The organism is Thiocapsa roseopersicina (genome assembly GCF_900106925.1).
Taxonomy (GTDB): Bacteria; Pseudomonadota; Gammaproteobacteria; order Chromatiales; family Chromatiaceae; genus Thiocapsa; species Thiocapsa roseopersicina.
In genome coordinates, this window is the sequence record NZ_FNNZ01000021.1 from 1 (window position 1) to 57406 (window position 57406).

The window sequence follows — 57406 nt, forward strand, 5'->3', positions numbered from 1 at the left end:
AATTCCGCTTCTGCCCAGCCCATCGACGCCCCCGGAGATCGTCCAAAAGCGATATCTTAGCCTGTACACTTAAAGTTGTGTGTAATGGGATGCGTCTAACCAACGCTCATACTCTGCATGTTTATCACCGCGTACTCGGTGCGTAATTACGACAGTAGCGCCGTCGCCGTTCGTGCTTGGTGAACTAGTCAATTAGAGAGCTCCTGGTGGTGATAGCGGCTTCGTGCGGCCTAAAGTCGAAATGGACTGACATCTATGCTGGCCGCGCTAGGCGGACACCGGCCTACCCCGGAAGACTGGACCACTCGCAGCGCTTTCTACCCTCTGCGGTGTTGTGCGTAACCCGCAGAGCTATATAGATGTTCTCGGCACGGGTCTCTCGTCTTCGCCCCCTCTTGCGGTTAGAGACCGAAAAGGTGGAGGCGACAACTAGCGAAACACGCGCGAAACAAATGCCGGGACGGCATTTGATCAGCGTTTCCCTAGACGCCCCCGCGGCTATGGACCGGCACCCGGCGCGGGGGCAGAGTCCTTTCTGAGCAGGGTCGCCCCATGCTGCACGCCCGCGGCATCCGCGGCGGCGTAGGCCGCCTGGATGGCCTGATCGGCGGTGGGGAAGATGTTGCCCTGGCCGATGTAGGCGAAGAGCCCCGTGGCGCGCATGACGTCCAGGACCTGCTTCTTGAGGCCGGCGAACATCACCGTGATCCCATTCGCACGCAGGCGCTCCACCAGGTGGTGCATCACCTCCTCCCCCGAGGCGTCGATCTCGTTGATGCCGTCGGCGACCACCAGCAGGTAAGAGATCCGCGGGTGGTCCGCCACCGCCTCGAGGATGGCCTCCTCGAAATAGGAGACGTTGGCGAAGTACAACCGCCCGTCGAAGCGCACGGCGACCACCACCTTGGATTCCGGCAGCTTGTTGACCTTCACGTCGCGCAGCGTGCCGTCGTGGAAGCGGCCGAGGATGGCCACCCGCGGGCGCATGGTGCGGTACAGATAGAGCCCGATGGCCAGCCCGGCACCCACCAGGATTCCCTTGTCGAGGTGCGGCGCGAAGGCCAGGGTGGACACGAAGGTCACGACGGCCGCGATGCCGTCGTGCCGGTTGGCCTGCCAGGCGTGCTTGATGGCGGGGAAGTTGATCAGGCCGATCACCGCCATGATGATCACCGCCGCCAGCACCGCCTGGGGCAGGTGATAGAGCAGCGGGGTCAGGAACAGCAGGGTCAGCAGCACGAATGCGGCGGTGATCACCGACGACATCCCGGTGCGGGCGCCGGCGTTGATGTTCACCGCGGAGCGCGAGAACGACCCGGACACCGGAAAGGACTGGGACAGGCTGCCCACCAGGTTGGCCAGTCCCTGGCCGATCAGCTCCTGGTTGGGGTCGATCTTGTCCTTGGTCTTGGCCGCGATGGCCTTGGCGATGGAGATCGCCTCCATGAAGCCCACCAGAGAGATCACGATGGCCGCCGAGAGCAGGGAACCGAAGGCGTCCCACGAGACGCTCGGCAGGCTGAGCGAGGGCAGGCCTTCGGGGATCTTTCCGACCACCTGGCCGCCCCCCGCAAGACTGATGGCCCCGCCCTCGCCATGCACGGCGCGGGTGATGCGCCAACGCCGCCCGTCCGACTCGGCGCCCTCGGGCAGCCGGCCTCGGGCGTAGTACAGGGTGCCCCCGGAACCGGACACCTGCTCGAAGACGAAGCTGCGCAGGGCACGGCTGCGCTTGCGGTTCTCCTGAACGCGGTCCTCGTGCTGGAGCCTGAGCAGCTCGATCTCGTAGGCCAGCCGCGCCTCCTCGCGCAGGGCCGCCCCCCCGGACTTGTGCGCACGCTGGAGCTCTGCGCCCTTGGACGCCAGCTCGGCATCCAGGGCCGCGACCCGCGCCTCGGTGTCCAGGTAATCCCGGAGCAGGGCGCGGGCCTCCGGCTCGGCGATCTGATCGAGGCCGGCGCTGGTGTTGCGCTCGAAGCCGATCTGCCAAGACAGGAGGGTGGTCACCACCACAGCGATCAGCACCCCGGGTAGCCCGGGCGCTTTCTTCTTCACGGTCCACATGATGACGAAGGCCAGGAGCCCCATGGCCAGCGTCGGCAGGTGAGTGTCGCCGACCAGCAGCGCCACGCCCCAGATGTCGTTGATGAAGGACTCCGAGCGCCCCATAGGAACACCGATCAGCTTGTTGATCTGCGACAGGCCGATGATGATCGCCGCCGCATTGGTGAAGCCGACGATCACCGGGTGGGACAGGAAGTTCACCACCACCCCCAGCCTGAAGACGCCCAGGGCCAGCTGGATCAGACCGACCATCAGCGCCAGCATCACCGCGAGCGCGATGAACTGATCCGAGCCCACCGCCGCGAAGGGCGCCAGGGACGATGCGGTGAGCAATGAGACCACGGCCACCGGGCCGGTGCCGAGCTGGTTGGACGAGCCCCACAGCGCCGCCACGGCCACCGGCAGGAAGGCGGCGTAAAGCCCGTAGTAGGCCGGCAGCCCGGCGAGCTGGGCGTAGGCCATCGACTGGGGCACCAGCACCAGCGCGACCGTGAGCCCGGCGATGAAATCAGCCCGCAGGGTGGCACCCTGATAGGGCCACCAGCGCAGGAAGGGCAGTAGGCGGAGGAGACGTGGCGACCGATTCATGCTCTCGGGTACCGACTCGTGTGCGACTCGTGGATGGCGCTCGGGCAGCGTGACGCCGCGCTCCGTGGCCGGGGGCATCGGGTCGCGCGGCCCCTGGAGCCCGGGGGCGAGCCAGGCCGCGCGGCGATCGCGCATGCTAGCAGCCACGAAACCACGCGGAGCGATGGTTTTTTCTATCCCTGGATCAGCGCGCCCGGGGCGGCAATGCGTCCTGACCTGCCGCTCGACCTTGCTCTGTCCTCGGACGGGTTAACGCGCATTGCAGGCTCCCGCGGCTGCTTACGCCACCGATCATTTCTGCGCGGTTTGCGGTCACTCGCGGCGCCGGGATCGGCGACGGTTCGACCCCATCAGCGGTCACCCGACTCTGGCGGCGATCAGGAAGGGCTCGGCTGAGAACCTGGCGCCAAGCCGCCGCGCTCCAACGGCAGGCAGACGGCACCTTGCGGTTACTGTCCCACGTCGCATCGGACACGCAGGGTCGCCGGCTCGGTCAATCGACAACCGGCTCCCAACCCTCGCCGGGGTTATAGGCGTCGATGGCCTCGGCGACGCTGGCAGTATCCTCGCCGAGATCCCCCTGATAGACCATGCCACGCTGGTTCACCTGGAAGCTCATGATCCCGGAATTGCCGTAGCTTGCAGGCCAGGCGAGCAGACCGAAACCGTCCGCCAACTTGCCATCTTCGAGATAGCTCTTGGCCCCGCCCGGCGCGCTCGGTCCCTGTGCGGTCAGGATCTTGAAGAAATAGCCGTGGAAAGGCCGCCGCCCCTGCGCGTCCTCGCGCACCTCATAGCCCTCCTCGACGGCATCGTCCACTAGGGGCCCCATGGGACTCTCGGGTTCGTCCTCGTTCGTCGGCCAATAGAGTCCGTCCCGTGTGCCGTCGGTGCTCCAGAAACGCCCCGCGTAGGCTCGCACACCGTCGCCGTCCGGATCGGCGGCGGCGTATTCCGACTGCGCATCCACGAAGGCGCGGGCGGTCGCGACGGCATGCAGCTCGTTGAGTCCGATGCGCCTGTCCAACAGCTCTTCGAGCCCGGCCCGGGTATCGAAGAACCAACCCTGATCGTCCTTGGCCAAGGGGATCGGGAAGGGCCAGTCCTCGGGCCCGATCACCAGGATGGCGCTGTCCTCGGTCTCGTCTTCGAGATGAGCCGCTTCTCGAGACAACTCGACGAAGCGCCGACGGTCGGCGGCATCCGCAACCGCGTCGCCGGAGCCGAGCTCGTCGAGATCGGATCCGAGCACATCCAAGAGGGCGCCGCGATCCTCCGAGGCAGCCGCGTCGATCAGGGCCATGACGGCGACATCCGGGTTCTCGAACGACATGGGCGGCTGGACCGACACCTCGGCCGCCCCCGGACCGGGAGCCGAATCAGTCGCCGGAGTCGGCTCCTCCACGGCGGCGCGGGGCTGGGTCATTAAAAGCACGAGGGGCAAGCAGGCAAGCAAAGCGATGGTCGTCTTCATGAGCTGAGCTCCGAAACAAGAGGCAAGGTGGTGCGACAGCCGATCAAGGCCGCCGCGCGAGGAGAGACGCGGTCTGGATGAACGCCACGCAGGCGCAGCCATCAGCGTCGACCCCCTCCGCCACCCCGAGCTGCTTTACCGCCCCCGCCACGCTGCCCCGCTGCGGCTCGACTGGCCCCGCCGCGATTGCTGGCCGCGCGGCTGGCGGCCGGCTTGCTCGCCTTGAATGCACTGGCCTTGGGTGCCGACGCCCGTGAGGCCGCGGGGCGCTGCGCCATGGGTTTCGATGCCGCTGCCGGGCGTTTGGCAGGGGCCGCCGCGGGGCGTTTGACCTCGCGATTCACCGGTCGCTTGGTCGCGGCGGCCGCTTGCGCCTTGGGCTTGGCCTTGACGGCGGGCGCCTTCGCCTTCGCGGCGGGTGCCTTGGTCTGCGCCTTGGCACGCGCGTCCCCGCCCGCAGGGCGCGTATCCGCGCGAGCGGCGACCTTGCCGCTGGCCGCACCTTCGCGCCTGACCTGGTCGAGATTCGGGGCCTTGACCTGACGGTCGGTGCTCTTCATGCGCCCGCGCGCATCGTCGCGATCGATGGTCGCCTCGCCGCGCTTGGCGGCAAAGCGGTTCTCCGTGGAGGAATCCCGGTAGCGCACGCCGCCGCGCCGCTCGGGGTTGTGCTCCCATTTCGCGACCTCGTTGCCGACGATGCCGCGGTTGACCTCGATGTCGCCGCGCTCGACGTTGCGGTCGAGATCGAGGTTGCGGCTGCGGTCGACGTTGATGTTGGCCGGCTCCCGCCAGCCGTTGTTGTCCCAATACTCGTTGCGAGCCCAGTAGCTCGGAGCACCATAGTAGCCGCGACCGCCGTAGTAGAGCCGATCGTTCCAGTCGTCATCGTCGTCCCACATAATGGCCGCGGTGAGCAAACCTCCCGCCACCGCCCCGACTCCGAAGCCGATCAGGCTGTCGGTGCCGATGCCGCTCGAGGAGGACGCCTCGGCCGCCTGGCCCGCCGCATAGCCGGACTGGTAGCTGGCGGTGGCGTCGGCATAGGCATCGGGGTAATAGGATTGAGCCGGCGGATTGCTCTCGCCGTAGACCGTCACAGGGTCATAGGTGGGCACGTAGACCACCTCCGGCTGCGCAGGCTGGATGATGATGGTGTCGCCGGCCTTCTCGACCCGCTGTTGCTCCGTGTTGGCGAGCGCCCCGGTCTTGTCCGCCTCCGCGCGCAGGCGCTGGATGGTATCGGTGACCTCGCCTTGCTGGGCCAGCACGGCGTCGCCCAAGTCTTGGGTCCAGTCCAGGTTGTCGCTCATGAATTCGAGCACGCTCGGGAAGAACACCAGCGCCTTCACGCTGTCGTCCCATGACTCCTCCTTGACCGCCTGGTCCAAGGCTTCGCCCTCGAGGTCTTCGTGGTCGTCGAGCCAGCGCTTCGCTTGTACCACGTCCAGCGGATAGGTGCTGGCCATGAGGATCTGCGCGATCAGTGCGTCGGGATAGAGTGCGATCGGCGCGACGAGCTGCTCGAGCTGCTCGGGCGGAAAGCGATCGACCGGGGATTTGGCCTCCTCCGCCGCCAGGGCGAGGGGCGTCGAGATCCCGATGGAGACGGCCACGATGACCGGGGTCAGCAATCGGCCGAGCTGCTGTCGTAGGTTACGCATGCGTGTCCTCACGATGGTGGGCGCCTTGCCGGCGCTTGGCTTGAGTTCCTGTCCGCTTGAAAGAGCGTCCTGCCTCCGCCTCCTGCTTCCCGCTTTATAGTCCAAACGCGGGTTTGCGTGTATGCGATCGTCCGGCGGATGAGCGACGATCCGTTGTGAAGGCGTGAAGATCTCTATTTGAGCGAGACGCGCACTGAGTCGATCGTCCCGTCGAAGGCGAACGGACGTCGCTCGAAGTAGTCGAGCGACACCGGCGAGCCCAGGTCCACGCCCACATCGAAGCTCTCGCTTGCGGTAAATGCGGCGGGGACCGTGCGGGCCACGGTGGTCCGCGCGACTTCCCGGCCGTCGACGCTGAGCACGACCTGGGCCGGGGCGCCGGGCTTGGCGATGGTCGTGTCCACCTCGATGCGGTGCCTGCCGGGGGTGAGCTTCTCGGCGGTCGCGACACCATAGCGCTCGATGATCATCATGTTGTACTCGTAGACCAGGTGGCCCTGGTCCATGTAGAGGGTCAAGCCCCCCGAGGCCCCGCCGAGCGCGTAGAGCACGCCCGAGGCGTTCTCACCAAACTCGGCGTCGATGGTCACCTGGTTGCTCTCGCGACCCAGGCCGGGGGCGGTGAACTCGGGCATGCGGGTGGTGGTCGCGTCGAACTGCCAGCTCCTGTAGGGCGTCTTGATGCGATCCTCCGGATGGATGCGCAGCCAGATGCCCGCCCCGATCGGAACTGCCTTGTTCGCTTTGGCCTCCTCGACAAACAGAGCCTTCATGGTCTCCAGCCGCTGCGGCTCCTGCGCGGCCAGGTTGTTGGCCTGCGAGAAGTCGACGTCGAGGTTGTAGAGTTCCCAGACGTCCTTGTTCGGATCCCAGGTGGCAAGCCCCGGGCTCACGCTGAGCCAGGGCGTCAGCGGGCCGAAGGTGCCGGCGTACCAGCCGTCCCGGTAGAGACCTCGGCTGCCGTTGTTGTCGAAGTATTGGATCGGCTTGCGGCCGGGCGCCTCGGCCTCAGCGAAGGTATACGCCAGACTCGTGCCGTCGATGGGATCCTGCGCGAAGCCGTCCACCACCTCGGGAGGGTCGATGCGCAAGATCTCGTAGATGGTCGGAGCGATATCGTTGACGTGGTGAAACTGGGGCCGCGGTGTCTTGTCGGGGCGGATGCCCTTGGGCCAGGAGATCGCCATCGGATTGCGCGTCCCCCCGAAGTGCGAGGCGATCAGCTTGGTGTGTTGGAAGGGGGTGTCCCCCGCCCAGGCCCAGCCGGCGTGGTACATGTTGTCCACCTTGGGCCCGCCGAGGGCATCCAGGCCACCCAGCCGGTCGAGGGCCGCAAGCTGCTGGGCGATGGTGTTGGGGATCTGATTCTGGGCCAGCAACTCGCTGATGCTCCCCTGCTGACCCTCGGCGCTGGAACCGTTGTCGCCGAAGATGTAGATGACCAGGGTATTGTCGCGGATGCCCAGCCGCTCCAACTCGTCGATGACCTTGCCCGCCTGGACGTCGACATGCTCGACGAAGCCGGCGAACACCTCCGTCAGGCGCAGCTGGAAGGGGCGCTCGGCCTCCGGGATGCTGTCCCAGCCGGGCATGGACTCGGCCCGCGGCGTGAGCTTGGTGTCCGCTGGGATCCAGCCCAACGCCTTCTGCCGTTCGAAGGTTTGCTCGCGAAGCTGATCCCAGCAGGCGTCGAATTGCCCCTTGTACTTATCCGCCCATTCCTTGGCAACGTGGTGCGGCCCGTGGCCCGCGCCGGGCGCCCAGTACATGAAGAAGGGCTTGTCCGGCGCGAACGCACGGTGCTTGCGCATCCAGTCAATGGCTTGGTCCGCCATATCCTCGGAGAGGTGGTAGGTCGCGTCGTGGGGCGGCTCGATCGGGTTGAAGTTCTCGACCAGGCGCGGCTCCCATTGGGAGGTTTCCCCGGCCAGGAAGCCATAGAAGTAGTCGAAGCCGATGCCCTCGCCGGTCGGCCAGAGGGTGAAGGGCCCCATGGCGGTCGTGTCGGTGGCCGGGGTGTTGTGCCACTTGCCGAAGGCGGCGCTCTTGTAGCCGTATTCCCCGAGCACCTTGGCCAGGGTCGCGGACGTTCGGGGAATCACGCCCGTGTAGCCGTCCCAATCCACCGCGCGCTCGGCGATGGTTCCGGAGCCGACACGGTGGTGGTTGCGCCCGGTGAGCAGCGCCGCCCGGGTGGGCGAGCAGATCGCGGTGGTGTGGAAGGCGTTGTAGCTGATCCCCTCGCCTGCGATACGGGAGAGGGTCGGGGTATGGATGGGCCCGCCGTAGGTGTCCGCGAGGCCGAAGCCCACGTCGTCGAGCAGGATGATCAAGATGTTCGGGGCATCCGCGGGCAGATGGCTCTGCTCGACTCGGCGCTGGTGGGTGGATTTCTGCAAGGTCGGAGCGGCGATGCTGGCCGATGGGGTCGGCGGGAAGGGCAATACCGAGCCGTCCGACGGAATCGGCGCGGAGTCGGCCGCAACAGCCGCCTTTGTCCCGAGGGACGCGAGGCCGCACAGCACGGCGATCGGCAGGACATTGACGTTCATCGCATCTCCCGTTTCATCAGGTTGAGGGGCTGCCGATTCCGATGCCGCGATTGCGGACGATCATGCCTTGGTTTCGGACTCGAAGAGACGATAGGCGAGACCGGCGATGGTGGCGTCGACGATTGGCCCGTCAATGATCAGTTGTTATTTCACGGCTTTCTTGACCAACCCTTCATCGCGGTGCTTGTCGAGCGGTCCCTTGTCCTCGACACCCGCTGCACGTTTGGCCGAATCCTTGGCGGCCTCGGCGGGCGAGCAGCGTCCGCCGATCCCGACCGTCGCTTTGGTGCCCGCGCCCTTGGCCGCCTTTTCCGCGGTGCAGTCGATGTCGAGCCACTGCGCTTGGGTCTCGACCACCTTGAGGTGGATCTTGTACTCATACATGCGCATGGCCATGAGGTTCTTCTCGCTCCAGATGTAGACCTTCTCGCGTCTGGACCGGCCATCGTCGGCGAGCAGGAGCGAGGTTTGATCGATGCCGTCGATGTAGCGGTCGGTGGGGATGCTGTCGATGGCGCCCGCCAGATCGAGCGCGGTGTTGAACAGATCCATGAGGTCGAACAGCTCGTCGCTCTGGCGCCCAGGCGCGATCATGCCCTTCCAGTAAGCGATGCCGGGCACGCGCACACCGCCCTCCTAGGCCGACGCCTTGGCGCCGCGAAACGGCGTGTAGCCGCTGTCCGGCCAGGAATCGAGCTGCGGGCCGTTGTCCGAGGTGACGAAGACGAAGGTGTTCTCCAGCACGCCGGCCTCGTCCAGCGCCTGTATGATCTCGCCGACATAGGCGTCGACCTCGACCATGGCGTCCTTGTACGGGTGCTTACTGCCGCTCTTGCCCTCGAACGCCTTGGACGCGAAGCTGTCGGCGTGGACCTTCATGAAGCAGTGCTTCAGGAAGAAGGGCTTGCCGGACTGGGCCAGGTCCGCGCTCTTGGCGAGGGTGAACTCCTTGAGGATACGGTCCGCCTCGGCCACGTCCTCCATGCCCCGGACCTGCTGAATCTCTTTGGTCTCGCCGTCCTTGAAGGCGTGGATCAAAGCTTCGCTCGCGCCCGTCGCGCGCAGCATCTCCAGCCGCTCCGGATTGAGCACCAAATCGGGATAGCGGCGCTTGTCGAAAGCCTGGCTCAGCTCCTTCTGCGCCGGGTAGTAGCCGTAGAATTCGTCGAAGCGCATCCCTTCGGCCTCGCCGACGTGCCACTTGCCGCTCAGCACCGTCGTGTAGCCTGCTTTGCCGAGCAGGGCCGGCAGAGAGATCTCGTCGGCCCAGGGGTTTTTCGCGAGCGTGTCGCCGGCCAGAATAGGACGCGTCAGCCCCGTGTGCACCGGCAGCCGGCCGGTGAGGATGGCGGAGCGGGTCGGCATGCAGGTCGGCTGGGAGTAGGTTGAGGTGAGCTTGAACCCACCCGCGGCCAGGCGGTCGATGTTGGGCGTAGCGGCGCCGATGGCCGCGCCGCCGCCATAGACGCCCGGATCGCCCCAGCCCATGTCGTCGATCACCAGCCAGACGATGTTCGGCGCCTTGCCGGTACGGGCGCGCAGGTCGGCGAGTTTCTTGGCAGCGTTCTGCTCCTGCTCGGGGAAGGACAGCGCGGGCTCCATGCTCTCGCTGGTGCGCACCGCCTTGGTCAGGGTGCTGGCATGACTCGGCATTGCCAGGGTCGGCAGCCCCAAGCAGGCGGCAACGAGCGTCAGGCCGAACAGGCGCGGTCGAACGAAGCGAATCGATCTCATCGGGTCTTGTCTCCTGGATGATCGAGGGCCGATCGGTGGCGTCGCGGGACCTGCCATTCGGCGGATCTCCGGAGCCTGTCGGCGATGGGCGGTACGGAGAGCCCGGCCGTCCGTCAGAACTTGTAAACCGCCTTCAACCAGAGGTAATCGCCGTTGAGGCGATTCCGCGTTTCGAGCTCAGGCAGCCACTTGAGCTCCAGCACCAGCTTCTGCTGGCCTAAAGGCTGGATGTAGCCGATCACCGGGCCTATGCCGCGCGGTGCGGCCTTCGAAGTCGCCGAGCCGTGCACCCGATCCACTGTCGCCCGTCACTTGCTGGAAGTACCAGCCTTCCGCGCCGATGTTCAGGTAGCCCGAGCCCAACGGAACGATTTGCTGCACCGAGGCGTCGACATGCAGCAAGTCTCCGCTGCGGTAGTCGGTATCGGGATTCTCGGTATTCATCGCGTACCCCAGATGGATCGCCGCGTTCAGTCCAGTCTTTGCGCCGGAGTACGCCGCACCGACGATGGGATCGAAGGTCCAGTAGTTGGGCCCCGGATTGCCGAGCCGGCCGAGCTCGTAGCTGCCCGTCGGCGCATAGATCGGCAGCAGAAAATCGTATTGCCAATCGCTCGGCTTCCAGGCGAGCATGACCGGCACGACCGTCAGGTCGCCGAAGCCGGATACGCGGCTTTGCACCCCGATGCCGCCCAGCGCATCGGAGTCCGCCGAAATATCCATCCAGGAGTAAGGCAGGAAGGCAGCCACGCTGTAACGGGCACCGCCGAGCAGCGTCGGCTGGACGGTGTAGCCGCCCCCGAGGACCAAGGTTTCGACCGTCGCGTGGACGTTCGCCACGATGCCGGCCGCCGTGGGGATCTGGGCCGAGGCCTCGCCCTCGTAGCGCAAGAACATCGGCTTGAAGAAGACGCCGGGCGTCGTCGGCGGAAGATCCGCGAGCGTCGCATTGGCACCCGGAATCACGTGCGAGGTACCGCCCTCCCCACCGAGAACGGTCGCGGATTGTCCGGTCAGCGCCGCGAGCGTGGCGAGTCCAAGCGCCAACGCCCGGCGACGGTGGGCGGGCGCGATGTCGGGCCTCGACCGCAAGGGTTCTCCGCCCCCGTCGCGCGCGCCTCGCAAGTGCGCGGCAATAGAGCCGGCCGGGCAATGCGCCGCGGGATGCCACGGGTCCAGGGCTTGCCTCATGGATGCTGGGCTCCTAGTCAAGTTGGGACGGTCGGGGATCCGGAGAGCCGACCGGGTGACTACGCCAAGTCCCGCCGCGACACCGGACAGCCTCGGCATGATGCCGAAGCGGAGATTAGGTTATCGTTTTGCTCGGTCGCTATTCGGTTAGCGCAAAATAAGCGGAGAGGGGCACGATGCTTTCCGGGGCAGCGTCGGCCCGGATCGATTCGGCGGGGCGGGGGACTGCTGGCTTCGCGCGAGACGACCGGACAGCTCGCCGAGTGTGCTTGCTCGAATTTGACGGGAACGCCGGGGCAAGCCTAAACCGCGTCACCACAAAGGTCGGAAGAATCCTTGAGCTCGACACACCATGAAAATGAGGCATGTCGCTCTGGACGCGGTTTAGCGCCCGGTCTATGCAACTTCCGAAACGCGAGGAGCAGCCGTTGGAGACGCCTACACAAACACCGGCCAGCGGCTCGGCGGTGCTTACGCCCGGGGCCTTCATCGCCGTTCAGGACATCGACGACCCCTGCGTCTGGGAAAGTGCATCGCGCCCCTGGGAACTGCTCGCCTCACCACTCGGCGACGGTCCCTTCCGCAACCGCAAGCAGGCCCTGGTCACCCCCAACTGGCTGCTCTATCGTGAGTCCTTCCTCGGCTCCCTGCACGTTCAGGGCATGAGTCCGCCGGGTATGATCGGCTTTACGGTGCCGATCCGCCTGGGCGGGCGCTCGAACTATTGGGGGGCGGCGCTGCACGAGCAGGGCATGCCGGCAACCCTGCCCGGTGCGCTGGATGCCCGTATCGATGCCGGTCAGGACCATGTGATCGCGCTGATTCCGTGATGGCGATCCGTGCCTTGAAGGCTTCGCGCCCGGGGACTTGGACGGCATGCTGGAGCGCGACGTGATCAGCGTCGCCGTTCCCTATGGCCTTATCACCCCTTTCTTCCACGGGGCGCGACGGGGCGTATCAGCGGGGCCTGACCTACGATCGGGTGGTCGAATTCGAGAAGGCACTCAAGGCCCGGCTGGCTGCGCCGGCCGTCCATCTCACCCTGGTGATCCTCCCCACCAATCGGGCGCGCTTGCTGCTCATGGTGGCGGAGGGGGCCGCGGACATCGCCGATTGGCACGTGACGAGCCGAGAGCAAGAGAATACGCTTGCACCCGCGTAATCGGAGCTCTTGAAAGGCAAGTTAGGGTAGGTCGGTCCGGACGGAGGGAGATCAGCGGCGCGAACCTATTCCAATCCATCCATGGTTCCACGTTTGTCATTCAAATCATCAACAGAAGAGGACGATCCATTGATCCAGCGATGTTTGCGAATGCCCACCGTTCGGGGGCTTGTTCAGGCGACCGGGATCGTCCTGAGCCTCGGGCTCGCGGGCGGTGCGGCGGCGGCCGAGCAGGACGTCGATCCAGAAGCGGATCGAGTCCTGCGCGCCATGTCGAGCTATCTGGGCGGTCTGGCCGCCTTCAGCGTGCAGGCCGATGTGGATGACGAGATCATCGATCTCGCCGGCCAGAAGTTGCAGCTGAGCAGCTCGGCAAGCCTCCTCGTCGAGCGACCCAATCACTTCCATGCCCATCGGCAGGGGCCTCTGGCCGATATGGAGGTCGTCTTCGACGGCCAGACTTTGACGCTGCACGGCAAACGGCTGCAGATCTACGCGCAGCTCGAAGCCCCCGGCACCATCGACCAGGCGGTGACCGAGCTGCGTGCCGCGACGGGTTTCGACGCCCCGGCGGGCGATCTCTTCTACGCCGACCCTTATCCGGGGTTGATGACCGACGTGACCGCGGGCGCCTATCTCGGCATTGCTTACGTCGACGGGACTGAGGCCCATCATCTGGCCTTCCGGTCCGCCAAGGTCGACTGGCAGATCTGGGTCCGCACCGGCGATCAGCCGTTGCCGCTGAAATATGTCATCACCAGTAAATGGGTGACCGGTGCCCCGCAATACGCCGTTCGGTTCCGTGACTGGGATACGGCGCCGACGATCGCGGCCGATCGCTTCACCTTTGTCGCACCCGCGGGTGTCCGTCAACTGGAAACGCTCTCGGTCGACGACCTGGGTGCGCTCATGATCGAGGAGGCTCAGTGATGAAGAAACGCCGTCCAATCAACTCAATCGCGATGGGGATCGGACTCATCGCCGCCGCGCTCATCGTCGATGGCTGGCTGCCGATCGGCATCGCGATCAAGGATGCGCACGCGGTCGTGGGTCGTCCCATGACGCCCGGAAGCGTTGCCGGCGTCGCCCGGCGCACCACGCGCCGGACCATTCGCCGCTCGGCGGTCTATGTGTCCACGTTGCCGGCGGCCTGCCGCACGGTCGTGATCGACGGCACCTCCTTGTACAGCTGCGGCGGGAGCTACTATCAGTCCTACGGCGGACGCTACGCGGTGGTCTACGTCGATTGATCGAATGCCATTCGCGCTCCCCGGTGGACCTTGCCGACGAGGCCGGGGAGCTCGAGGACCGAATCGCGGACGGCGGTCGAGCTTTCCTCTAGCGGGAGACGTCCTCAATAGGCCTCCGGAACCATCTTGAACGGGTAGTCCGGCTCACGGTAGTCATCGGACTTCTGCCGCTTGGGTAGCTCCACCTTCTCGCGGGGCAGAACTTCGTAGGGGATCCGGCCCAGCAGGTGACGGATGATGTTCAGGCGCGCCCGCTTCTTGTCGTCGGAGCGCGCGACATACCAGGGTGCCCAGGCGGTATCGGTGGCCGCGAACATCTCGTCGCGGGCCCGCGAGTAATCGTACCAGCGGCTGTAGGATTTCAGATCCATGGGCGAGAGCTTCCAGATCTTCCGCCCGTCGTCGATACGCCCCTCGAGCCGCCGGGTCTGCTCCTCCATGCTGACCTCGAGCCAGTACTTCATGAGGATGATCCCCGAATCGACCATCTGCTTCTCGAACCCCGGTACCATCTCAAGGAACCGCTTCGCCTGCTCCTCGCTGCAGAATCCCATGACGCGCTCGACGCCGGCGCGGTTGTACCAGCTGCGGTCCCAGATCACCACCTCGCCGGCTGCCGGGAAGTGCGGGATGAAGCGCTGTCCGTACATCTGGCTTCGCTCGCGCTCGGTCGGCGCCGGCAGCGCGATGACGCGGAACACGCGCGGGCTCACCCGCTCGGTGATCGCCTTGATGGTGCCGCCCTTCCCGGCACCGTCGCGGCCCTCGAACACGATACAGACCTTGAGCCCTTCGTGCCGGACCCACTCCTGGAGCTTCACCAGCTCTTCGTGCAGCTTGCGCAGCTCCTTCTCGTAGGTCTTGTTCTTCAGCTTGCCGGATGCGGATATCTCCTCGACGTTTGCGGCGTCCGTGACGTCGATATGGGTCTTGTTTTTATGTGATTTTTTACTCATTGCCCGGGTCTCCTTCGGTTGGCGGCCGCCCGACGGCGGTCCGAACGCTGGCCGTCTTTTTGCACGGATAACGAACAGCAAAAGGGCTGCCAAATGTTGTACTTCGATGACGTCGGCGCGGGCTCACCGAAAAACGGTGATGGATCCGCGACATCTGCCCGCCTGCTCTCAGAGATAGCGCTGGGCGGCGGAGACAAAGTCCTCTTGGCGGGGAAGATCCCGCGGGTCGATGGTGACGGGCAGCACGACGGCGCGCGCACCGCGGGCGGTTTGGAGCTCGTGGAGGACCATGACGCGGGCCGACGAGTCGCCGGGATCACGTCGGATGTTCATAGGCCCTAAGCAGAGCTCGATGTCCTCCGACCACAACTGGCGCTCGGCCTCTGCGAGACGTTCGGCGACGACCTCCAGATGGGCCTTCAATAGACCCGCGTCCGCGCCGAGTGCCTGCAACTGTCGCGAGACGGCGTCGAATTCCGTTTGGATTCCGGCCGCGTCCGGCTCGTCCGGGTCCGGCCGATCGAAGCTCAGCGTCCCGCGTTTCATGTTTCGGAGCTGACGCTGCAGCAGATCGCGCTGGCGTGTCAGATCCGCACGCTCGACCCGTGCCTCGGCGATCCGGGCCAGGGCCAGGGTGAGCAGATGATCGAAGGCGCGCCGCTTGAGAAAGCGCCTGCACTCCTCCTCGATGGTCTGGGGCTCAAGCAGGTGGTGTCCGGAGAAGCTGACCGTAACCTGGGCGACGTCGCGCCGCACCTGGTCGTCCACCAAGTCCATTCCGAGGATGTTTTTCTCCTCCCGACGCGCCATGAGCAGGGCCGTCACCCGCTCGGCACTCCGCCCCTCGTTCCCGGAAAGATACTCCGACAGGGCCCGGTCGCGGGCGAAGACTTGCTGCATCTCCTCGCCCGAGGCGAACAGCGCCGAAAGCCGCGGATCGTTGCGATAGTCGCCGAGTCCGGCCGCCACGGTCGCAGGGATGCCGTCCACGAGGGCCACCACATGATCGATCGCGTGGATGACGGGTTCGCGCAGCCGCTTGCGGTAACCGGGGACCAGCCGCAACCTCGGGTCGGTGCCGTCCACGCTGCGCTCGATGGCCATCTCGATCAGAGACTCGGGATAGCGCCCGAGGGCCTCGCGGCCACCGAAGATGGATTGAAAAAGCTTCACCGCATCTCCTCCGGCTGAGTCGTCTGCGATAGGTATCGCTCCACGGCTATCTGCAGATTGAACAGCATGCGCTCGCGCCCGAGGGTCTTGCCCAGCGGCGAGCGCTGCACCATGCGCAGGACCTCAGGGTTCAGCGCCACGAGCCAGAGCGCGGCGCCGCGCTCGCGCAGACGCTCTTCGCCCTCGATCAGCATCTTGAGTGCCGAGTACTCGATGTCGGGAACCGCGCTGAAATCCATCGCGACCACCTTGGGCTCGGCCGCATCGATCAGAGGCAAGAGCTGCTCGCCGACGCGTTGGGCATTGGCGAAGAAGAGGCGTCCTTCCGGGCGCACGATGAGGAGACCGGGAAAGGACTCGTCGTCCGGATGTGTCTCCGACTCGGGGCGAAAGACATCGGTGCCGGGCTTGCGGCCGAGGACATAGAGCCGCGGATGTGCGGCCTGATAGGCCAAGGCAACGAGCGAGACGATGACCGCCACCAGGATTCCCTTCAGGGTTCCAAGCACCACGACACCGCCAAAGGCCACCAGCGCCCAGACAAACTCCATGCTCCGAATCCGCAGGATGTCGCGAAACTCGGCCGGTTGGATCAGACCGATCGAATAGACGATCACCACGGCGGCCAGGGTGGCCTGGGGCATCAGCCCCATCAGCGGCGCGAGGAAGACCAGCGTCGCGAGCGCGGCAATCGCAGTCACCAGGCCCGCCATCCGGGTGCGGGCTCCGGCACGCCGGTTCACCGCCGTCTGGGAGGTGCCGCCGCCGGCGGGCATGGCGCCGAACAGCCCGCCTGCCACATTGCCGAGCCCTGTCGCCAAGAGCTCCCGGTTCGGCGCGGGGCGCGGCTCGCCGGGACCGGCGAAGGCCCGCGCTGCGGCAATGGACTCGGTAAAGCTCATCAATGCGATGCCGAGAGCGCCGGGCCAAAGCTGGGCGATGAGGTCGAGGTTGGGTGCAACGAATGCCGGCAACCCCGAGGGAATGTGGCCCACGGTCTCCACGCCGTGCGCCTGGAGTGCAAAGAGACCCGAGACGGCGATCCCCAAGCCGACGGCCACCAGCGGGGCCGGGGCGCGGGGGACGAATCGCTCCATCCCGACCAGGATGACGAGCATCGCCACGCCGACGGCAAGGGTGATCAGCGATGTCTCGGGCAGGTGGTGCACGAGCGCCATCAGGTTTTGCAGAAAGCCGCCTTTTTCGAAATGGATGCCCAACAGCTTCGGGACCTGATCGAGGACGATGACGAGCCCGATACCGGCCTTGAAGCCCGTCAGCACCGGCTCCGAGATGAAGCTCGCGACGACCCCCAGGCGCAGCACCGAGGCCAGGATCAGCATGATCCCGACCAGGACGGCGAGCGTCGCGGAGGCGGTCAGCAGTGCCGCCGGATCGCCGCTCGGCACGACCAGCGCGAGCTGGGTGCCGGTCAGGATCGCCAGGGTCGTCGTGGTGCTGACGCTGAGCGGCCGCGAGGTTCCGAGGATCGCGTAGATCAGCATCGGCACGAAGGCCGTGTAGAGCCCGATCTCCACCGGCAGCCCCGCGACCGTGGCATAGGCCATGGCCTTGGGGACCACGACCGCCGCGGTGGTGAGACCAGCGACCAGGTCCAATCGCAGCCACTCCCCTCGGTCACCGTCGAGCCGCTCAAGCATCTTTGTACCCCTCATGCGGATTCAGATGGCCCATGCTCCGATCCTCCTGGTAGTCGCGGCCCGCCGCTCCCACGACGCCGATGGCCGGATGGATTACTGACGCAACAAAGCTGCCAAAGCTAGATTTCGCCCGGTTCGTCGGCGATACCTTCGGGCAAAGGAAAGGGCGTTGCGAAAAGCAGCGGGGTCATGAACAGGGCACCTCCGCCGGGTCGATGGATGTCGGCCTGCTCGTAGATGCGATCGAACAGGCTGTCGGCTGCCCGGGCGTCGACGACGATCCGAACCAGGCGCACCAGGCTTGGCTCGGGGAGCTTGCCTCGCCGCGTGACGGCCTCCCGCAGCACCGAATGGCCCCGGCTGTAGACGCTCTCGGCCCGAGTGATGCCCTGCTCGCGCAGCCAAGCGAGCAGACGCCGCTCGGTGCCGTCGTCGGGCAGGACGCAGGAGATGAGCTTGGCCGGCTGGCCCGGAACCCGCGGGGCTGCTTGGACCGGGCTCATGGCATGTCCCCTTGGCCCGCAAGCGTTGTCAGAACCTCGCGCGGAATATAGGTGGCCATCCGCTCGACCGGCGTGATGTAGGCCATGCCCGCGCCGGGAACATGGAGGTCCGCGGCGCGGTAAACCGCTTCGAAGACCACGTCCTGAGAATCGGTAGCGACCAGGATGCTGACGACATCCTTCTCGGCCTCGATCGCGATCCCGAGCAGTCCGAGGCGTTCCCGCGGGCCGATGCCCCGAGCGTGGTGGACCAACGCACCGGCTGCTCCCATGGCCCGGGCGGCCGCGATGACCGCATCGCCGCGCCCTGTAGAGACGACGCAGGTGATCAGCGCCACGTCGGTCAAATAGGTGATCTTGTCGTCTTTCATACGAGTGCCTGGACCTCTTGTTCATGATGGATAGCCGCTTGGTCGCGGGCGACCCGCTCCTGCCGGCCGGCCTGCATGCGTGCCCACAACCCGGTCAGCAGGACGCTGATGATCGGCCCGATGGAGGCCAGGCAAAGGATGCCGAAGCCCTCGACGGCGTGGGTGGCGTTGCCGAGTCCGAGCCCCATCGCCAGCACCAGCGGCACCGTGATGGGCCCGGTGGTGACGCCGGCGCTGTCCCAGGCGACGTTGACGAAGGCCTCCGAGGAGACGGCCGTCAGGGCGGCGGCGAGCAGATAGGGCGGGACGATGAGCCAGACCAGCGGCAGGTCGAAGACAAGCTTGGTCACGCCCAGCGCGATGCCGCAGGCGACCCCGGCCGAGACGGCGAGGATCAGCGTCCTTTTCTTGAAGAAGCCGTTGGTGAGCTGCTCCGCGGTGACGCCCAAGGCGTTCAGCGCCGGCTCGGCGATGGTGGCCCCGAATCCCAGAACCAACGCGAATACCAGTGCGATGGTCACGCCGACCGCGTAGCGGTAAAGCGGTGAGCCGTCCGCGCCCGGGATCTCCATGAAGGCGGCAGGGACCAGCGACCCGGCGCTCCCCCCCAGATTGGAGAGCCCATACGTCAAGCCGATGTTGAAGAGACACATGCCGATCACCGTCAGCCCGATCCCGAGCATCATCTCGCGCGGGCGCGGCAGGCTTTCCTTCAGCACCACCCTTAGGATCAGAAGCAGGAACAGCACCAGGGGCAGGATGGCGCGAATCCCCATCACCACCTCCAGACCGGGGCTGCGCTGATACCAGGGGAGGGGGCCCGAATCCGCACCCGTCGCCGCGGCGGCGGCAACGATCTCGGCGGGGGTGACGGTGCCGGCGACGTAGAGTGCCAGCAGCAGGACGCCGATGATCGGAAACAGGGAGGCCAGTGTCACGATACCGAAGCCGGAGAGACCGGAATCGGCCTTGCCGGCGGCGGCCGCGATGCCGATGCCGAGCGCGAGCACCAGCGGCACCGTGACCGGGCCGGTGGTCACCGCGCCGGCATCCCAGGCCAGCCCGAGCACCGTAACCAGCTCCGGATCGGCCGAGGCGTACAGTGTCAGTCCGATCACCGGCACCAGGGAGGCGTAGATCAGCGGCTTCAGGCTCCAGCCATGCAGGAAGCGCAGGGTGCCCAGCACCGCGGCCAGCCCGACGCTCGCGCCGATCACCAGCACCAAGGCCGTCGACCATTGGTTGAGCAGCGCCCAGAGATAGGGCGCCTGCTCGGGCGAGACATTCTGCCCGGCGGTCTTGAGGGCCCCGATGGCCGGCTCCGCGAAGGTCACGCCGATGCCGAGCAGCAGCGTAATAAAAAGCACCAGCGGCAGCGGCGACTTGCGGGGCAGTGTGTGCCCGATCAACTCGCCGAACGGCATCAGCCCCAGCTTCAAGCCTTCCATGAAGAACATCAGTCCGAGGATGACGGCGAAGAGACCGCCGGTGACGACCCAGGAGTCGTCGATGAGCTGGCGCAGGATCAGGATCTGGAACAGCGCCAGATAGAGCGCCAAGGGGACCACGGCCTTGAACTGCTCCATGAACCGCACCGAGACATAGGGCCGCAGCAGCGCCGCGATCTCGTCGGGCTGGAGTCGGATCGGGCCCGGTGCAGGGGGCGGTATGGCACGTCCATCCGCGTCGCGCCCCAGCGGCGGTGCGATGGCGTTGAAGCTCAGCTTCCGCCGCCCGGCGCCGATGGTCTGGAGATAGTCTGCGTAACGGATTGCCTGTTTCATAAGGTGTCAGCGACCTTTGTTCATGTCCGAGGTCGGCATCGAAGAGGTTGCCGAACCGTTAGTCCGGGTAGCTCGCTACCTTCAAGATCCGACCGGCTCGACAGGGAACCTCCAGGTGATGGGCCCCGTCCGGATGAGCTCTCGCCCGGGCTCCCCCAGCTTCTTTCCGTAACGGATCAACTGGATCAAGTCGGAGCTGACCTGCGGGTTGGTGGTGAAGTAGGAGTGACCGAAGGCATCGGTGCGCTTGCCCTCGTAGGTGATCAGGTCCAACCGTCCTACCTCCGCCATGTAACGCTGGCCCTCCTCGGGAATGTCCTCGGGCCGCATCTGGCCGACCCGGGTCCTGCTGCGGAACAGGATCCGCGAGACCAGGAGCGCACGGTCCTCGGGCGACGCATAGATGGTCAGCCGGCCCTTCAGTACCCGCGGCAGCCTTGCCTCGGGCCAGACCGTGACCAGGTCGGGGTCGGAGACAAAGCCGGTGATCTGCTGAGCGGCGATATCGATGTCGATGTCCGGCGAGAGCAGCACCAGGTTGTCGATCTTGTAGAGGTCGGCGGCCTCTTTACCCGCGGCGATGGCCTCGAGCCCCAGCTCCCGCACGGCCTTGAGCGTCACCGCCGTACCGCGGCTGTGCGCGAGGATCTGAACCCTTTCCACCCCGGGTGTGGTGGCGAGCATGCGGATGCTCTTCTTCAGGTGCTCCACCGCGAAGTCTCCGGACTCGGTGGTCGCCGTGTAGGAGGTCAGGAAGTTGCCGGTGGTGGAGGCGGGCCAGGTGAAGAAGGCGCACACCTGCTCCCGGCCGAGGAAGTGGCAGAGCTCCGCGGCGGTGAAGGCGGCGCTGGCGAAGGTCTCGTTGAAGCCGTGCACATAGAGCAGGACCTCCTTCTTGGGCGCCTCGGCGAGCCGGCGCTGGACCTCGCTTTGGAGCTGTTCTTTGACCTCGGCGTGGCGCGCAAGCTGATCGCGATCCCGCAGCAGCTTGCCGTCCTCTGTCGGGCGCAAGCGGTAGGGCTCTTGTGGAAAGGCGCCAAGCTCACGCACCTGGCCGAGCTCCAGGTTGACCTCCCGCGTGCGCTCGGCAAGCTGGCTTTGCTCACGTAGGGCCTCCCAGTCCAGTCCGGGAACGACGCGGACCCGGGCGGAGCCGAAGGCGATTCGCTTCGCCCGTTCCTGGCCGTAGGGCAAGGGACCCTGCTCCTTGCTTTGTGTCTCCTGCTCGGCGGCCGTCGGTGGTGCCCGGTCGGTGATGAACAGCAGGTCCAGGTCTGTGCTGGGGCGTTGCTGGCTCGCTGCCGCCCGATCAAAGACCGGCTGTCCGCCCGGGAGCTGATACAGCGTGGGGGTCGGCATCAGCTCGCGAGCGGTGCTTGCGCAGCCACCGATGAGCGTGACGGCGAGGAGGAGCGATAAGCGGGCGTGGATCTTCATGAGTTCTCGGATTCCCTGTCAATGTCCGCCGAAGACCAATGCCTGGAACGGGATCACCAGTGCCTGGAGACGCAGGATGATGGCGTGCACCAGTCCGACAGTGTCGATGGCGTGGAGTCCCAAGCTGTGCCAAAAGCCGATGTCCGGGTCTTGTAGAGCCTCGTGGTTGTTGGTGTAGAGGTTGGCAATACAGTTGCCGCCCTGGGGCAGGCTGTCGAGCTGACCGGTGTAGAGCGGTTCCATGATGACGGTAATGCTTCCGGGGCGTCCCATCTGCTGCACATCGATCAGCGTGTCGGTCGGCTTCACCTGGCCCGAGGCGATGACGGGCTGAACCTCGCTCACCACCGTCGGGACGATCTGCCAGGGCATGGCCATGCAGGTGACCTCGCCGATCATGCCTTCCTTGATGACCTGCGACTCGATCTGACCGAAGCCGGCCATGAGGAACACGGCCGAGCGATCCGGCACCAGGATGCCGGCCGGGCGGAGCATCGGATTGACGATATCGCCGGGTCGCAGCGCGAACTGCTGCAACATCCCGTGGGTCCCGGCCACCACCATCGTCTTGTTCAAAGCGACCTTGGCCTCGTGCAGCGCCGCCTCGGCGCTCGCTTTTTCGGCCGGGAGCTGAAACTCCATCTGCGCGACGACGGTGTCGCGGCTCGCCAGGGCCGCGTCGAGGGCCCCCTGCGCGGTCTGGACCTGCACCCGCATCCGCTCGACCTCGGCCTCGGCGATCGAGCCGGGGCTGCGCTCCTGCACCTCCGTTCTGCGGGCGAGCTCGTCGTTGGCCTGCTCGAGCGCGCCGCGCGCTTGGACGATGCGCCCCTCGGATTCCGCAAGCTGGGATTTCGCCGTCACCATGGCGGCGTCGATCTCCGCGATCTTGCGCTTGGTCGTCTCTACGGCGGCTTCCTGCGCCGTGCTGTCGAGCCGGAACAGGGGCTGCCCTTCCTGCACCCGTTGGTTGATCTCGACAAAGGTTTCGGCGACCCGCCCGTTCGTTTCGGGCAGGATGGTCACGGTCCGGAACACCGAGGAGGCGGACTTGGTCGAGGGGTGGAAATAGAACACCGTCGTGATCAGGCTGATGGTGAGGATCAGGCACAGCGTGATCCCCCAGCGCAGCTCGTACCAGACGGTGAACAGGTTGATCTCGCGCCCGAGCCGCTTGTCCTGGACGAAGCGACGGAACAGGAAGTCCGGCAGGATGGTGAGCGTCGAGCAGAGCAGGAGCTCAAGCATGGTCGACGCCCCCGTGTTGCGTCGTTGACCCGCTGCTGATCCGTGCCGACGCGGCCGGTTGCGGTGTCGATGACTGCGGCGAGCCCGCATGGGCCGAAGGCGTTGGGGATGCCGTCGTACTCGCGGGCGACGGCGCTGGTTCCGGCCTGCCCGCGATGCGCTCCAGCGAGGTCGCGATCGACGACAGGGGCGTGGTGAAATCCGGCAGCGGCACGAGTGCGAGCAGCAGCCCGGCGATCCAGAACGCGTGGTTGTGGGTGAAGAGCGCGAGCAGGGCAAGCACCGCGACGATCTCGAACTGGATCTTCTGACCTCGATGGGCCATCTGCTCCGGTAGGGCATGGAGCTTAAAATAAAAGACGCCGATGCCCACGACGGAGATCAGCAAAAAGATCGCCATCGCCACGAGCAAGCCGTCGGTCTCGCCCGGTGCCGTGACGAAGGGCGGTAAGTGGTGGATCGCGGCCGGGTGGATCGGCTCGGACATCTTGTACTCTCCTGGTATGTGCTGAAATCCGGGCTCGGTGCGGGTGCGCAGCCGATAGCGGAGGGCAATATACAAAGCGCGCGGCGATCCGGCGATCCGTGTCTCCGATCGCTGCCGGAATGATCGGTTTACAGGGCGGAGTCGTCCCGATTTGAGTCGCTGCGCGGCGGTGTGATGTTCTTCTGCCAGTGGGCGTGCTCCCCCTCGAGGAGAGCAATGGCCTCGTCCACGGTCTTGACGCAGCGGGGAATGGTCATGTCCTCCGGGTTGGCCAGCTCGGAGCCCGAGCGCAGCATGTGGCGCGTCGCCCATTCAACCAGCTCGAACCACATCTCTCCGACGAAGATCAGCGGGGTGTCGCGCAGATGTCGGACCTGCAGGAGTTGCCAGACCAGCATGGATTCGAGGACGGTGCCGATACCGCCCGGCACCACGACATAGGCATCGGAGACGATCACGAAGTGGTGCAGTCGGCTGAAGAAGGTCTGATGCTCGTAGGCCTCCTGGACGAACGGGTTCACCTCCTGCTCGAAGGGAAGGTCCACGCGGATGCCGACGCTCTGCGCGCGCTCGACGGAATCCTGCGACCGTGCACCCTCGTTGGCCGCCTGCATCAGGCCGGGACCGCCGCCGGTCACGATGTCGCAGCCCATCTCCGCCAAGGCGCTTGACAGGCGCTTCACCTCGTCGTAGGCCAAATGACCGGGCTTGATCCGTGCCGAGCCGAAGATCGTGACCCGATAGTGCTCGCGCTTGGAGGGCCGTAGTCGGGTCAGATTGTTGACGATGCCCCAGAGCCCGAATACGGTGTCGACGATGATCTTCTTGACGCCTTCCTCGTCGTTCAAGGCGACTGTTTCGCGGCGTTGCTCGGTTGCTGTCGCTGTGTTCATCCCACTTCCCCCTTTTGTTTCCGTCAACGCCCCCGCCGGGTGCGAGGCCATTGGCCAGCGGCCGGCTATAACAGCCCTTGCTCCCGCCGCGCAGCCTCGATGACCTCGATGCCGGCGCGCTGCCCCACGCAGTCGATGTGCACCGCCGGCGGCTCCGCCGACATCTCGATCGCTGCAACCAGGGTCTTGAAGGCGCTCGATGTCAGATGCCGGTCCAACGCCGCCTGGGTCACCCACTCTTCCACCAAGGTGAAGGCGTCGGGATCTTCAACGTCAAGGTAGAGCCGGCAGTTCACACAACCCGGCACGACGCGGGTCGGCTCGAGCAGCGCCCCGACGCTTTTCAGGAAATCGGCGCGTTGCAATGGCGGAACACAGACGCTTACAGAGAACACGATCATCGGCGATAGCCCTCGCGATCGGAGTGCGCCGAAGAAATTAGCAATTAACCCGCCAACTCTGAAAGCCCGATCGACCGCTCGGGACTGAAATCAAGTCAATCGCTTCGCGACCTGCGTCGCCCGAGACGCTCCGCGACTCCGAGACCGCAACGCGGGATTTCGGAGTTTCCACGATTTCTCGGAGCGACGCTGCCGTGGCCTCTGCTCCCTGCGATGCCGGAGCAGCATTGACCCGGACTAAACCGCATCAAGAGTGAAAAGCGTCGTTTTCATCTTGGGTCGGGCTCAAGGATTATTCCGGCCTTTGCGGAGACGCGGTTTAGAATTTAATGTTTTTTAATGTCTTAAACCGCGCCGACTCAAACGGTCGTTGAGTCTGTCGGGGCTGTTCCCATCCTAAGGCATCGCAGACCGCACCGGGCGCGGTTTAACCGGACGTCGGGCGTTTCAGACCCAACCGCTTCATACGCGACTCCAACGTCGTGGGCTTGATGCCGAGGCGCTCCGCGGCCCCGCCGGGGCCACGGATGCGCCAGCCCGTCTGCTGAAGCGACTGGAGGATCTGCTCGCGCTCCCGGTCCTTCAGCGCGCCTGCGGACGCCGTCTCGGCCACCTCGTCGCGCCTGATCCGCATTGCCGGCGACAGCGCAGCGCCAAGCGCGACATGCAACGTCGAGCCGCGGGCGAGGATCATCGCCCGCTCGATCAGGTTACGCAGCTCGCGCACATTGCCCGGCCAGGCGTAGGCCATCAGCGCGTCCATGGAATCCGGGGCGATGTGCTCGATCGACTTGCCCATGGACTCGCCGAGCTCCCTGACGAACTCCCAGGCGAGCAGCGGGATGTCCTCGGGGCGCTCGCGCAACGGCGGCACCGCGACCGGAAAGACATTGAGCCGATAATAGAGGTCATCACGAAAGCGACCCTCGGCGACGGCGCGGGCGAGGTCGCGGTTGGTGGCCGCGATGACGCGGATCTTGACCTTGATGGTTCGGGTTCCGCCCACGCGCTCGAAGCTGCCGTCCTGGAGCACACGCAACAGCTTCGTTTGAAGCTCGAGGGGCAGCTCGCCCACCTCGTCGAGGAAGATGGTCGAGCCGTCCGCGAGCTCGAAGCGACCCATCTGTCGCGCCAGAGCCCCCGTGTAGGCACCCTTCTCGCGACCGAACAGCTCGGCCTCGATCAACGACGCCGGCAGTGCGGCGCAGTTGACCTTGATCATCGGGCGTTCGCCGCGCTGGCTGAGGTGGTGGATGGCGTCGGCCAAGACCTCCTTACCGGTGCCTGTTTCACCGAGCAGCAGGACCGTGGCGTTGGTCGGTGCCACCTGGGCGATCTCCTCCAGAACCCGGTTGAAGCGCGGGGAACGGCTGCTCGGCAGTCGGCCGCAGCCGGTTCGGCTGGACTGGCGCAGGCACTGATTCTCGGCTTCCAGGCGTTCCTTCAGGTGCGTGATCTCCGCCAGCGCGGTCGCCAGCGCAGCCTCCCGACGGCTGCGCGCCACGGCTTGGGCGAGCACCTCGCCGACGAGCTTGAGCCGAAGGATCAGATCCTCCGGCCAGGCGCGCGTCCGATGAAAGGCGCTGAAGGCGATGGCGCCGACCACTCGCCCGCCGACCCGCAGCGGAATCGCCAGATTGGACTTGAGTCCGGCACGCTCGCAGTAGTGGATTTCCGCCACGGCCTCGGGCGGGAAGTCGGCCGGGATGTCGGCAAGCGCGACGACCCGCCCGGCGCGCAGCTCGCCGAAATACCAGGTCAACGGCGGGGCCGGACCCGGTGCAATGGCCTCGATGCTCTCCTTGCTCACCGAGCAGAGGACCTGGAACGGCCGTTCGGCGTCGCTGACCTCCGCGAAGCTGCAGCGGTCGAACCCGAGGAAGTCCGTCAGTCGGTCCAAGGCGTGCCTAAGCTGGTCGATCACTTGATCCGCCGGCAGGTCCGCGAAGCGCGCCGACAGATCGCCCAGAAGGCGCTCGAAGGCCAGGCGCTCCGCGAGCGAGAGTTCCGTTGCAGCGACGCCTTTACCCGGCTCGCCGCCTGGTCGGGCACCCTCCGACGCGCCGGCTTCTTGGTCGAATCTGGCTTCGGATGCCTCGGGCATCAGCCCGTTTCTCGGTAGCGTTTGGGGATTGATGTCTGACACGTCGATTTCTCTGCGGTTGCAGGCGCCCCCGGCAAGAATTCTCGCCGATGATTCAGCGAGCGAGTGTAAACGAAAAGACGGCAGTAGCCTCTTGCCCTAGCGAGCCAAGGCATTGAGATCCGGGCCTTCGAGACGCTGACTGTGGCGGATCTCGCTGATCGGGTTGATCAAGCCGCCCCAGCTCGTCCCGACTTCTCCCGAGCGTCATCGCGGGCCAGGCCGATGAGACGCGGCTCCCGAGATCTGGTTCGACCAGGTCGTGATGGCTTAGACTGATCGAGAAGAGCCGTGAGGGTTCCGGGCGGGGCTTCCGGACCGCTCATGCGAAACCTCGGCGCTTCGACGCTTTCGCCGGCCGACGGCGTCGGGGCGCGTGGATCCCTTGCCCGAGAGAACACAGTGAAGTCGGGCCTTTTCATCCTCGATCCGTTGGAACCTGCGCCATGCGACCCTCCCTGATGAACCGGTGTCAGCCGAGCCGCATGTGCCGGCTCGTTTGTATCTGGATCCTGGCCTCGGGAACGGCGTCGGCAGCCGTCCCCCCGTCCGCCCCCGAGCCTGTTCCTGCGTCCATTTCCGAGTCCGGTCGGATCGAGGTCAGCCAAGGCGAGCCCGCGAGTCTGACCTTCTGGAATCGAGAGATCGCGATCCTGCGAGCCGGAATCGACGGGATCTCCCCGGCCGATCGGGTGCGGCGTATCCAGGGCAAGATCGCCGATGTGCTGGAGGGGAACCCGGGGGAGAGGGTAGAGGCCATTCGGTCGACCTTCGCGAATCTCACCGGTTTCTGGGTGCGGATCGACGGTCATCCGGTCTTCGGGCTGGTTCCCGAGGATGCGGACGGGTTGACCGGCGAAACCGTCGAGGAGCAGGTGCGGCGGGCGGTCGATGTGCTCCAGGAGGCGCTGGATGCGCGGCGCCAGCAGCGCAGCCTGCCTCTGATTCTCGAAGGAGTCGCGCTGGCGACTGCAGCTACCCTGATCCTCGCGGTGCTCCTGTGGGGCGTGGTCAAGCTCGAGGGCCGTGCCATGCGGCGCCGGCTCCGAACGGGGGCGCGCTCGGACGAGTCGGTCTCGAGCCAGCGGGCGCCGATCAGAGTGGCCGGACTCGATCTGGAACCCATGCTGAAGGGTATCGAGCGCACCGCGATCAAGGCGACTGGCTTCGGTCTAGCGGCGATCCTGGTTTATCTCTGGCTGACCTTTATCTTCGGCAGATTCCCCTTTTCACGGCCATGGGGCGAGGGACTCGCCGAGTTCATGCTCGACCTGCTCGCGACTTTCGCCGACGGGGCACTTCAAGCGCTTCCGGGGTTCTTCACCGTGCTGGTGATCTTCGTCCTGACCCGGATCATCGTTCGGGTGGTCGACGGATTCTTTCGGACCGTCGAGCGCGGCGCCATGGCCGTCTCCTGGCTTGAAGCGGACACGGCCAGGGCGACCCGGCGTCTCACCGTGACGCTGATCTGGGTCTTTGCGGTGACTGTCGCCTATCCCTATATCCCGGGCTCGGATTCGCAGGCATTCAAGGGCATCAGCGTACTGGTGGGTCTGATGGTCTCGCTCGGCTCGGCCGGTTTGATCAATCAGGTGATGAGCGGACTGGTCATCGCCTACAGCCGGGCGCTCAAGGTCGGCGAGCTCGTCGCGGTCGGCAATACGCTGGGGACGGTGAGCGAGGTCGGGATGCTCTCCACCAAGGTGATCACGCCCAAGCGCGAGACCGTGACCGTGCCGAACGCGGTGCTGGTGGGCTCGCCGATCACCAACTATTCGCGCCTGGCCGACGAACGCGGCGCCGTCGTCGGGACCAAGGTCACGATCGGCTACGACACCCCATGGCGTCAGGTCCATGCCATGCTGACGCTCGCCGCCGAGCGCACCTCCCTCGTCCGCAAAGAGCCCGCGCCCTTCGTCCTGCAGCGCACGCTCGCCGATTTCTATCCGGAATACGAGCTGATCGTGCACATCGATCGCCCGGAGCAGCGGTTCTTCGCGCTGTCGGAGCTGCACGGCCACATCCAGGATGTCTTCAACGAGTACGGCGTGCAGATCATGTCCCCGAACTTCGAGGCCCAGCCCGGGCAGAAGGTTTGGGTGCCCAAGGAGGATTGGTTTGCGGCGCCTGCGGCGCCGGAGGCCCGGACCGAGCTTCGAGAGCTTTGAGTCATCGTGACTGGAGTCGTATGGCCCGCTTAACCGTCCCTCTTGTTCTGTTCGGGGCTCTGATCGCGTTGCTGCTCGTTGGTCGGGTGACGTCGGTGCAGGCCCAGGATATCGAGCCGCGGGCCTTCTCGAATGCGCCGATCGGCGTGAATTTCCTGATTGCGGGGTATGGCTACACCCGCGGCGGACTGGCGTTCGACAGCTCGGTACCCGTCACCGACCCGCAGCTCGAGACATCCAGCGCAGTCCTCGGCTACGCGCGGGTGATCGATCTTTGGGGGCAATCCGGGAAGGTCGATGTCATGGTGCCCTATAGCTGGCTGTCCGGGACGGCCGAGTCGGCAGGACAGCCGATCGAGCGCATCGTGGACGGCTTCGCCGATCCGCGGTTCCGTCTGTCGGTCAACCTCCTGGGCGCGCCCGCCCTGACGCTCGAGGAGTTTCGGGACTACAAACAGGACCTCATCGTCGGAGCCAGTCTTCAGGTCTCGGCACCCTGGGGCCAATACGACAACAGCCGCGTGGTGAACCTCGGCACCAATCGCTGGTGGTTCAAGCCCGAGATCGGCGTCTCGAAGGCCGTCGGTCCCTGGACCTTCGAGCTTGCGGGCGCGGTGACCCTCTACACGGAGAACCAAGACTTCCTCAACGGCGGCACCCGCGCGCAGGAGCCGCTCTACTCGTTGCAGGGACATGTGATCCGCGGTTTCCGCTCGGGCGTCTGGGCTTCACTCGACGTGACACACTTCACCGGCGGGCGCACGACCATCAACGACACGCTCAACAACGACCTCCAGCGTAACTGGCGCCTCGGCGGGACGCTGGCGCTGCCCGTCGATGCGCACAACTCCATCAAGCTCTACGCGAGCTCGGGGGTCGCCGCCCGCACCGGGAACAATTTCGACCTGATCGGCATCGCCTGGCAATACCGCTGGGGCGGGGGGCTTTGACCTCGGCCGACGGCTGGTGCTCAGGCGTTTCGCCGTGCGAATCGCCCGGGTGAATGTTGCTTGGCCTCGGCGATGTTGTATTGACTCATGCGGGGATCCCGGTCGGTGACTTGTTGGTCATTTTCGATGATTTGACAGAAGCACCCGGACGCGACTTCAATCCCGAACGACTCGATCCCGAGTGATCCCCAGGAATTCCCCCGATGAGCGATGCCACCCAGCGCGAGCATGACCGCATCAAGACCGTTGCCCGGCTGCTGCATGAGGGCTGCCGACCCTTACGAGTTCTGAGCGCTCTGGCTTGGCCGCCCGAGGTGAAGGCCGCCTTTCTGGCGAGCGGCGGGCAGACCTTGCCCGAGGTCGGCTATACGCCCTTCGATCCGACCCCGACCATCGAGGCGGTGCGCGAGGCTCGGTGTCTGATCGTTCCCGTCACCACCATCGATCTCTGGCTCGAGCGGCAGGCCCAGTCCATCGAGCAAGCGGCCCGGATGCTCGCGGCGGTCGGCACCTCGGGTTTCTTCGAGCATGGTCGCCTGCTCTACGGCGAGCCGAGTGCCCCCTTGCGCTATCTGCCGGTCAAGCCGCTGGAGCTGGCTCATCAGGTCCAGGAGACCATCGCCCAGCTGAGCCGCATCCATTTCGACATTGCACCGCCGGCCTATCACTCGGCAGCCGAGGTCGCCGAGCGGCTTGAGGTTGCCGTCAAGGAGCACTTCGGCGACCAAGCCCCACGCATCGACCTGGTCGATCAGCTCTCCGCCAATGCATTGGCCACCTCCAAGGCGATTCGGATCCGCCGCGACGCCCGCTTCACCGATCGCGACTACATCCAACTGCTGCATCACGAGGCCCATGTCCATGTCGCGACCTCGATCAACGGCAAGGCCCAAGTCGATCTGCCGATCCTAGCCGACGGGCATCCGGGCACTACGCGCACCCAAGAGGGACTCGCCGTCTATGCCGAGCTGATCAGTGGCTCGATCGAGCTCGACCGGCTGCGTCGGCTGGCCGATCGGGTCATCGCCATCCAGATGGCCATCGAGGGGGCGGACTTCATCGAGGTCTATCGCTACTTCCTGGAGCAGACCGACCAGCCCGATCAGTCTTTCGAGAGCGCGCGCCGGGTCTTTCGCGGCGGGCTCATCACGGGCGGTGCCCCCTTTACCAAAGACGTTGTCTACCTGACCGGTCTGCTGTCGATCGATTACGTCATCCGCGCCTGTTTCGCCGCGGGGCGCGCCGACTGCCTGCATCTCATGTTCTGCGGCAAGCTAGACCTCTTCGCGCTCCCAGCCCTTTGCGAGCTTTACGAAATGGGTCTTTGCCGGGCGCCGCGCTTTCTCCCGCCCTGGATCAGCGACCCGCGCCATCTGCTCGCGATGCTGACCTTCACGGTCTTCGCCAACCGCCTGGATATCGAGCCGCTGGTCGCAGTCGTGACCAAGCTGCTCGACAGCGCGCCTGTGGTGCGGATGCCTTCGGCTTCCTGATCGCGATGACGGCGCCTTGAGCGAGGACGTCGGGCAGCGCCGATGACAGCGGTCCGTATCGCCTTATGGGCACTAGTGCTGGTCCTGGCTGCGATCGGCATTGTGATGGCGTCTCTACCCGTTTACCTGGAAGCCCACAAGGATGTGCTCGCCGGGGCTGCGAGCCGCGCCCTGGGTCGGTCGGTACGGATCGAGGGTGCAGTTGGAGTGGCTTGGTTGCCTCGTCCCTCGCTCGTCCTGAAGGATATCGAGATCGCCGGGGCCGAAGGCTCTGCGGCACCCGGGCCCTGGCATGCCGGGCGCTTGGAGGGCGATCTCGACCTTGCGGCCCTGTTCCACCGGCAGCTTCGGATCGGACGGATCCAGGTGCAGGACGCCGTCATTCAGCTCGATCCTGATCAGCTTGCGGGCTGGGCTCCGAGCGACCCACCGAGCAGCCGGGGCGGCTTCCGGATCACCGTCGATTCGGTTCGTCTGGTGGAATCGACGCTCGCTCTCCAAACGGCGTCGGATCCTCCCCTGAGCTTTCGGATCGACCGCCTGGATCTGACTGGACTCGATGGCTCAAACCCGGGTCCGAGTCTGGACTTGGCGGGCGAGATCGGCGTGTCGGGTACCCTCGTGGGATTCTCCGTTCTTGCCGGACCCGTAGACGAGTCAGCTTCTTCCCGCTGGCCCTTCACACTCCGGATGCAGGTTGCCGACGCCAGTCTGGAAGCCTCGGGCAGCACGGGTGCGCCCTTCGACTTCGCGCAGATCGAGGCCCGGGTCGACCTCGCCGTGCCGGATCTGCAAGCGCTTCAGCCACTGCTCCCGACCTATACGCTTCCGGCGGCGGGCGGATTGCGCATGTCGGGACGGCTGCTTCGCGGCGATGACGGACTTGCGCTCGATCGGATCGAGGGATTCCTCGACGCCTCCGAGCCCTTGGGTCGAATCACCCTCACCGACGGAGCAGCCCGACAAGCGGCGAACGGGCTGACAGGCCGGCTCGAGGGTCAACTCCGGCAAACCCCGTTTAGGCTTGAGCTGGGATTCGCCGGTTTGGAGGAGGGGCAGCCGTTCAATCCACTCGAGGCCGGATCCGGACGGCTGCAGCTCCTTGCCACCCTTGGCGACGCCCGACTTCTTGGCGATCTCTCCCTGACGCTGGGCGGGCCGAGGCCGAGCATCGAAGGTAGTCTGAACATCGAGAAGCTCGATCTGCGTGCCCCGGGCAGTTTCAATCGGTTCACCGCGACAACCGACGGGGCACGCATCTGGCTGGATCGCCCCATCCCGGTCGAGCGTCTGCGTGACCTGGACCTGAATCTCGCGCTGCGGATCGATGGTCTGGAGACCGAGGCTCTGAAGATCGAGCGGCTCGCAACCCGGGCCACACTCGACGACGGGCGCTTCCGCCTGGGGTCCCTTGAGGTCGTGCTGCCCGGAATCACCCTCACGGGCGACGCGACGCTAGACGCTCGACAGGCTCGACCGGCCTGGACGGGGGACCTGAAGGCCGAGCGAATCCTCTTGCCCGAGGCGCTCGCCTTCTTGCCCTTGGCGAAACCGCCCGGCGGGCACCTCGACCGGGCATCCCTGACCGCCAAGGCACAGGGGACGACCGCGCGGGCACTGATCGCGTCGTTGAGCGGCGAGCTCGGCGCCAAGGAGGCGCAGTTCCGTTCGCCTGCGGTAGACAAGCAGGCCCCGACGCCCATCATGCTCACCAAACCTCGCCTGACCCTCGAGCCCGGCAGATCCGTCAGGCTGCAAATGGCACTCGCGGCAGCCGCGGAGCAGTTTGATCTGGATCTCACCGGCGGTCGACTCGCCGATCTGCTGCCGAAGGGCGGGGGTTGGCCGAAGATCGATGTCCTGGCCAAGCGGCGTTCCAAGGCGCAAGTCGCGAAGATCCGCGGGCATGTCGGGCCACTCGACGCCCTGCTGGCCGGGCGCGATCTGAACCTCGATCTGTCGCTCGAACAACCCGGGCTCACGATCGGCGCGAAGGGACGGCTAGCCCGCTTCGACGCGCTGCGGGGCAGCACGTTGGACGTCAAGGCCGCGATCCAAGACCTCTCCGTTCTGGGTAATCTCGCCGGCGGTCCGCTCGGTAAAGGACTCGCCTCCGGGTTCCCGGCCGGTCCGCCGCTGACGGCTTCCGCCCATCTCCGGGGTCTCGACCGGGGTCTGGAGCTGCGCGCTTTCAAGGCGGTGAGCGGGGACAGCGACCTCGCCGGGGACCTGACGATCCGCCCCGGTCCCACGCCCCGGATAGAGGCGACACTCAGCGCGCAGCGACTGGATCTAACGCCGTACCTCGGCACAGCATCTCCGACAGCGGGTAGCGCTCGCTCGACGCCCGCGCAGCTTCCGGCACCCGAGCTGCTGCGGATGCTCGACGGGACGCTGCGCCTGAAGATCGGCCACCTCAAGGCGGGTGACCTCGGGCTCGACCTCCTCGACCTGGACGCCGCCTTGGATTCCGGCCACCTCCAAGCCTCGATCGCCACCGGGGCAGACCGTCTTGGTGCCGAGATCGACCTGCGCCCGGATCGAGCCGGATGGCGATTCGACATCCGAGCCAAGGGGAATCTGGACTTGGCGCACCTGCTCGAAGCGAAGGACGCCAATGCACTGTCCCATATCCAGACTGCGCTGGACACGCGACTCACCGGCGTCGCAACCGCGTGGAACGACCTGCTCTGGAACGCCGACGGCCACCTGGAGCTGTCGCTGGGGGCAGGGCGGTTACACAAAAATGCAGCTGAAGTGCTGCCGCTCGGCGGACTTCTCTTTACCCTATTGGACGTGCTGAACCCACTCGCGCTCGACCTCGACAGCCGCGTGCATTACAACGAGCTGCAATGCGCCGTCCTCCAATTCGATCTCGCCGAGGGTATTGCGACCAGCACCCGCGGCCTGGCGGTCCAGACCAAGACGCTCAATGCCATCGGCGGCGGCGCGCTCAATCTGCGTACGGAGGCCATCGAGCTTCGCTTCAAGACCGCCAAGCGACGCGGCATCGGGCTCAGCCTCCTCGGCATCGCCGACCGATTCGTCTACGTCAAGGGCACGCTCCGAAAACCGCGAGCCGGCATCGACCCCGCGGCGCTTCTGACCCACGGTGGTGCCGCCTGGGCCACGACCGGAATCAGCCTCCTCGCCGACCAGCTCGTCCGCAGGCTCACCAGCGGGACAAATCCCTGTGATGTCGTAAGGACAAAACGCTAGGGCTCGAGGGGCGCAGTCTGTCGGGAGGTCGGGGGTGGTCCGCGGGCTGCTGCGATGCGTCCTCCTGATGTGTTCCGGCGGGGAGGACCGTGGCGGTACCGCGGGAGATCCTTGGTCTGAACGGTATGCGGTCGACTCAGGCGGAAGGAGCATGCGGTCGAGAAGATGGCGGGATATGGAATGACCGAGCTATTGAACCTGACACCTTTCCTGATACCGAGTGAATTCGTCGGTCGGCGGGCATTCGTGGTCTTCGATGCAGTCACCCTGCCGCTGCGGCGAAAATTGCGGTTCCGAGGGGTGTGCCGGCGAGTAATTCCGCAAATCCCCTGACCAACATCTGTATCGCGAGCGCGACCAGCACGATACCGGAGAACCGGGCAAGCGCGTCTTGCGCCCCGGCAGAGAGTCGACCGGTGACCGGACCCGCAACCAAGAACGTCACCGCCACCACCGGCACCATCGTTAACACGACGGCGCTCAGCACCGCTTGATCCGCAAGCGCCGGGTATTGGTCACTGGAGGCAATCGCAACCGCAATGGTCCCGCCCCCGATCGTGATCGGGAACAGCAGCGGCACCACCGCGAGCTCTCGCCAGTTCACGTCGCCGGCCGCCGCGCGCACCAGATCCTCGGACTCCGCGACCTTGGACTCCGGAGTCTTCGCACCGCGGGTCATCAACGGCAGCCCCTGGTACAGCAGTGCCGCGCCGCCCGTCGCGGTCAAGGCCCCGGTGGAAATACCCAGAAACATCAAAAGCCAGCGCCCGAGCCAGATCGCCAGCAGCAGAACGATTGCATAATTGCGCGCAATCTCCCAGGCCAGCTGTCGGTGGACCTCCGGCGGCGCATAGCGTAGGAAGGCTGCAGCTGTGCCGAGCGTGGCAGGCGGACTAAACATCGCAAGCAACGTCACGAAGACGACAATGACTTCGGTCCAGGTCATGGTTATGGTCATAGAACCTCTGCCGGCCTGAACCGCGTCCGGAGCGAGATGCTCATTTTCGAGTGAGCTCGACGTTTGGTGCATCCACAACCCTTAGCGGAGACGCGGTTAAAATTCACTTTCGTGCCTACGCCGCCGAACGGCTGTTCGCATCTGATCATCGGCACAAAGATTATCCTCTGAATCGCTTCCTTGGAGGCAACGATACCGACTTGTCGGCATCCGCATCGAACAGCTCCGGGATCATCAGGTAGCTGGCGAGGAAGAAGCACAGGGCGCCGACGAAGGTCCATAGATTTGCATCCCGGGTCCAGCCTGCATCGGGCGGCGGCGGGAAGAACCCATACAGGGCGGAGACCTGGAAGGCGACGGAACCGGCCACGTTGATCACGACCACCCACCAGGTGACTTGGCGCGGCTCGAACGACCACCATCCATGCGAGATCTCCATCAATGCCAAGTAACTGGCCGCCAGAAAGCAGATGCTCCCGGTCATATCCGGGGTCCAGATCAGCACATCCTCTTCCACCCAACCGAGTCCCGCGAGCAACGCGTCGCCGGTATTGAGGTTGAACAACAAGGTGCCCCCAAACTGGATCAGACTGGAAAGATAACCGGCGTTGTGCGGTTTCCACGCCCACCAGCGCCAAGCCGGGCGATGACCGGCCGGACCCGTTCCCAGATCGGCGATATCCCCGTTGATCGCCTCGAGCAGTTGCAGACCGGCAGCAGCGGTAAAGAACAACGAACCGACAAAAAACACGACACCGATGACGGATGCCGTGGTCATTTCCGACTTCAGCGCCTGCGGCCAGTTGGCAGCAAAGCCGCCGTAGGCAAAGCAGGTGGACCTGATTCGAGGGCACCGAGTCTCCTAAACCGCGCCGGCTCCGACAGTCGTCGGAGCCGGCGCGGCCAAGCCACTCCAACACATGACGCATACCGCACCGGGCGCGGTTTAATGATGGAAACCCGATGCCTCTTTGCTCGTGAGCGACTCCTGGATCGGATGCGCTTCGATATGATCCAAGGCCGCCTTCATGTGATCGATGAGGAGCGTGCACAGGTCGCGGCTTACGCCGTTGCGCACCAGGATCCTCTGGATGGCTTGGTCCTGACAATTCGACGGCAAGGTATAGGCCGGCACCTGCCAGCCGCGCACCCGGAGCCGGTCGGCGAGATCGAACAGGGTGAAGCCCGGATCGGTGCTCTCCGCGAGCTTCCAAGCAACCGCCGGGATGCCGCGTGCCATGTCGCCGCCGAAGACGATCTCGAACGGCCCCATCTTCGAGATCTCCTCGGCTAGATATTCAGCGCTGCGATAGCAGGCGGTATGGACCTTACGGTAGCCCTCCCGCCCGAGGCGGAGGAAGTTGTAGTACTGGCAAACGATCTGCCCGCCGGGCCGCGAAAAGTTCAGCGCGATGTCGCGCATGTTGCCGCCGAGATAGTTCACCCAAAACACCATGCTCTCGGGCAGGTCCTGCTCTTCGCGCCACAGCACCCAACCGACACCGAGCGGGGCGAGGCCGAACTTATGCCCCGAGGCGTTGATCGAGCGAACCCTCGGCAGGCGGAAGTCCCACTCCAGCTCGGGTGCGCAGAACGGGGCGAGGAAACCACCGCTGGCGCCGTCGACGTGGATCGGGATGTCCAGACCGGTATCGGCCTGCAGCCTGTCCAGCGCGTCGCTGATCAGCTTCACCGGCTCGTATTCTCCGGTGAAGGTTACGCCCAGTGTCGGCACCACGCCGATGGTGTTCTCGTCGCAGCGGCTCAGGACCTCTTCGGGCGTCATCAGGAGCCGCCCCTTGTCCATCGGGATCTCGCGGTGCTCGATATCCCAGTAGCGGGTGAATTTGTGCCAGCAGATCTGGACCGGCCCGGTGATCAGATTAGGCTTGTCGGTGCGCTTGCCCGCGGCCCGGCGACGCATCTCCCAGCGGCGCTTCATGGCCAGTCCGCCCAACATCGCGGCCTCGCTGGAGCCGGTGGTGGAGCATCCGACCGCCTGCTCGCCGGCAGGTGCATTCCAAAGATCGGCGAGCATCCGCACGCAGCGCGATTCGATCTCGGCCGTCTGCGGATATTCGTCCTTGTCGATCATGTTCTTATCGATGCAGGCATCCATCAGCCGATGGATCTCGGGCTCTTCCCAGGTCTGGCAGAAGGTCGCGAGGTTTTGACGCGAATTCCCGTCGAGCATCAGCTCGTCGCGGACCGCAGCATAAATGCGTCGCGGATCACGCTCGCTATAGGGGAAGGTCGACTTCGGGAGGCCCGTAGCGAGCTCGCTTGAACCGTAGGTCTCGTCGTTGGCGTTTTCCCCTTCGTCGGCCATCGGATTCCGGTCGTCGAGACCGGTTTGCGTGCGAGCGTCTTGTTTCGGCATCGTTGAATACTCCTCTGCTATGGAAAAGGGGCACATCGAAACCCCATCACGCTATCGGCGGCAATGCGGAACCTTCTTCGGCAGCACGGGAAGGTCGATCACCTCGGAATCACACGCGTCCGCACATCAGGGCAGACGCTCGCGCGAGGTCAGCGAGCCGACGACAAAGGCGAGGTTTACCGCGCCGACCAGCGCGGCCGCATGCGCCTCTACCTGGGCGTCGCGCGCGTCGAGAAGCGCGGTGTCGGCCTCTGTCGCCGCATCGACCGTACCGACGCCATTGCGGTAAGCCGCGAAGGCGGCATCGTAAGTGGTCGAGGCGGCACCGACGAGCGCCGTGGCCGCGCGATGCGATTCGAGCGCGGTGCGCAGCGCGTTGCGCGCCGCAACGATTTCGGTCACCGCAGCGGTCTGCACCCGTTGAAACTCATCCGCGGCCATCTTGGCCCGGGATTCGGCGTCCCTGACCTGAGCGTCCCGCAGACCGGCGGCGTAGAGCGGTACGGTCACCCCGATCAACAGGCCGGTGCCCGAGCCCTGCTGGCCGATCGAGGGCAGGCCGGAAACATCGAAGTCCCCCGAGCCCGAAGCGATGTTGCCGCCGGCATAGACCTTGGGAAGATAGTCCGCCTGTGCAGCTTTGATTCCGGCCTTGCTCGCTTGCATCGCCGCGTAGCTTGCCGCGACGTCGGGCCGCTGCGACAGCGCCAGTTGGATCGTCGTGTCCAGCGATGCGGAGGCCGGTGCCGGGAGCGGCCGGCGCGCGGCGCTCACCGCATCGACCTTCAAATCGGCGTTCACACCCACGGCGGCGAGCAGGTTCCGGTAGGCATCGCGCTCCTCCCCGTCGGCTTGCACCCGACGGAACTCGGCCTGCGCCACGGCTTGGCGCGCCTGTGCCGTCTCCACGCTGGTGGCGAGACCCTGGGTCCGGCGCGCCTCGACAGCGGTCCGAACCGCTTCGGCGTTTCGCAACGCCGCTTCGGCAAAGCCGCGTCGCTGGATCGCGGCACCATAGACGTAGTAAGCCTGCGACACGTCGAAGATGAGCTTTTGATGCGTGCCGTTGAAGAGGACGTTCGCCGCAATCGCCGCGTGCTTAGCCGCGGCTGCGACGGCCCGGCGCTGGCCGAAGTCAAACAGCAGCCACTGCAGCGCGAGGATCCGGGCCGTACCCTCTTGGGTGGTCTCGACACTGAGGCTTTCACCCAGCACCTCCGGCAGCGGCGTTGCAACCTCCTGATACCCGCCGATCACACTCGCGGTGATGACGGGCAGGTAGGTCGCCTCTACCATGCCGACCGCGAGCGCCGCCTGCCGAGCCTGCTGCCAGGCAACTCGGGTCGCCGGGTTCGTCCGCTGTGCGAGATCGATGAGCTCGGGCAGGCTGTAGACGCGGGCCGGATCGATCCCCTTGGGCGCTGCGAGCTGCGCGCGTGCGGAATCCACGGGGATACGGAAATCCGCAGCCCCGCCCTCCGACGCGGGCCGACCCTCGCGTGCAAGGCTCCACACGACTGTCTCCTCGTCGCCCCGCGGTGTCCAGGGCTGGTCGGCCGAAGTCGAGGTCATGTGCGCGGCGTTGGAGGCGCAGCCAGCCAACGCCAGAGCGAGAACGCCAGCCCCGACGCCGCGCGGCAAGGCATGGCGGACCTTCATCCTGCGTCTCCCCGGAGTCGATCGAGTGGGCGGGTGAATGGGCCGGCGATCGGCGCTGGAGCGGCAGGCCGAGCCGGCGATGCCGAAGGACCGGAGCCCTGGTGGGGTTCGGATTCTCCGGCGGGTCCGCGAAATCGTTCCGCAAGATTCTCGAGCCGCTCGGCGGTGTGCTCGAGGTCAGCATCACGACTCAACCAGATGGTGCGATTGAGCGCCTCGATCTCGGTGACCGCGCTATGGAGCGCCGTCTCGCGCGCGGGCGTCGGCCGCAACCCACGGGGCTCGAAAACCAGCAAGCGCAGCGCCTCCTCTGCTTTTCCGGCCAGCGCTTCGACCGCGGCCGCGCTGCTCACGGCGTTCGGTCGACGTGCGGGTGCAAGCCGCGCCATCCGGGCCAGTCCCGAGAGGGCTCGCGCGAAAAATGTGCGGACCTCGCCCTCGACGGGCGCCGGCCAGATCCGCGTAAAGATCAGATAGACCACGAGATTGCCGAGCAGAATGCCGACGATCCGCCCCTGCGCCGTGTCCAGACCGACACTCGGACCGAAGCCCTGCAGCACCGTCAGCAGGAACGCGAGCGCAACCTGCACACCGGCGTAGGCGATGCGCTCGGGGCCTGTCGAAACCCAGGCGCCGACGAGGCAGCCGAGAAACACGAGGACCATCAGCGCGCCGATCCCGTCGATCCGGGGAATGACCCAGAAGATCGCCGCGACCCCGAGCGCCGCTCCGATCATGCACCCGGTGATGCGCAACGCGAGCTTATGCACGGTCTCGCCGGTGGTGCCGAGCGCGGCGACATAGCAGGTGATCATCGCCGTATGGATCCCCTGCCAGTCGATCGCCGTATAGATGAGAAAGCAGATCACCGCCGCCGCCGTGGTCTTGAGTGCAAAGCGGGTGTAGGCGGGATTGGTCAGCGCATCCGGGGCGACGAAGGGCGTCTTGGGCGCCGGCACGACCTCGGGCTCGGGTGCTCCGGCGAGCACGCCCAGTGCGTCCCATGCCGCCCGCTCGGCTGAACCGGCGTTTGCGGGGGGATCAGGTGGCATCGGCGGGGCCTCGCCCGCGCCGAGCGCTGCGTGGGCCGCACGGATGTGCTCCGCAAGCGCGGCACGACGGATCGGGTCGAGATCCTTGGGAAGCGCCGATACCGCGAGCATCAGTGCAAAGCCCGCCCGGACATCGGCCGCGATTTGCCGTGCGGCCGCGCGCGGAACGAACCGCAGCACCCGTGCAGCCAGCGCTTGCGGGTCGAAGGGCGCGTTCCCTTCGCGCAGCAGCTCGCGCAACCGCGCCGGATCACCCGTCTCCAGCGCCTGTCCAGCGGCTGCAAGCCGGGCTCGGAGCTTGTCGCGCAACAGCGCGACGGGCGAAAAACCGAGCAGGAGATTGAAGCCGACCATCAGGATCATCGGCAGCGCGGCCATCGCCCACGCCTCGCGCAAAGCGAAGGTCGCGACGTCGCCGAACGGCGCCTGGACGATCAAGGTCAGCACGAAGGCGATGATCAGTGCCGCCACGCCGCCGTGCTCGCCGAGCTGAGTCGCCGCGCCGAGGTAAAGCAACAGGCAGGAGGTGACGACGATCGCCGCCATGATGTGCATGGTCGAGCCGCTGGTCAGGTTCACGATCCAGACGAGGAAGGCGATGAGTCCGGGCAGCAGCACCAGGAAGCCGATGCCGGTGCCGATGTTCACCACCGCGTCGGGCTTCATCAGAAAGATGACCAAATAGCAGCTGATCGCCGCCTCGGGGATCTCGAACATCATGGCGGCGCCGGTCACCAGCGCGCACAGCAGTGCGATCCGCCATGTCAAACCGGCCCGGCCGGGGAAGGGTTGCAGGTCCTCCAGCGCCTGGCGCCAGCGCGACGGCGGCGCTTCGACAGCGTCACTCGGGTGCGCCGTTGTCACAGTCTTCGCCATGCCGCACCACCGCAACGGCCGACGCGCCCAATCGCATCAGCGGCGCGGGTGGGTTCTCGAGCCTGATCCGCACCGGGAAGCGCTGAACGATGCGGACCCAGTCGAGCGATTTCGGAACATAGGGAACGCCGCTGGGCAGGTTCACCAGATCCTCGGAGAGGACGCCCCAGCCGATGCTTTCGACCCTCCCGAGGACGGGCCGCGAGCGATCGGCCAGCACATAGACGGCCGCGCAGTCGCCGATCGCGATGCGGGAAAGCTCGGTCTCCGGGAAGGTTGCCGCGGCGTACCAGTGCTCGGTGTCGATCAGCGTGAACAGCGCCTGACCGGGTGCGACGATCTCGCCGGTCGAGACGGTCAAGCCGACCACCAACCCATCGTGGGGCGCACGCACCTGCGTCGCCGCAAGATCGCGCTCGGCGATGGCGAGTGCCGCGCGTCGGGCGGCGACCAGCGCATCCGAAGCCTCGAGCGTGGTGACCAGCGCGTTTGCGGCGTCGGCCTGGCGCAGCGCTTGATCAAGGCTGGATTGTGCGTCGTCGCGTGCGGTTCGGGCATCGTCGACCTGCTGCGCGGTGACATACCCCTTCGGCGCCAGGGGCAGGAGCCGGGCGAGCGTTGCTTCGGCGAGCGCGAGGTTGGTGCGGGCGCGCTGAACCTGCTCGGCGGCGACGGCCGCGTTCGACTGCTCGGCCGAGATCGTCCGACGTTGAGCGTCGCGCGTCGCCTCGGCGAGCCGCAGATCCGCCGTGACCTGCGCCACGGCGAGCCTGTAGGGCTCGGGATCCAGCCCGAAGAGCAGCTCGCCCTCGGCAACACGCTGGTTGTCGGCCACGGCGATGGTCACGACCCGTCCGGCGATGGTGGCGGCGACGTTCACGACGCTCGCTGTCAGCACGGCATCCTCGGACATGGGATTGTTCGCGGCGCGCTGAACGTACAACCACCCCGACAACACCGCTCCGATGACGATCGCCAATGCAATGACGATTCCGACGACACTGTACTTGCGCGCATAGGCAGACGTGGCCATGCGCTAGCGTCCAAATGCGGTTGCAGCAACAGCAAAGGCGATCAGGCAGGCGAGCGCAATATACACGAGCGTCCGGAACGGGATCCCTTCGTCGATTCCCAAGCGGATCAGGAGGATCCGCACGAGCACGGAGCCAAGAACGCCAAGAGCGGCGCAGAACAGCCAGTAGGGGAAATAGGCGCCGTAGAACGGCAGCGCTGGGCTCACCGTGTATCCGCAGCCTTGCAGCCCGAGCAAGAGGGTGGCAAGGAGAAGGATCCGCCTCACGACCGTGCCTCCGTGCATTCGGCGCCAAGCGTATCTTTAGGGACTGCGCTGACCGGAAAGCGCGAGAAGCTCGGCATTGCCGCCGGTCGCGCAGGCGAGCACATCCGCAGCCGGCGCGAGACGCCGCGTCCGACTCCTGGCTGCATCGCGTTCTCTCCGACCCGCGTGGGCTTCACGCTGACTTCAGCGTCGCTGTACCGTCTGCCGGATCGCCGCTAAACCGCCGAAACGGCAACACCAGCGGCTTGCCTGCTCCGGCGAGAGCCGCGAGGTCGAAGCGGGTGTAGTTGCAGCTGTCGTACGTCCGTAGAAAAAAGAGTTTGCGCTCCAGATCGGAGATGCTCGTCCAGCAGGTGAACTCGGTGGCAGCGCTACCGCCCGGCCCGTCCAGACCCTTCACCTCGAGATGGCTGCCTCCGGCCTCGGGAAGATCGATCGTCACCCCGCGCGGCCGGTCGAAATTGTTCATGACATGGGCAAGCGTCGTCACGGCCCTGTCGGGCGTGTCTGCCTTCTCGGTGTACTGGGCGTAGAACGCGGCTCGCACGAAGCGCCCGACCGAGGTGTTGGAAGCCGGCAAGCCCGAGGTCGCGACACCCGAATCCGGCTGAGCCGCCACGTAATCGCCGAAGGTCGCCGTCGGCCGATCAACGTTGCTGAGAAACGTGTAGTTGTCGAGATTCGTCAAATGCCAGTCGAAGCGAGGCGCGTTGGTCATCACCCGCACGGGATTGTCGTAGACCGACATCTGGCCCTTATGAAACTCGATGACGAACGAGGCGCCGGTGGCGTCGTTCACCAGATAATGGAAGGGAGACACCACGCCGCCCAGCATCGCGAGGGCCTCCAGCATCACCGGCTGCACGGCGAGCGCCGCTTTGACTTCTGCAACCGAGCCGAACAGCCCCAGTGCCCAGAGCCCGAGATCGGAAGCCGAAAGCACCGGAGTCTGGCTCGGGATCGGCGCCTCGGCCCCGGCAGCCATCGGATAGGACAGCAGACTGAAGGTCAGACCTTGATCGTTCAGCCCCTCCAGAACCTTGAGATCCGCCACACCGATGGGGTCGTCCTTGGTCGGGATCCGCACCGGCATCGCAATGGCCAGCACACCGTAGCGGGTCGTGAAGCTCACGGGCGGATGATCCGCGACTTGCGAGCGCATTGCGTAGCCCGCGGGGAACCAGGCGATCCGATAGGGCAGATCGACCGTGAGCTCGAGCGTCCGCCCGAAATAGGACCTTTCGGCCGCGTCACGATAGACGAGCGATGTACACATGACGATCTCCTTTCTGTCTCGACGTCGGTGCCGTCGCCGACTTCGCGCCCGAAATCCAACGTACGCCCCGACGCAATCGACGCGCCGGCTGCCCGCCTCGTTCATGGATGCAAGACCCGGGGAGTCGCAAAGACCCCGCGCGCGCTTTGCATCCTCGATCAAAAGGGTGACGAGATCATAGCTGATGCGGCAACGAACGAGAACACTCGACCTCCGCTCGACCGCGACGGGGTCGAGCGGAGGACGACTCGAATCGAGCTACTGCGCAGTCGCTCGGACGATCGACGCCCGAGACTTAATCGGCGCGCTCCGCGACACGCAAGTCCCGGGGCTGATGCCGGTGGAGGACGCTATCCGGCACGTCGTGAGCGAACATGCGAGGGCATCTCCCGAACGCATTGCGAGGCTGATCGCCCCGTGAATGGGGCTGGTCGATCGGTGCGTCGCACTCGGCTCCGGTCTAATCGGGCTCCAAGAGCCGATCGAGCAGGTCGAAGGTGATGGCGCCGGTGGGTTCGAGACCACGATCGGTTTGGAAGCGTCGGATCGCGTCGCGGGTTCTGGGGCCGAGGATCCCGTCCGCCGGGCCGGGGGCAAAGCCGAGCGCGTCGAGATGCGTCTGGATCAGGAGGACCAGAGCGTTCGATAAGGGCGGAGCTTCGAGACGTTGCGGCGTGCCGTCCACGGCGACGCATCGGACCAAGGCGACCTCGCGATCGCTCGCCGCATGACGGAAGATATAGGGCTCGTTGGGATCGCACACCGGCTCGGGAGGGTCGGGTTCGAGCGCGGGCGATTCCGCCGTTGCGACGTCGAATTCGTTCGATTCGAGTGATCGACTTGGCGCATCGAGCGCGGTGGCTCCCGGCTCGGCGGTCGGGTCGAGTGCGTCCGACTGTTCGGTCGGCGGGGTGGTTGGCTGCACGGTCAGATCGGAATCCCTGACGCCGGGCAGGGGAGCGGGCGCGATCGACGGGGCATCGGGCGATACCGGGGAGGGCGTCGTCGGCGCCATGATCGGCGTCGTGTCGTCGTGATCGACTCGGGGAAGGGACGGTCTCTGCGTCGGCACGACCAGGGACAAAACGATCAACAGCGTCATGATGCTCAGCCACAGCCCGCCCGCAAGAGGCCAAGCGGTCAGCCGGCGGTCCAGATCGGAGGGTGGACGCCGGGCGAGCTCGCTCAGGCGTTCCCGAAGTCGCGCAGTCATCGGAGCCGAGGCATTCCGATAGCCGCGGATCGACCAGCGCAGGGTCCACCGCGCACTCATCAGGAGCGGGCGGACCAGCTCGAGTAGATCGCCGGGTTTGATGCTGTCGACCAGGGTCGCCAGCGCCGCGGGCCGCCGTAAGGCGAGGACGGCGACGGGGATGGCGAGCAGACCCGCCAAGGCGATCAGCCCGACATCGGTCAGCCAGGCCGTCGGTGATCCGAGCACCAAGGGATAAAGGATCACCAAGCCGATCAGCGGAACCCAACCCAACAGTGCCCAAGTCACACGCGGTATCGCGGGTGAGGCCGACCCGCCTCCGGAGCGATCCGCGACATGAACGCGCTTCAAACTCCAAACGAACCGCACCATCATCCAGGCGGTGGCGACGGTGGTCGCAGCGACCGCGACCTGCAGCCACGCCCAATCGGAATCGACTAGGACCGGCTTGATCCCGTATTTGGCCACGGCGCCGCTGCTGAGCGGCACGGCGGCCATCGACAAGGCGAGCAGCACGAGCCCGCCGAAGACCACCCCCTGTAAGCCTGCGGATTTACGCAGACCCACGCCTAGGAAGAGACCGCCTTTGGTCAGCGCGTGATGTCCGGCGTAGAGGGCCAAGCCGATGGCGGCGACCGGAGCGATTTCGGGCGCGATGAGCATAAGTCCCAAGGTCACCGCCATGAGCCCCATCTTGCCGACACTTGAATAGGCCAGCAGAACCTTCGGGTTGGACTGCAGGATACCGATGGGGGCTGCATACAGGGCTGTCGCCAGGCCGGCAAAGACGAACAGCAGCCCCCAGCCCGGCAAGGCGACCTCGCCGACCGGAAGGAACCTCAGCCAGCCGAGCAGGGCGACCTTGATCATGGCGCCGCTGAGCACCGCACTGGCCGGAATGGGTGCGGCTGGATGGGCAAGCGGAAGCCAGACATGCAATGGAACCAGGCCGGCCTTCACCGCGAGACCGAGCACCAGGAGTGCGATCGCGAGATCGTCGAGCTCGACGAGATCCTTCGGGGTCGGCGTGATCGAGCCGGTCGTCGAGGCGATCATGACGAGTGCCGCGAACAGGGCAAGCTCCGCGCCCAGGGTCAAGACGAGATAGACCTTGCCCGCTCGCAAGGCGCTGCGGTCGCCCTCGTGGATCACCAGGCCGTAGGAGGAGAGCCCCATAAGCGCGAAACCGGCATAGAAGCTGACCAGGTCCTGACCGACGATCAGCCAGAGGTTGCCGGCCATCGCCAGCAGGAAGAAGGTGTTGAAGCGCCCGACGTGCGGCGTGCCGCGCATGCTCGCCACGGCATGGATACCGGCGGCGATCCAGAGGATCGACGTGAAGATCAGAAAGATCCGTCCGATCTCGTCGAGACCGAAACGCGCGCCGAGCAGGAGCCAGGGCAGGTCGTGCGACTCCCCGATCGGCACCAGCAAAGCCGCGACGAGCGCCGGTGCGGCCGCCGCTGCCGGGGTCCACCAGGCCAGCCGATGCGTGGCGAAGGCCGCCGCCAGAAGCGGAAGCGCGGCGACGAGCGGTAGGAGCCAGGTCATCGGCCGTACTCCCGCTCGGCGATCAGGCTCGCCCATTCAAGCGGTGTGAAGGGCGCCGCCGCGAAGAGTCCGGCGCTCAGCGCCAGCGCGGCCGTGATCACCGGCGGCCAGAGCAGGGCGCCCGCGATCTCGAATCGCCCGGGATGGCGGTGCTCCTGCGGCCACTGTTTCGGGGCGGGCCTGAACCAGGCACGGTGCAGGATGGGCAGGAAGTAGGCGGCATTCAGCAGGCTGCTGGCGATCAGGACCGCGATGACCCAGTTCGAGCCTGCATCCGCGGCGCCGAGCCCGAGATACCATTTGCTCACGAAGCCGGCGACCGGCGGGACCCCGATCATGCCGAGCGCGCCGACGGTGAAGGCGAGACTGGTCCAGGGCATGCGCCGCCCGACGCCGTCCATCTCGCTGACCTTGTTCACACCTAGGGTCTCGGCATAGTTCCCGGCGCAGAAGAAGAGCGTGATCTTCATGAGCCCTTGGTGGACCAGATGGACGACGCCGCCGATGGTCGCGATGGGTCCGAAGATCGAGGTGCCGAGCGCGATGTAGGACACCTGACTGACGGTGGAGTAGGCCAGCCGCTTTTTCAGACTGTCCTGGGTCAGGGCCATCAGCGACCCGTAAATAATGGTGACGGAGGCCAGGATGCCGAGTGCCAGGAGCAACCCGTTCGCATAGGCGAACTCCACGCCGTAGACATCGTAGACCACGCGCACGATCCCGAAGGCCCCGGCCTTCACCACTGCGACCGCGTGCAGCAGCGCACTGACCGGTGCGGGGGCGACCATCGCCTGCGGCAGCCAACCGTGCAGCGGCACCAAGGCCGCCTTCACACCGAGTCCGCCAAGCAGCACGAAGAAGATCAGGATCAACTCCACGCGGATCTCTTCGGGCGACACGCCCAGGATACCGCCCTGCGTGAACTCCACCGGGCCGACGAGCGCCTGCAGCCAGATCGCGCCGACCAGGAGCAAGGCCCCGCCCCCCATCGTATAGGCGAGATAGACCTTGGCCCCGTGGGCGGCATCGGGCGTGCCGCGGTGCGCGACCAAGGGATAGGTCGCCAAGGTCAGGATCTCGTAGAAGATCACGAAGGTGAGGAGATTTCCGGACAGTGCGATGCCGACCGTCGCCGAGACACAGACGCTGAAGAAGCCGAAGAACCGGCTGCGGTTCGGCGAATGCTCGAGGTAACCGATGGCATAGATGGTCGTCACCAACCACAGGAGCGTGGACAAGGCGACGAAGAGGACCGACAGGGCATCGGCCCTGAGCACCAGGTCCAGGCCTGGGGCGAGCGTCCAGCGGGTCTCGTAGTTCTGTCCGTCGTAGACGCCGCCGATCATCCAGATCACCAGGCCTACCTTGACCAGCGCCCCGGTCATGTTCAGTAGGGTACGCAGCCGGTGACTCTCTTCCCGCAACAGGAAGATCAGCATGCCCGGGATCATCGAGCTCAGGACGATCGCGGCCGGCAGCCAAGTGTCGAAGCTCATCCGAATGCCCCCTGCTCGAGCAAGACCCACAGCGGCTGGGCTGCGATCCCGAGCCCGAAGGTCGCGATCAGCCCGAGCAGGAGCGCCGGAAGCTCGGTGCGGGCGTCGTTGACGAAACGATAGGGTGTGGGCTCGCGATTGAAGGCGCGGCTGAGGACTCGAAAGATGTAGGCAGCCGCGAGCAGCGTGCCGACCATCATCACGATCAGCCACCACCAGAGCCCCAGGATCATCGCCTGCTCTAGCATCACCCACTTTGCCAGAAAGGTCCCGCTCGGCGGCAGACCGATGAGGGCGACACCGGCCAGACCAATCGCGAAGGTGGCTGCGGGCAGTGCCTGCGCGGCACCGCCGAGGTCGTCGATCCGGTCGTGACCGGCGGTCTTTTGCACCATCCCGGCCGCGAGGAAGAATCCGGCCTTGGCAAAGCCGTGGGTCAGGGCAAGCAAGACGACGGCGGCCAGCAGATTGTCCCGGGCCAGGCCGGGCGGGGTCGCGGCCAGCAAGGGGAAGGCGATGAAGAGATAGCCCATCTGGGCGACGGTCGAATAGGCCGCAAGGAGCTTGAGCCGCTCGGCGCGCAGCGCACGCCAAGACCCCCAGACGACCGCTGCGGCGCCGAGAATGCCGAGCAGATTCGCCGCGGCCTCGTTGAGCACCGGCGCGAAGACGTCGAGCCAGAGCCGTAGGGCCAGATAGAAGGCCGCCTTTACCACTAGGGCGGACAAGGCGGCACTGACCGGTGCCGGGGCGTTGGCATGCGCGGGCGGGAGCCAGAAGTGCATCGGGAAGAGGGCGGCCTTGAGGATCAGTCCGCCGATCATCAGGGTCATGGCAGTCCAAGCAACAGGTCCGGGCTCGATCGCCTCGGCGACCAGGCCGATATCCAGTACGCCGTAGGCGGCGTAGATGAGCGCGACGCCGAGCAGATAGCTCATGGAGCCAAGCAGGCCCACCAAGAGGTAACGCAGATTCGCGGCGACCGCTTCGCGCGTCCCGGTGAGTGCGCCCAAGGCCGCGGCGGAGATGCCGAGGAGTTCCAGCGTCACGTAGAGGTTGAACAGATCGGCTGCGAGGAAGAGTCCGTTCAAGGCGCTCCACAGCAGCAACCAGAGGGGCCAGAAGTGCCGCGCGCTCTCCTGCTTGAAGTAGCCCCCGGCATAGACGCTGACGGCGAGGGCGACCACATTGGCCATCGCCAGGAAGGCCGCCGAGAGCCCGTCGGCCTCCAAGGCGATGCCGAGCGGGACGCCCCAGCCGCCGAGATCGGCCCTCAGGACGCCGTCGCTCCAGACCGCCGCCGTCACCGAAAGGGCGCTTGCGGCCGTGAGCACGGCGGCCATGAGGCCCAGGCCGCGCGCATGCAGGGGCGAGACGGTGACCGCAAATGCGCCGATCAGGGGCAGTGTGACCGCCAGGGGCAGTGCGTCAATCATCATCCTGATCCAATCGCTTGCCGAACGCCAAGGCGAGTGCCGTGGCGCTGACGGCAACCACGATCCCGGTTAGGACCAAGGCGTGCGGGACCGGATCCGGCGGGGTGTCGATGCCGCGATAACCGATGGCGACCAGGATATGGAAGACACCGGCCCCCATCAGGTTGATCGCGATCAGCTTGCGCAGCAGCGGCCCATGCACGAGAAACGACCAGAGACCGAGGAGTACCAGCAGGATCCCGGATCCGCCGTAGAGGAGCTGGGCGTAGAGGACCTGACCGGTCATGTCGTCTCCCCGCTCGTCGGGTGCGCGGTGGGACGGCCGCCCAAGTAGGCCGCCGCCAGGGTTGCCCCGATGGCGAGGGTCGCGGCCGTCTCGATGAGCAGGATGAGCCATTTCGCGAGGCCCGGGGGGTAGGTCAGAAAGCCGTCGCCCGCGACCATGAGCAGCAGACCCGTCATGGCGCAGACGAAGACCCCGAGCGCAACGAGGATGCGCAGTCGGCCTTCGGACGGAAGCCCGGCGTTGCGATGTCCGGCGAGCGCGAGCATGACGCCGGCCGAGCCCAGGAGGGCGCCGGCCTGAAAGGCGCCGCCCGGCGCATAGGCGCCGACCCACAGCATGTAGCCGGCCGAGAGGATCAAAAGGGGCACAAACCCCGCGACCATGCCGTCTAGGACGCTCGCCGCCGGTTGAAAGCCGGTGTCGGCCGCCCCGAGGGACCAGATGCCGAGCAGTGCGGCCAAGAGCACCGCAAACTCTAAGAGGGTATCGTAGGCGCGGAAGTTCAGCAGGACCGAGGTCACCGGGTTGGACACGCCGCTGTCGGGCACGCGCGCCAGGGCGACGGCGGCGAGACGCTCGCCCGTATCGCCCGTCACCGCCAGGAAGAAGGACCAGCCGAGCAGGCCGCCGACGGCGATCAGCCCGATTGGAATGATGATGTGCTCCAGAGGCCGAATCACGGCGCGTCCTCCGTGTCGCTCTCCTCGGCCGGAGAGGTCTTGCGACCCGAGGCCCGTCGGGCCGCGGCGAGCATCAAGGCGCCGCTGAGGCCGGCCCCGATCGCGGCCTCCGCAAGGGCTAAATCGGGCGCCCGAAGCCTCGCCCAAACCAGCGCGAGCAGCAGTCCGAATGCGATGAAGAGGATCACCGCCCGCCGCGGCTCGCGACTCGTGACGGTGACGAGGGCGAGGCCGAGCAGGGTCAAGGTCAGCAGCAGATCGAAGACGGTGAGAAGGGCACTCATAGGACGTCCTCGCCGTCGCCGCGCAGCGCACGTTTGGCGATGAGGTGTGCGCCCGTCGCGCCCGCGATCACCACGAGCAGCCAGACCAAGACGAGCTTGAGGCCGTAGAAGAGGTCGGGTACGAGCGGCATCAGCCCGAGCACGATGAATCCCAGACCGACATTGTCGGCCTTGGTCAGTGCGTGGAGCCGACTGAAGCGGTCGGGTAGACGGATCAGGCCGACCGTCCCGGCGATGAAAAAGAATGCGCCGACCACGAGGAAGGCACCGGAGAGGAGCGCTACCGGATCCATCGAATCAGTCTCCGTCGTTCGCGAGGCGCCGCCGAGTGAAGGCCGTGACGGCGACGGCCGCGAGTAGCGAGAAGATCAGCGCTACATCGATCAGCGCCGGGACGGCGAGCACCGGGGCGAGGAGCAAGATGACGCCGATCCCGGAGGTCCCCATCAGCTGCGCGGCCATCATGCGATCCGACGGGGACGGACCGATGGCGACGCGGATCAGTCCGGCGGCGATGCCGGCCATCAACACCAGCGCGATGCTCAAGAGAAATGCGCTCATGGGCGACCCTCCGGATGGCTCGGTGTCTCGCGCGCCGACGTCTCGTCCGCCGGGGAACGGCCCGCAGTAGTCCGGGCAATTGTCCGGTCCGAAGCGGGTGGGAGCGATTCGCCGAACAGGGCGGCGACGCGCCGCTCGAGCGTCGTCAGACCTTCCACGACGTCCGTGCGGACGTCGAGCGCGTGCACCGTCACCAAATCCCCGCGTAGATCGGCGCTCAGCGTTCCGGGCAAGAGGCTAATGCTGTCGATGAAGACCAACCGCGCTTCGGGGCTCCTCAGGCTGACACGATATTCCTGATTTCCCGGCTGAACTCGCAACCTCGGAAGCAGCACACGCGCAGCGACGTCGAGCCCGCCTCGCAGCGACTCGACAAGAAAATAAGGTATGAAGCCGGCCAAGCTCGACACCGAAAGGTTCCGTTCCCGCGGCTTGGACAGTCTCAGACTCGCCAGCGTCGCCGCGACGACGAAAGGTCCGCCGATGATCCACGACGCTGCATCCGGCCCGACCAGGATCAACCAGACGAGCGCGAAGCCGATTGCCCGTAGCGTGGCGGCTCGAGGATGTGCGAAGACGGGATGTCGATACATAGATCTAGGCTCTGGATCTCTGTGTCCGGTTGTCGACGCTCGGCCCACGACCTGCAGTCGGGTGTCGAAGCTCCCCGACCGGGCCGGAGTGACGGTTGAAAGGCGCTCTTGCATCGGCGAGAGACGAGGGTGGGGCGTCGTCGGCATCACTCCAATGGGGATCGAGGCAAATTCCGTGCAGAGATGAAAAAACGAAGGAAAACGCTTAAAAAGACGAATTGTTAATGGCGACACCGCCAGTATTTACGAACGATCGGTAGGAGGTCGAGGACAAACGTCTTAGACTGTAGGGGATCGGCATCCGACATCGGGTCTGCGCCGCCGCGCGGTGACCCGGCGCGGTACGAGCGGTTGATCGCTCTCGGATCCCTTGGTCTGCGATGCGCGCGGAGGATGGGTCGGACGACCGGATATCAATGATTTCAAGCTGGTTTAAACGGAAAAGCCCCCATTATTTCCGCTGCAATCGGATCTCCAAAGGGGGCCGCCAGTCAAACCCGCCACGACCGTACGGCAGCGAAGCCTCAGGAAATCGATGACCCATTTTCGGAGAAATCTACTCACCGGGGTGGTGACCGTGATCCCCCTCATGGTGACCTCCTTTGTTTTCTTGTTTTTTCTGGACCTGCTCTCGGGGATCGGACGACCCAAGGTGATTATCCTTGCCAATGCCGTGCGACCGCTGTCGCCGGACATGGCCCGCTGGATCTTGGAAGTGCCCTGGCTGTCCTCGGCGCTCGCAATCATGCTGACGCTTTTGATGTTGTATCTACTGGGATGGGCGGTGACTCATCTGATCGGGCGGAAGGTCTTCTCCAGTGTCGAGGACTGGCTCAAGCGTATCCCGCTCGTCACCACGGTTTATGGAGCGACGAAGAGGCTCGTCGAGGCATTTCGGAGCGACGGGGTCGAGAAGGCGCAAAAGGTCGTGTTGATCGAGTTTCCTCACAGCGAGATGAAGGCTGTCGGCTTTCATACGCACACCATGATCGACCGAGAGAGCGGCATCGAGCTGGCGGCGGTGTATGTCCCGACCGCACCGAACCCGACCGGGGGCTATCTCGAGATTGTGCCAAAGGATCGACTGATTCCACAGGACTGGTCGGTCGACGAGGCCATGACTTTCGTCATTTCGGGCGGCACGACGGCGCCGGACACCATCCGCTTCACGCGTCCGGGTGCGAGCCGGGGCGTTGCGCCGGGGGCGGCGACATCTGTTTCCTTTGCGGCCGAGGGCCTCTTGTCTCCGCCGGTCCACTGAATTCACCACAACCTACAGGAGTCTTTCATGAACGAAAAACCGGCAATGGCGCCGCTGGGTCCGGATACGCGCAGTGATCACGGGCCGAGCTCAAACAAGGTCGATCAGCCGAAACCGTCGGAAATCGGTTCGAGCATTCGGACGGGGTCGCGCCCCTCCGCGCTGCGCATCGTGGGGATCGGGCTTGCCCTCTACGCCGTCTTGGTGCTTGCACTCGGCATCGTCTGGTCGCGCCAGCCACCTGTCTTCGACGTTGCAGCTCTCCAGGCGGAAGTGCTGGCGGGCTCCGGCGGCAAGCCTGTGCCGGGGACGGCGGTCGTGGCCGCGGCGATCGGCGTTGCGGAGACCCTCCTGGATAAGAGCGGCGGCTTTCTCTACAACGACCTGACCCCGCCGGGCCTGTATCTGGACAATATGCCGAGCTGGGAGTACGGCGCGCTCAAGGAGCTTCGCGATTCGGTGCATGCGCTTCGCAACGATTTCAGCCGCTCCCAGACTCAGTCCATCGAGAATGACCATGCGAAGCGTGCCGACGTGAAGTTCGCGATCGATGCCTCCTCTTGGCTCCTTCCGTCGGCCGAGGATGAATATCGTCAAGCCATCGATGCTTTGCGCCTCTTCATTCGCGATCTCTCCACCGGTGAAGACCGAAGCGCGCGTTTCTACGCCCGCGCGGATAATCTCGCGTCCTATCTCGCGATCGTCGAAAAACGACTCGGCAGCCTTGCGCTGCGCTTGAGTGCGAGCGTGGGGGATCACGAGCTGACCGCCGCCTTGGTGCAGAACGTCGATGAAAAGGATGCGGTGGACGAGGTGCGGATCGACTCGGGTGGATCGGCCACGTCCTGGCACCTGGTCGACGACACCTACTACGAGGCCCGCGGCTACACTTGGGCCTTGTTGCACATGATGCGGGCGATCTCCATCGACTTTGCGGAGATTCTGGCGTCCAAGAACGCGGACGTCTCGATTCAGCAGATCATTCGCGACCTCGAAGGGGCGAGCAAGCCGATGGCCAGCCCGATCGTGCTCAACGGGCATGGCTACGGCTTCCTGGCCAATCACTCGCTGGTGATGGCGTCCTATATATCGCGTGCCAATGCGGCGGTGCTGGATCTACGGATCTTGATGCAGCAGGGCTGAACCGCGTCCTGTACAAACAGACGATGTTGTCGCTCGGCTCGGCGTTGCGTGAATCAAGCGGCGTCTGAGCCGACGCGGTTCAGGAAGGGACAAGCCAAAAAAAGGGGCCTTTCGGCCCCTTTACAATCTGGTCGGATGCGATGCCCAATTAGATTCCCGCTTGGGATACCATCGGCAGCGCACGCGGCCTTCTTTGGTCGTCAGCCGAAGGAATCTCCGACGATGTTCTTGTACCAACTGTAGGCGTACTGAACCTCGCGAGCCAGCGCCCAATCCGGGGCATCGGCAGGGGTGACGCCGCCGGCGCTGACTTCCGTGCCGTCCGGTCCAGTGAACTTGACGTCCTCGATGGCGCTGCCGTCGGCCGACAAGCGATAGACGCCCGCGACCGAGATTCCGTAGTCGGTGCCGACGATCGAGTAGCAGGTGTTGACGTAGGAGGGCGTCCCGGGCTCTTCACCCTTGAGCATCGCGACCACCGCGGCCGCGGCGACCTTCGCCTGACTGTTGGCGGCATAGGCCGACTTGGGCATGGCGCCCGCGATACAGGCATCCCCGATCACATGCACGCCGCTCTGCAGCTTCGACTCGAAGGATCTGGGGTCGACAGGGCACCAGCCGCTGTCGTCCGCAAGTCCGGAGGTCTGCGCGATCTCGCCGGCGCGCTGGGGCGGTATGATGTTGATGACGGCGGCCTTGATCTCGTCGCCAAAACCGGTCTCGACCGTCATGTCGTCGACGTTCACCGAAGCCACGGCGGCATCCGGACCGGGCCGCCATTCGATCAGCGCATTGTCCGTCCCGAAGCCGTAGAGCCGTTCCCACGCCTTGGTGAAGAGACCTTGTTTGGAGAATGCCTGCTTGGCATCGAGGATAATGACCTTCGACTTGGGCTTGCTGGCCTTGAAATAATGGGCGATCTGACTGGCACGCTCGTACGGCCCGGGCGGGCAGCGGAAGGGATTGGCCGGCGCTGAGATGACGACCACGCCGCCGTCTTCCATGTCCTCGAGCTGCTTGCGCAGGATCATGGTCTGCTCGCCCGCCTTCCAGGCATGCGGCAGCTTCTGAGCGGCTTCTTCGCTGTAGCCTTCGACCTTGTCGTACAGGAGTTGGATACCCGGCGCGACGATGCAGCGGTCGAAACCGAATTCAGTTCCGCCGGCGGTCTTGACGACCTTCTTCTCGGCATCGATGCCCGTCGCCGTGTCATGCACGACGTTGATCCCGTGCGCCTTGAGCCCTTCGTACCCGACCTTCAGCGAATCCAGAGTACGCTCGCCGCCGAGCACCTCGTTGCTCAGATAGCAGGTGATGTATTCCTTGTTGGGCTCGATGACCGTCACGTCGATGCTCGAATCGGCCATCTTGATGTACTTGGCCGCTGTCGCTCCACCGGTCCCTCCGCCGACGATCACGACCTTTTGCGTCGCGCCGAAGGCGAGGTGCGGTGCACCGACCAGACCGACCGCAGTCGCGGCACCGGCAACCTTTACGAAATCACGTCTGTTGATCTTCATTCCGTTTTCTCCTCCGGTGGCGTTTACTGCTGGCTTGCGTAGAAAGCAAACACGGCGGCGAGACCCGCGTCTCCGTCTTTCTCGAGAAGGTCATCCAGCTTGCTTCTCATCTTCTTGGGGATCTCGCGACGATCCTCCCGGAAGTCCGACATGGTGAATTCGAGATAGGGCGTCCACTGGCCGGCGAGGAGGTAGAAATCCTCGGCGTCTTCACCGGTTTCCGGATCCCGCAACGGGATGCCGCCTTCGGCATGGCAGTTCTCGCAATATTTCTCGTGCAGCTTCGCACCCTGGTCTACCAGTGCCTTGTCGTAATCCTGCTGAGCCGGCTTGAACTCTTGGGTGTTGAAGAATTCGGCCATCTTCTCGAATTCCTCGTCCGTATATCCCTTGGCGATCCGGCCCATGATGGTCGAATAGATGTCGCCGCTCTTGTAACCCTGCATCATGTCGACGAAGACAACCCGGTTGATCCCGGCGATGATGGGCGATGCGGGACCGGCACTTTGACCGAGGGTGCCGTGACAACCGGCGCAGGTATTGGCGAGCATCGACGCGGTGGCGTCGGCATTGGCTCCCGAGGACAGGCCGAGCGCGAGTGCGCCGGCAACTAGGGCCAATCTTGGTGATATCGTGGCCATGCTTCCTCCAAATGGTCGTTAGGTGGTGTCGGTAACGCGCGGCGCTCGATGCCGCGATGCAGAAAGGGCGTCCTTGTTGCGTCCCTCGGTGCATTCGGTGTCGCCCCCGGGCCGCGTCGGTCGGGTGACGGCCTCAGGGGCTGCTCGGTCGCTGCGCCAAGAGCGCGGCGGCTTCTTGATTGCCTCGTTGTTTCGCCAGGTCTGCGGCGGTGAGTCCATCGCTGTTGGTCAAGGCGGGATCGGCGCGATAGCTCAACAGGAGTCGAATCAGCTCCGCGTGGTCCGTGACGACCGCTTCCATCAAGGCGGTGGTGCCGTCCTCGTCCTGAAGGTTCGGATCGGCGCCGCGCTCGAGCAGGAGCCGGGCGGCGTCCGGATGGTCTTGGCTGATGGCCAGGATCAGCGGCGTTGCGCCGAGTCCGTCGCGGGCATCGACGTCGGCACCTGCGTCGAGCAGGGCCTTCACCACGTGCCAGTGTCCCGCGTCCGCGGCGATCAGAAGCGCCGTCTCTCCCTCGCGGTCCCTCGATTCGAGCTCCGCTCCGGCTTCGATCAAGAGGTCGACGACCTCGACCTGCCCGTGCGCGGCGGCCAACATGAGCCCTGTTCGCCCGTCCCCGTCGGATGCCTTGGGGTCGGCGCCGCGAAACAGCAGCTGCTCGGCCATGTCCGCG

At 65.6% G+C, this 57406-nt stretch carries 49 protein-coding genes (1 of these 49 cut by a window edge); 10 read left to right on the plus strand and 39 right to left on the minus strand.

The genetic code is table 11. The features are described from left to right. Positions 1-498 precede the first annotated feature (498 nt). The 7 genes from BLV04_RS18470 to BLV04_RS18495 form a co-directional block, all read right to left on the minus strand. A complete protein-coding gene (locus BLV04_RS18470) occupies positions 499-2652 on the minus strand; it encodes a SulP family inorganic anion transporter (RefSeq protein ID WP_093035930.1) in 2154 nt (717 codons plus the stop codon). 493 nt (positions 2653-3145) lie between these two features. After that, entirely contained in the window at positions 3146-4126 is a 981-nt protein-coding gene (locus tag BLV04_RS18475) for a DUF2950 domain-containing protein (protein ID WP_175534694.1), read from the minus strand. Positions 4127-4227: 101 nt separating this feature from the next. Beyond that, a complete protein-coding gene (locus tag BLV04_RS25320) occupies positions 4228-5790 on the minus strand; it encodes a DUF3300 domain-containing protein (RefSeq protein ID WP_093035734.1) in 1563 nt (520 codons plus the stop codon). A 173-nt stretch (positions 5791-5963) separates the two neighbouring features. Next, the gene (locus BLV04_RS18485; RefSeq protein WP_093035737.1) at positions 5964-8342 is read right to left on the minus strand and encodes an arylsulfatase; all 2379 of its coding nucleotides are present in this window, start codon (positions 8340-8342) and stop codon (positions 5964-5966) included. A 144-nt stretch (positions 8343-8486) separates the two neighbouring features. After that, the gene (locus tag BLV04_RS25995) at positions 8487-8963 is read right to left on the minus strand and encodes an alkaline phosphatase family protein (protein WP_217633733.1); all 477 of its coding nucleotides are present in this window, start codon (positions 8961-8963) and stop codon (positions 8487-8489) included. 15 nt (positions 8964-8978) lie between these two features. Next, entirely contained in the window at positions 8979-10076 is a 1098-nt protein-coding gene (locus BLV04_RS26000; protein WP_217633734.1) for a sulfatase-like hydrolase/transferase, read from the minus strand. A gap of 177 nt (positions 10077-10253) precedes the next feature. Then, complete coding sequence (locus tag BLV04_RS18495) at positions 10254-11267, minus strand: SphA family protein (RefSeq protein WP_245731945.1); 1014 nt, start codon at positions 11265-11267, stop codon at positions 10254-10256. 398 nt (positions 11268-11665) lie between these two features. Between BLV04_RS18495 and BLV04_RS18500 the strand changes: the two genes are divergently transcribed. The 4 genes from BLV04_RS18500 (at position 11666) to BLV04_RS18515 (ending at position 13679) form a co-directional block, all read left to right on the plus strand. Further along, positions 11666-12097, plus strand: coding sequence for a hypothetical protein (locus BLV04_RS18500; protein ID WP_093035740.1), 432 nt, complete (start codon positions 11666-11668; stop codon positions 12095-12097). A gap of 83 nt (positions 12098-12180) precedes the next feature. Then, positions 12181-12429: a type 2 periplasmic-binding domain-containing protein gene (locus tag BLV04_RS18505; RefSeq protein ID WP_093035743.1), complete on the plus strand. Its 249-nt coding sequence runs from the start codon at positions 12181-12183 to the stop codon at positions 12427-12429. A gap of 150 nt (positions 12430-12579) precedes the next feature. After that, positions 12580-13359, plus strand: a complete 780-nt coding sequence (locus BLV04_RS18510; protein ID WP_175534695.1) for a DUF2092 domain-containing protein — start codon at positions 12580-12582, stop codon at positions 13357-13359. Next, positions 13359-13679 carry a hypothetical protein gene (locus tag BLV04_RS18515; protein WP_093035749.1) on the plus strand — a complete coding sequence of 107 codons (321 nt, stop codon included), beginning with the start codon at positions 13359-13361 and terminating at the stop codon, positions 13677-13679. Before BLV04_RS18510 ends, BLV04_RS18515 begins: the two co-directional genes overlap by 1 nt. A 104-nt stretch (positions 13680-13783) precedes the next feature. On the opposite strand, the gene ppk2 is transcribed toward BLV04_RS18515, so the two are convergent. The 12 genes from ppk2 to BLV04_RS18575 all read right to left on the minus strand — a co-directional run bounded on the left by ppk2 (position 13784) and on the right by BLV04_RS18575 (position 26697). After that, positions 13784-14635: a polyphosphate kinase 2 gene (gene ppk2 / locus BLV04_RS18520; protein WP_093035752.1), complete on the minus strand. Its 852-nt coding sequence runs from the start codon at positions 14633-14635 to the stop codon at positions 13784-13786. Between the two features lie 168 nt (positions 14636-14803). After that, a complete protein-coding gene (locus BLV04_RS18525; protein WP_093035755.1) occupies positions 14804-15808 on the minus strand; it encodes a hypothetical protein in 1005 nt (334 codons plus the stop codon). Beyond that, positions 15805-17469: a SulP family inorganic anion transporter gene (locus tag BLV04_RS18530; protein ID WP_093035758.1), complete on the minus strand. Its 1665-nt coding sequence runs from the start codon at positions 17467-17469 to the stop codon at positions 15805-15807. Before BLV04_RS18530 ends, BLV04_RS18525 begins: the two co-directional genes overlap by 4 nt. Before the next feature lie 119 nt (positions 17470-17588). Continuing rightward, on the minus strand, positions 17589-17972 hold the full coding sequence (locus BLV04_RS18535) for a hypothetical protein (RefSeq protein WP_093035761.1): 384 nt from the start codon (positions 17970-17972) through the stop codon (positions 17589-17591). Continuing rightward, positions 17969-18343: a P-II family nitrogen regulator gene (locus tag BLV04_RS18540; RefSeq protein WP_093035764.1), complete on the minus strand. Its 375-nt coding sequence runs from the start codon at positions 18341-18343 to the stop codon at positions 17969-17971. Before BLV04_RS18540 ends, BLV04_RS18535 begins: the two co-directional genes overlap by 4 nt. Further along, positions 18340-20127: a DUF1538 domain-containing protein gene (locus BLV04_RS18545; protein WP_093035767.1), complete on the minus strand. Its 1788-nt coding sequence runs from the start codon at positions 20125-20127 to the stop codon at positions 18340-18342. Before BLV04_RS18545 ends, BLV04_RS18540 begins: the two co-directional genes overlap by 4 nt. 81 nt (positions 20128-20208) lie before the next feature. Next, positions 20209-21564 carry an alpha/beta hydrolase gene (locus BLV04_RS18550; protein ID WP_093035769.1) on the minus strand — a complete coding sequence of 452 codons (1356 nt, stop codon included), beginning with the start codon at positions 21562-21564 and terminating at the stop codon, positions 20209-20211. 18 nt (positions 21565-21582) lie between these two features. Further along, positions 21583-22812, minus strand: coding sequence for an HlyD family secretion protein (locus BLV04_RS18555; RefSeq protein ID WP_093035772.1), 1230 nt, complete (start codon positions 22810-22812; stop codon positions 21583-21585). Then, the gene (locus tag BLV04_RS18560; RefSeq protein ID WP_093035775.1) at positions 22805-23299 is read right to left on the minus strand and encodes a hypothetical protein; all 495 of its coding nucleotides are present in this window, start codon (positions 23297-23299) and stop codon (positions 22805-22807) included. Before BLV04_RS18560 ends, BLV04_RS18555 begins: the two co-directional genes overlap by 8 nt. Before the next feature lie 128 nt (positions 23300-23427). After that, entirely contained in the window at positions 23428-24192 is a 765-nt protein-coding gene (locus BLV04_RS18565; protein ID WP_093035778.1) for an LOG family protein, read from the minus strand. Positions 24193-24257: 65 nt separating this feature from the next. After that, positions 24258-24593, minus strand: coding sequence for a putative quinol monooxygenase (locus tag BLV04_RS18570; protein ID WP_093035781.1), 336 nt, complete (start codon positions 24591-24593; stop codon positions 24258-24260). Between the two features lie 427 nt (positions 24594-25020). After that, positions 25021-26697, minus strand: coding sequence for a sigma 54-interacting transcriptional regulator (locus BLV04_RS18575; protein WP_093035784.1), 1677 nt, complete (start codon positions 26695-26697; stop codon positions 25021-25023). 485 nt (positions 26698-27182) lie between these two features. On the opposite strand from BLV04_RS18575, the gene BLV04_RS18580 reads away from it, so the two are divergent. The 4 genes from BLV04_RS18580 to BLV04_RS18595 all read left to right on the plus strand — a co-directional run bounded on the left by BLV04_RS18580 (position 27183) and on the right by BLV04_RS18595 (position 34566). After that, a complete protein-coding gene (locus BLV04_RS18580) occupies positions 27183-28904 on the plus strand; it encodes a mechanosensitive ion channel family protein (RefSeq protein WP_093035787.1) in 1722 nt (573 codons plus the stop codon). A 20-nt stretch (positions 28905-28924) separates the two neighbouring features. Further along, the gene (locus BLV04_RS18585; protein WP_093035790.1) at positions 28925-29854 is read left to right on the plus strand and encodes a transporter; all 930 of its coding nucleotides are present in this window, start codon (positions 28925-28927) and stop codon (positions 29852-29854) included. Between the two features lie 203 nt (positions 29855-30057). Continuing rightward, a complete protein-coding gene (locus BLV04_RS18590; protein WP_093035793.1) occupies positions 30058-31347 on the plus strand; it encodes a peptidase MATCAP family protein in 1290 nt (429 codons plus the stop codon). A gap of 42 nt (positions 31348-31389) precedes the next feature. Continuing rightward, positions 31390-34566: an AsmA family protein gene (locus BLV04_RS18595; protein WP_093035795.1), complete on the plus strand. Its 3177-nt coding sequence runs from the start codon at positions 31390-31392 to the stop codon at positions 34564-34566. Positions 34567-34828: 262 nt separating this feature from the next. Here BLV04_RS18595 and BLV04_RS18600 read toward each other — a convergent pair whose 3' ends face one another. The 17 genes from BLV04_RS18600 to BLV04_RS18685 all read right to left on the minus strand — a co-directional run bounded on the left by BLV04_RS18600 (position 34829) and on the right by BLV04_RS18685 (position 52167). Then, positions 34829-35512 (minus strand): MarC family protein, encoded by a 684-nt coding sequence (locus BLV04_RS18600; protein WP_245731946.1) that lies wholly within the window; start codon positions 35510-35512, stop codon positions 34829-34831. 172 nt (positions 35513-35684) lie between these two features. Beyond that, on the minus strand, positions 35685-36302 hold the full coding sequence (locus tag BLV04_RS18605) for a hypothetical protein (RefSeq protein ID WP_093035802.1): 618 nt from the start codon (positions 36300-36302) through the stop codon (positions 35685-35687). Positions 36303-36470: 168 nt separating this feature from the next. Continuing rightward, on the minus strand, positions 36471-37904 hold the full coding sequence (gene gad, locus BLV04_RS18610) for a glutamate decarboxylase (protein ID WP_217633736.1): 1434 nt from the start codon (positions 37902-37904) through the stop codon (positions 36471-36473). A gap of 126 nt (positions 37905-38030) precedes the next feature. Continuing rightward, on the minus strand, positions 38031-39353 hold the full coding sequence (locus BLV04_RS18615; RefSeq protein ID WP_217633737.1) for a TolC family protein: 1323 nt from the start codon (positions 39351-39353) through the stop codon (positions 38031-38033). Between the two features lie 206 nt (positions 39354-39559). Continuing rightward, positions 39560-41491 (minus strand): FUSC family protein, encoded by a 1932-nt coding sequence (locus BLV04_RS18620; protein WP_093035808.1) that lies wholly within the window; start codon positions 41489-41491, stop codon positions 39560-39562. Further along, the gene (gene mdtN / locus BLV04_RS18625; RefSeq protein WP_093035811.1) at positions 41457-42524 is read right to left on the minus strand and encodes a multidrug transporter subunit MdtN; all 1068 of its coding nucleotides are present in this window, start codon (positions 42522-42524) and stop codon (positions 41457-41459) included. The genes BLV04_RS18620 and mdtN overlap by 35 nt, the downstream gene beginning before the upstream one ends. A gap of 3 nt (positions 42525-42527) precedes the next feature. Continuing rightward, positions 42528-42791: a YtcA family lipoprotein gene (locus tag BLV04_RS18630; protein ID WP_217633738.1), complete on the minus strand. Its 264-nt coding sequence runs from the start codon at positions 42789-42791 to the stop codon at positions 42528-42530. Between the two features lie 172 nt (positions 42792-42963). Then, a complete protein-coding gene (locus tag BLV04_RS18635) occupies positions 42964-44067 on the minus strand; it encodes a linear amide C-N hydrolase (RefSeq protein WP_093035814.1) in 1104 nt (367 codons plus the stop codon). A 460-nt stretch (positions 44068-44527) separates the two neighbouring features. Then, positions 44528-46831 (minus strand): proton-conducting transporter transmembrane domain-containing protein, encoded by a 2304-nt coding sequence (locus BLV04_RS18645; RefSeq protein ID WP_093035820.1) that lies wholly within the window; start codon positions 46829-46831, stop codon positions 44528-44530. After that, the gene (locus BLV04_RS18650) at positions 46828-48327 is read right to left on the minus strand and encodes a proton-conducting transporter transmembrane domain-containing protein (protein WP_093035823.1); all 1500 of its coding nucleotides are present in this window, start codon (positions 48325-48327) and stop codon (positions 46828-46830) included. Before BLV04_RS18650 ends, BLV04_RS18645 begins: the two co-directional genes overlap by 4 nt. Beyond that, a complete protein-coding gene (locus BLV04_RS18655) occupies positions 48324-49763 on the minus strand; it encodes a complex I subunit 5 family protein (RefSeq protein WP_093035826.1) in 1440 nt (479 codons plus the stop codon). The genes BLV04_RS18650 and BLV04_RS18655 overlap by 4 nt, the downstream gene beginning before the upstream one ends. Next, positions 49756-50049: a cation:proton antiporter subunit C gene (locus BLV04_RS18660; protein WP_093035829.1), complete on the minus strand. Its 294-nt coding sequence runs from the start codon at positions 50047-50049 to the stop codon at positions 49756-49758. Before BLV04_RS18660 ends, BLV04_RS18655 begins: the two co-directional genes overlap by 8 nt. After that, the gene (locus tag BLV04_RS18665; RefSeq protein WP_093035832.1) at positions 50046-50729 is read right to left on the minus strand and encodes an MnhB domain-containing protein; all 684 of its coding nucleotides are present in this window, start codon (positions 50727-50729) and stop codon (positions 50046-50048) included. The genes BLV04_RS18660 and BLV04_RS18665 overlap by 4 nt, the downstream gene beginning before the upstream one ends. Next, entirely contained in the window at positions 50726-51013 is a 288-nt protein-coding gene (locus BLV04_RS18670; RefSeq protein ID WP_093035835.1) for a Na(+)/H(+) antiporter subunit B, read from the minus strand. Before BLV04_RS18670 ends, BLV04_RS18665 begins: the two co-directional genes overlap by 4 nt. Next, positions 51010-51306: a cation:proton antiporter gene (locus BLV04_RS18675; protein ID WP_093035838.1), complete on the minus strand. Its 297-nt coding sequence runs from the start codon at positions 51304-51306 to the stop codon at positions 51010-51012. The genes BLV04_RS18670 and BLV04_RS18675 overlap by 4 nt, the downstream gene beginning before the upstream one ends. Before the next feature lie 4 nt (positions 51307-51310). After that, entirely contained in the window at positions 51311-51574 is a 264-nt protein-coding gene (locus BLV04_RS18680) for an MrpF/PhaF family protein (protein ID WP_093035841.1), read from the minus strand. After that, the gene (locus BLV04_RS18685; RefSeq protein ID WP_093035844.1) at positions 51571-52167 is read right to left on the minus strand and encodes a Na+/H+ antiporter subunit E; all 597 of its coding nucleotides are present in this window, start codon (positions 52165-52167) and stop codon (positions 51571-51573) included. Before BLV04_RS18685 ends, BLV04_RS18680 begins: the two co-directional genes overlap by 4 nt. Positions 52168-52702: 535 nt before the next feature. Here BLV04_RS18685 and BLV04_RS18690 point away from each other — a divergent pair. After that, entirely contained in the window at positions 52703-53428 is a 726-nt protein-coding gene (locus BLV04_RS18690) for a DUF502 domain-containing protein (RefSeq protein WP_093035847.1), read from the plus strand. Between the two features lie 27 nt (positions 53429-53455). After that, on the plus strand, positions 53456-54571 hold the full coding sequence (locus tag BLV04_RS18695; protein ID WP_093035850.1) for a DUF2333 family protein: 1116 nt from the start codon (positions 53456-53458) through the stop codon (positions 54569-54571). 200 nt (positions 54572-54771) lie between these two features. On the opposite strand, the gene BLV04_RS18700 is transcribed toward BLV04_RS18695, so the two are convergent. The 3 genes from BLV04_RS18700 to BLV04_RS18710 all read right to left on the minus strand — a co-directional run. After that, positions 54772-56091, minus strand: coding sequence for an FCSD flavin-binding domain-containing protein (locus BLV04_RS18700; RefSeq protein WP_093035853.1), 1320 nt, complete (start codon positions 56089-56091; stop codon positions 54772-54774). 23 nt (positions 56092-56114) lie between these two features. Beyond that, on the minus strand, positions 56115-56732 hold the full coding sequence (locus tag BLV04_RS18705) for a c-type cytochrome (protein ID WP_093035856.1): 618 nt from the start codon (positions 56730-56732) through the stop codon (positions 56115-56117). A 133-nt stretch (positions 56733-56865) separates the two neighbouring features. Continuing rightward, on the minus strand, positions 56866-57406 hold the 3' portion of the coding sequence (locus BLV04_RS18710) for an ankyrin repeat domain-containing protein (RefSeq protein ID WP_175534696.1). Its footprint extends 410 nt past the window's final position; 541 of the gene's 951 nt are visible here — the last part of the coding sequence; the start codon falls outside the window, past its right edge; the stop codon is at positions 56866-56868.

Bases quoted from the DNA above. Each gene is read 5' to 3' on its own strand.
- BLV04_RS18470 (WP_093035930.1), bottom strand. From the start codon at position 2,652: ATGAATCGGTCGCCACGTCTCCTCCGCCTACTGCCCTTCCTGCGCTGG.
- BLV04_RS18475 (WP_175534694.1), bottom strand. From the start codon at position 4,126: ATGAAGACGACCATCGCTTTGCTTGCCTGCTTGCCCCTCGTGCTTTTA.
- BLV04_RS25320 (WP_093035734.1), bottom strand. From the start codon at position 5,790: ATGCGTAACCTACGACAGCAGCTCGGCCGATTGCTGACCCCGGTCATC.
- BLV04_RS18485 (WP_093035737.1), bottom strand. From the start codon at position 8,342: ATGAACGTCAATGTCCTGCCGATCGCCGTGCTGTGCGGCCTCGCGTCC.
- BLV04_RS26000 (WP_217633734.1), bottom strand. From the start codon at position 10,076: ATGAGATCGATTCGCTTCGTTCGACCGCGCCTGTTCGGCCTGACGCTC.
- BLV04_RS18495 (WP_245731945.1), bottom strand. From the start codon at position 11,267: ATGAGGCAAGCCCTGGACCCGTGGCATCCCGCGGCGCATTGCCCGGCC.
- BLV04_RS18500 (WP_093035740.1), top strand. From the start codon at position 11,666: ATGCAACTTCCGAAACGCGAGGAGCAGCCGTTGGAGACGCCTACACAA.
- BLV04_RS18505 (WP_093035743.1), top strand. From the start codon at position 12,181: ATGGCCTTATCACCCCTTTCTTCCACGGGGCGCGACGGGGCGTATCAG.
- BLV04_RS18510 (WP_175534695.1), top strand. From the start codon at position 12,580: ATGCCCACCGTTCGGGGGCTTGTTCAGGCGACCGGGATCGTCCTGAGC.
- BLV04_RS18515 (WP_093035749.1), top strand. From the start codon at position 13,359: ATGAAGAAACGCCGTCCAATCAACTCAATCGCGATGGGGATCGGACTC.
- ppk2 (WP_093035752.1), bottom strand. From the start codon at position 14,635: ATGAGTAAAAAATCACATAAAAACAAGACCCATATCGACGTCACGGAC.
- BLV04_RS18530 (WP_093035758.1), bottom strand. From the start codon at position 17,469: ATGCTTGAGCGGCTCGACGGTGACCGAGGGGAGTGGCTGCGATTGGAC.
- BLV04_RS18535 (WP_093035761.1), bottom strand. From the start codon at position 17,972: ATGAGCCCGGTCCAAGCAGCCCCGCGGGTTCCGGGCCAGCCGGCCAAG.
- BLV04_RS18540 (WP_093035764.1), bottom strand. From the start codon at position 18,343: ATGAAAGACGACAAGATCACCTATTTGACCGACGTGGCGCTGATCACC.
- BLV04_RS18545 (WP_093035767.1), bottom strand. From the start codon at position 20,127: ATGAAACAGGCAATCCGTTACGCAGACTATCTCCAGACCATCGGCGCC.
- BLV04_RS18550 (WP_093035769.1), bottom strand. From the start codon at position 21,564: ATGAAGATCCACGCCCGCTTATCGCTCCTCCTCGCCGTCACGCTCATC.
- BLV04_RS18555 (WP_093035772.1), bottom strand. From the start codon at position 22,812: ATGCTTGAGCTCCTGCTCTGCTCGACGCTCACCATCCTGCCGGACTTC.
- BLV04_RS18560 (WP_093035775.1), bottom strand. From the start codon at position 23,299: ATGTCCGAGCCGATCCACCCGGCCGCGATCCACCACTTACCGCCCTTC.
- BLV04_RS18565 (WP_093035778.1), bottom strand. From the start codon at position 24,192: ATGAACACAGCGACAGCAACCGAGCAACGCCGCGAAACAGTCGCCTTG.
- BLV04_RS18570 (WP_093035781.1), bottom strand. From the start codon at position 24,593: ATGATCGTGTTCTCTGTAAGCGTCTGTGTTCCGCCATTGCAACGCGCC.
- BLV04_RS18575 (WP_093035784.1), bottom strand. From the start codon at position 26,697: ATGCCCGAGGCATCCGAAGCCAGATTCGACCAAGAAGCCGGCGCGTCG.
- BLV04_RS18580 (WP_093035787.1), top strand. From the start codon at position 27,183: ATGCGACCCTCCCTGATGAACCGGTGTCAGCCGAGCCGCATGTGCCGG.
- BLV04_RS18585 (WP_093035790.1), top strand. From the start codon at position 28,925: ATGGCCCGCTTAACCGTCCCTCTTGTTCTGTTCGGGGCTCTGATCGCG.
- BLV04_RS18590 (WP_093035793.1), top strand. From the start codon at position 30,058: ATGAGCGATGCCACCCAGCGCGAGCATGACCGCATCAAGACCGTTGCC.
- BLV04_RS18595 (WP_093035795.1), top strand. From the start codon at position 31,390: ATGACAGCGGTCCGTATCGCCTTATGGGCACTAGTGCTGGTCCTGGCT.
- BLV04_RS18600 (WP_245731946.1), bottom strand. From the start codon at position 35,512: ATGACCTGGACCGAAGTCATTGTCGTCTTCGTGACGTTGCTTGCGATG.
- BLV04_RS18605 (WP_093035802.1), bottom strand. From the start codon at position 36,302: ATGACCACGGCATCCGTCATCGGTGTCGTGTTTTTTGTCGGTTCGTTG.
- gad (WP_217633736.1), bottom strand. From the start codon at position 37,904: ATGCCGAAACAAGACGCTCGCACGCAAACCGGTCTCGACGACCGGAAT.
- BLV04_RS18620 (WP_093035808.1), bottom strand. From the start codon at position 41,491: ATGGCGAAGACTGTGACAACGGCGCACCCGAGTGACGCTGTCGAAGCG.
- mdtN (WP_093035811.1), bottom strand. From the start codon at position 42,524: ATGGCCACGTCTGCCTATGCGCGCAAGTACAGTGTCGTCGGAATCGTC.
- BLV04_RS18635 (WP_093035814.1), bottom strand. From the start codon at position 44,067: ATGTGTACATCGCTCGTCTATCGTGACGCGGCCGAAAGGTCCTATTTC.
- BLV04_RS18645 (WP_093035820.1), bottom strand. From the start codon at position 46,831: ATGACCTGGCTCCTACCGCTCGTCGCCGCGCTTCCGCTTCTGGCGGCG.
- BLV04_RS18650 (WP_093035823.1), bottom strand. From the start codon at position 48,327: ATGAGCTTCGACACTTGGCTGCCGGCCGCGATCGTCCTGAGCTCGATG.
- BLV04_RS18655 (WP_093035826.1), bottom strand. From the start codon at position 49,763: ATGATTGACGCACTGCCCCTGGCGGTCACACTGCCCCTGATCGGCGCA.
- BLV04_RS18660 (WP_093035829.1), bottom strand. From the start codon at position 50,049: ATGACCGGTCAGGTCCTCTACGCCCAGCTCCTCTACGGCGGATCCGGG.
- BLV04_RS18670 (WP_093035835.1), bottom strand. From the start codon at position 51,013: ATGAGTGCCCTTCTCACCGTCTTCGATCTGCTGCTGACCTTGACCCTG.
- BLV04_RS18675 (WP_093035838.1), bottom strand. From the start codon at position 51,306: ATGGATCCGGTAGCGCTCCTCTCCGGTGCCTTCCTCGTGGTCGGCGCA.
- BLV04_RS18680 (WP_093035841.1), bottom strand. From the start codon at position 51,574: ATGAGCGCATTTCTCTTGAGCATCGCGCTGGTGTTGATGGCCGGCATC.
- BLV04_RS18685 (WP_093035844.1), bottom strand. From the start codon at position 52,167: ATGTATCGACATCCCGTCTTCGCACATCCTCGAGCCGCCACGCTACGG.
- BLV04_RS18690 (WP_093035847.1), top strand. From the start codon at position 52,703: ATGACCCATTTTCGGAGAAATCTACTCACCGGGGTGGTGACCGTGATC.
- BLV04_RS18695 (WP_093035850.1), top strand. From the start codon at position 53,456: ATGAACGAAAAACCGGCAATGGCGCCGCTGGGTCCGGATACGCGCAGT.
- BLV04_RS18700 (WP_093035853.1), bottom strand. From the start codon at position 56,091: ATGAAGATCAACAGACGTGATTTCGTAAAGGTTGCCGGTGCCGCGACT.
- BLV04_RS18705 (WP_093035856.1), bottom strand. From the start codon at position 56,732: ATGGCCACGATATCACCAAGATTGGCCCTAGTTGCCGGCGCACTCGCG.